Consider the following 57,671-nt stretch of genomic DNA (forward strand, 5'->3'; position numbering starts at 1 on the left):
CATCTGCTTCATCGGAAAACTCAGCGGGTGGAATCCGGGTATTTTGCCAAAATCAGGAAGTCTTCTTCAGAATTTCCCTAGAGAGTTTCAGTAGCTAACAATGTATATGCACTCTCCCACAAGTAGTGAGCAAAGCTTTCCTAGCCCTGTCGTCAGTTCGATTACATTCGTATAGCCGGTCTATTGTTGGCTTTTTCGCCTTGGCCATTCAGCAGTTCACTCAGCGGGATTCAATCAATCACGAAGATCATCATTGCTATCCGCCGCCCAGCCTTATTCTTTCGACTACACTCTTCACGCACATTAGCAATCTAAATAACGGAGATGCATATGGCTGGCTGGTATGAGTTGACGAATAGCAGTGACGGGCAGTTTCGCTTTGTGCTTAAAGCGGGCAATGCGGAAATCATTCTCACAAGTGAGTTATATAAAACCAGAGCAAGCGCCGAGAACGGTATTAGCTCGGTGCAAAATAACTGCCAAGCAGATGAGCGTTACGACAGGAAAGAGTCGGCGAACAATAAGTTTTACTTTAATTTAAAGGCAGCTAATCATCAGATCATTGGCTCCAGCCAGATGTATGCGACGGCGGCGGCGCGTGATAAGGGCATTGAGTCCGTAAAAAATAACGGGACGTCTGAGACAGTCAAAGACCTGACGTAAGCCATCAGCGCTTATGCGCTGAACGCTGTCGCTCTACCGGACACTGCGCCGCACGCTCTGCAGTGTCCGGCTTTACCGCCGCCCGCCTAAACGCCACGCCACGCACAGTTCACCTCGGCTACAAAGACTTTCACAGCCTGCGGCCAGCCTCTTATGATGGGCGCCGTATCAGCGCCAGATTAATCAGCATGCGATGAGGTCAGGGTGGTGTTTTCAGAGAGTGAGTTATCACGTGTTATCGAGATGGCTTGGGAAGATCGAACGCCGTTCGAAGCCATTCAATTGCAGTTCGGCTTGGATGAGGCTGGGGTGATTGCGCTGATGCGACGCAGCCTCAAGCCCGGCAGCTTCAAGCTATGGCGTGAGCGGGTCAGTGGTCGGCAGACCAAGCACCTGCAGTTGCGCGACCCGCAGGTGGGCCGAGGGTATTGCCCGACGCAGTACAAACACCGTTAAACGCCATTCGGTCTGGACGGTTATCTGCCAGCACTTGCGAGCCCCCTTTATGGGGTGAGCGCCACAGCAAAAAGGGCCACATGTGTGGCCCTTTTTGTTTTAACCCGCTGTGCGATCAAGCATGCACTTGCGAGGGGTCGCGGCGGTTATCGGGGCCGTCTTGCAGGTGGGCACCGGTGGATTCATCCATCGCTTGCTGCAGGGCTTTCTTGCGCTTTTCTTCGGCACGGTGGGCGAAGAACCACACCAGGAAGGTGGCGAAGGACACCGACAACAGGATCAGGCTGGCCACCGCGTTGATTTCCGGCTTCACGCCCAGACGTACGGCGGAGAAGACTTCCATCGGCAAGGTGGTCGAGCCCGGCCCGGAGACGAAGCTGGCGAGTACCAGATCGTCCAGCGACAGGGCAAAGGACATCATTGCGCCGGCCGCCAGCGAAGGCGCGATCATCGGGATGGTGATCAGGAAGAACACCTTCCACGGCTTGGCACCGAGGTCCATGGCCGCTTCTTCGATGGACAGGTCCAACTCACGCAAGCGCGACGACACCACCACGGCCACATAGGCCGAACAGAAGGTGGTGTGGGCGATCCAGATGGTCAAGATGCCGCGCTCAGCCGGCCAGCCGATCAGCTGGGCCATCGCCACAAACAGCAGCAGCAACGACAGACCGGTAATCACCTCGGGCATCACCAGCGGGGCGGTGACCAGGCCACCGAACAGCGTGCGGCCCTTGAAGCGGGTGACGCGGGTCAGCACGAAGGCGGCCATGGTGCCCAGCGCAACGGCGGCAATCGCGGTGTAGCAGGCGATTTCCAGCGAGCGCATCACCGAGTTCATCAGCTGGGTGTTGTCGAGCAAGCCGACGTACCACTTCACCGACCAGCCGCCCCACACCGTGACCAGGCGCGACTCGTTGAACGAGTAGATCACCAGGATCAGCATCGGCAGGTAGATAAAGGCAAAACCGGCCCACAACATAAAGTTGGAGAAACTAAAACGCTTCATGGCCGGCCCTCCATTTCTTTCGCTTGGTGACGGTTAAACAGAATGATCGGGATGATCAGGATCGCCAGCATGACCACCGCCAGGGCGGAGGCTACCGGCCAGTCGCGGTTGTTGAAGAACTCTTGCCAGAGCACCTTGCCGATCATCAGGGTTTCCGGGCCACCGAGCAGTTCAGGAATCACGAACTCACCCACCACCGGGATAAACACCAGCATGCAGCCGGTGATGATGCCGCCTTTGGCCAGCGGTACGGTGATTTTCCAGAAGCTGTTGAAGGTGCTCGACCCCAGGTCGGCGGCGGCTTCCAGTAGGCTCTGGTCGTGTTTAACCAGGTTGGCGAACAGCGGCAGGATCATAAACGGCAGGTACGAGTAAACGATACCGATGTACACCGCCAGGTTGGTGTTGAGGATCTGCAGCGGTTCGTTGATCACCCCCAGCCACAGCAGGAAGCTGTTGAGCAGGCCGTTGTTGCTGAGGATGCCCATCCAGGCATACACGCGGATCAGAATCGCCGTCCAGGTCGGCATCATGATCAGCAGCAAAAAGACCATTTGCTTGGCTTTGTCGGCCCGCGCGATGGCATAGGCCATGGGAAAGCCAATCACCAGGCAAAGCAGCGTGCTGATGGCGGCGATTTTCAATGAGCCTAAGTAAGCCGCCAGGTACAGCGCATCTTCACTGAGGAAGATGTAGTTACTCAGGTTAACTATCAGGGTGAAGGTGTTGTCCACCCAGCTGAACACCTCGGTGTAGGGCGGGATGGCAACGTCGGCTTCGGCAAAGCTGATTTTCATCACAATGATGAAAGGCAGCAGGAAGAATAGGAACAGCCAGAGGAAGGGCACCCCAATTACCAGGTGCCGGCCCTTGGGCATACGGCGGCTGATGCTTCGGCTGATATTCATGAGCGTAATGTCACCCCGCTGTCGTCCTCCCACCAGACGTAGACTTCATCGTCCCAGGTAGGCCGTGCGCCACGCCGTTCGGCGTTGGCGACAAATGACTGGACGATCTTGCCGCTTGGCAGCTGCACGTAAAACACCGAGTGGCCGCCCAGGTAGGCAATGTCGTGCACGGTGCCGCGTGACCAGTTGTACTCAAAGCCTGGCTGCTCGGTGCTGAAGAGCATTTTTTCCGGGCGAATGGCGTAGGTGATGCTCTTGTCCTGCACCGAGGTATTAACCCCGTGGCCGACGTAGATGTTGCGCTCAAGATCGGGGCTGTCGATCAGTGCGTGGTCTTCCATGTCCTCGACTACGGTGCCTTCGAACAGGTTGACGCTGCCGATGAACTCGCAGACCAGGCGGCTGGTCGGGGTTTCGTAAATGTCGACCGGGCTGCCGATCTGGGCGATCCAGCCGAGGTGCATGATGGCGATGCGCTGGGCCATGGTCATGGCCTCTTCCTGGTCGTGAGTCACCATGACGCAGGTTACGCCGACGCGCTCGATGATCTCGACCAACTCAAGCTGCATCTGCGAACGCAGCTTTTTGTCCAGTGCGCCCATGGGCTCGTCGAGCAGCAGCAGCTTAGGCCGCTTGGCCAGCGAACGCGCCAACGCCACACGCTGACGCTGACCACCGGAGAGCTGATGCGGCTTGCGCTTGGCGTACTGGCTCATGTGCACCAGCTTGAGCATTTCTTCAACGCGGGCGGCGATTTCCGCCTTGGGCATTTTGTCTTGCTTGAGGCCGAAGGCGATGTTCTCGGCCACGCTCATGTGCGGGAACAGGGCGTAGGACTGGAACATCATGTTGATCGGCCGCTCGTAGGGCGGCAGATCGGTGATGTCTTCACCGTCGAGGAAAATGCGCCCTTCGGTAGGCCGCTCGAAGCCAGCGAGCATGCGCAGCAGGGTTGATTTACCCGAACCCGAACCACCGAGCAGGGCGAAAATCTCGCCCTTATTGATGGTCAGCGAAACATCATCTACGGCGATGGTTTCATCAAATTTCTTGGTGACGCGCTCAATCTTGACCAACACCTCTTTCGGTTGCTGATCGCCTTCAAGCACTTTCTTATAGGCACTGGAAGCAACTGCCATTCCCAACACTCCCGCAAAAGTAGCGCCCGGCCAATTGGCCGGGCGTTTTAAAGTTATTGGCCGGACTTAATCTTGGTCCAGCTGCGCGTCATCAAGCGTTGTACTTTCACCGGCAGTTCCGCCGAGATGTACAGCTTGTCGAGGACGTCCTGCGGCGGATACACCGACTCATCGTTACGCACTTCTGGATCCATGAACTCGCCTGCCTTGGTATTAGGGTTGGCATAACCGACGTAATCGCTGACCTGGGCAATGGCCGCTGGGTCGAGCAAATAGTTGATAAAGGCGTGGGCTTCTTTCGGGTTACCGGCATCAACCGGAATGGCCATCATGTCAAACCACAGGTTGGCGCCTTCTTTCGGGATACTGTAAGCGATCTCGATGCCCTTGCCGGCTTCTTCAGCACGGTCGGCGGCTTGCAGAATGTCACCAGAGAAGCCCACCGCTACGCAGATATTGCCGTTAGCCAGGTCACCGATGTATTTCGAGCTGTGGAAGTAACGCACGTAAGGGCGCACGGCCAGTAGTTTGGCTTCAGCCTTGGCGTAGTCGGCGGCGTCACGGGTGTTGGGGTCGAGGCCCATGTAGTTGAGCACGCCGGGGATCATTTCGTCGGCCGAGTCGAGGAAGCTAACGCCGCAAGCCGCGAGCTTCTTCATGTTTTCAGGCTCGTAGACCATGGCCCAGGAATCGATCTTGTCGACGCCCAGCACTTCTTTGATTTTGGCGACGTTGTAGCCGATACCGTTGGTGCCCCACAGGTAAGGCACTGAATACTGGTTACCGGGATCGTTAACGTCCAACTGCTTGAGCAGCGCTGGATCGAGATTTTCCCAGTTCGGCAGCTGACTGCGGTCGAGCTTCTGAAACGCGCCCGCCTTGATCTGCTTGCCGAGGAAATGGTTGGACGGCACCACAATGTCGTAGCCGGAACGGCCCGCCAGCAGTTTGCCTTCCAGGGTTTCGTTGCTGTCAAAGACGTCGTACAAGGCTTTGATGCCCGTGGCCTTCTGGAAGTCGGCCAGGGTGGTTTCGCCGATGTAGTCGGACCAGTTGTAGACCTTGACCACAGGCTCGGCGGCTTGCACGGCGGAGACGCTGACGGCGGCGGCCAGCAGACCGGCCAGAAGTGGAGTACGACGCATAGTGATTTCCTTATTGTTGTGGGTGAATGCGGTGGAGGAAGCCACCGCACACCTTTAGGGCTATGGCATTACTGACCAGATTTGATCTTGGTCCAGCTGCGCGTCATGGTGCGCTGCACCTTGGCGGGCAGATCCGGGAAGGTGTAGATCTTGGCCATGGTTTCGGCGTCCGGGTAGATGCCCGGGTCGTTACGCAGCACGTCATCCACCAGCGGCGTGGCGGCGGCGTTGCCATTAGGGAATTGCACGACGTTGGTGATGTTGGCCATGACGTCTGGCTTCATCAGGTAGTTGAGGAACACGTGAGCGGCTTCAACGTTTTTCGCATCGGCTGGGATGGCCAACATGTCGAAGAAGCTGCCAGCACCTTCTTTCGGGATGCTGTACGAGATGTTCACGCCATTCTTGGCGTCTTCAGCACGGGACTTGGACTGATACAGGTCACCCGAGTAGCCAATCGCCACGCAGATGTTGCCGTTGGCCAGGTCGCCGATGTACTTGGAGCTATGGAAGTAGGAGGTCGAAGGACGAACCGAGAGGAACAGTTCTTCGGCTTTCTTCAGCTCACCGGCATTGGTGCTGTCCGGCTTGAAGCCCAGGTAGTTGAGTGCAGCCGGGAGAATTTCAGTCGGCGAATCGAGGAACGACACGCCGCACTCTTTCAGCTTGGCCATGTTTTCTGGCTTGAATACCAGGTCCCAGGAATTGACCGGTGCGTCTGCGCCGAGCGCAGCCTTGACCTTGTCGACGTTGTAACCAATGCCGATGGTGCCCCACATGTAGGGGATCGAGTACAGGTTACCCGGGTCGCTCGGATCGAGGGCTTTGAGCAGGTTCTTGTCGAGGTTTTCCCAGTTGGGCAGCTTGGACTTGTCCAGCTTCTGGTAAACGCCGGCCTTGATCTGCTTGGCCAGGAATGGGTTAGACGGCACCACGATGTCGTAACCGGAGCTACCGGCCAGCAGTTTGGCTTCCAGGGTTTCGTTGCTGTCAAAGACGTCGTAGACGACCTTGATGCCGGTTTCCTTCTGGAAGTTATCGATGGTGTCTTCTGCGATGTAGTCGGACCAGTTGTAGACGTGAAGGACTTTGTCATCCGCGTGTGCGGCACTCACCACAGCCCCAGCAAGGGACAACGCGAGAAGGGTTTTGCCGAAAGTTTTCATGCGTACAGCTCCTGTTGTTGTAGTCATATCCGAAAGATGCGCAGCCATCTGCAGCACCTTCCGGTGAGCCTGACACACGCATTGGCGCAGTCTGGCAAGGTCACACCCCTGTTTCAACATTCAGACATAAGTGCCTGAAAAACAAAGAATATTAAACCTTAAACCAGCACCTCTGCGGCAGTCAGGTCGAGGCATTTACGGGCCTTTTCCAGCAGTTCGTCGATTTCCGCATGGCTGATCACCAGCGGCGGCGAAATAATCATGGTGTCGCCTACGGCGCGCATGATCAGACCATTATTAAAGCAGTGTCCGCGGCAGATCATGCCCACACCCACATCGCCGGAGAAACGCTTACGGCTGGCCTTGTCCTGCACCAATTCAATGGCGCCCAACATGCCGACGCCGCGCACTTCACCCACCAGCGGGTGATCGGCCAGCTCACGTAAACGTTTCTGCAAATACGGTGCCGTTTCTGCCTTGACCCGCTCAACAATCTTTTCTTCACGCAGAATACGCAGGTTTTCCAGGGCCACCGCAGCAGCCACCGGGTGCCCGGAATAGGTGAAGCCGTGGTTGAAATCGCCGCCCTGGTTAAGCACCTCGACGATGTCATCGCGCACGATCAGCCCGCCCATGGGGATGTAGCCGCTGGTCAGGCCTTTAGCGATGGTCATCATGTGCGGCGTGTTGCCGAAATAGTCGCTGCCGAACCACTCACCGGTGCGGCCGAACCCGCAGATCACTTCATCGGCGACAAATAGAATGTCGTACTTGGCGAGAATCTCGCGGATGCGCGGCCAGTAGCTGTCCGGCGGAATAATCACCCCACCGGCGCCTTGGATCGGCTCGGCAATAAAGGCGGCAACATTCTCTTCGCCGACTTCGAGGATTTTCTGCTCCAGCTGATCGGCCGCCCAGATGCCGAACTCGTCAGGGCTCATGTCGCCGCCCTCAGCAAACCAGTACGGCTGCGGGATGTGCACGATGCCCGGGATCGGCAAATCGCCCTGTTCGTGCATGTACTTCATGCCGCCCAGGCTGGCGCCGGCTACGGTGGAGCCGTGGTAGCCGTTAACCCGACTGATGATGACCTTCTTGTTGGGCTGCCCCTTGATTGCCCAGTAATGGCGCACCATCCGCAGCATGGTGTCGTTACCTTCCGAACCCGAGCCGGTGAAGAACACGTGGTTCATGCCTTGCGGGGCCAGATCAGAAATCGCCTTAGCCAGCTCCAGCGCCGGCGGCGTGGCGGTCTGGAAGAACATGTTGTAGTAGGGCAGCTCTTGCATCTGCTTAGCAGCGGCGTCTGCCAGCTCTTTGCGACCATAGCCAATCGCCACACACCAGAGCCCGGCCATGGCATCGAGGATCTTGTGACCCTCGCTGTCCCACAGGTACACGCCATCGGCCTTGGTGATAATGCGCGGCCCGTTTTCCGCCAACTGTTTGAAGTCGCTAAACGGCGCGAGGTGGTGTTCGCGGCTCATGGCCTGCCACTCGCGGGTTTTCGGGTTGGTCACTTGACTGTTCATAACAACACCTTGATTACACAGGCTGCGCATTGCAGCCCAGGAAAATACTTGGCAGTGGCTGGCGCCGGGGTCACCCGCGCCAGCCACCTGACGGTTACACCGACAGCAGCAGGAACTCGCGTTCCCAGGAGCTGATTACGCGTTTGTAGTTCTCGTGCTCGGCACGCTTAACGGCTACGTAGCCGCGCATGAACTTCTCGCCCAGGTACTTCTCGGCGGCCTTGCAAGCCTCCATCCGCTCCAGCGCATGCTCGATGGTGATCGGCAGACGCAGGTTGCGGCGCTCGTAAGCACGCCCTTTGACTGGCGCACTTGGCTTAATGTCTTCAACCATGCCCATGTAGCCGCACAGCAGCGAAGCCGCGAGGACCAGATAGGGGTTGGCGTCAGCACCGGCCAGGCGGTTTTCGACACGGCGGTTCTGCGGCGTGGCTTCCGGTACGCGCAGGCCAACCGTGCGGTTCTCTTCGCCCCATTCGACGTTCACCGGCGCCGAGGTGTCCGGCAGGAAGCGGCGGAACGAATTGACGTTTGGCGCGAACAGCGGCAGCAGCTCAGGGATGTACTTCTGCAGGCCGCCGATGTGGTTCATAAACAGCTGGCTCATGCTGCCGTCGGCATTGGAGAACAGGTTCTTGCCGGTCTTGATGTCCACCACGCTCTGGTGAATGTGCATCGCGCTGCCTGGCTGATCGGTGATCGGCTTGGCCATAAAGGTCGCGGCCACATCGTGCTTGAGCGAGGCTTCACGCATGGTGCGCTTGAATACGGTGATCTGATCCGCCAGATGCAGCGCCTCGCCGTGACGGAAGTTGATCTCCATCTGTGCCGGGCCGTCTTCGTGGATCAGCGTGTCGAGGTCCAGGCCCTGGATTTCGCACCAGTCGTAGACGTCTTCAAACAGCGGATCAAATTCGTTGGCGGCATCGATAGAGAACGACTGGCGGCCCACCTCAGGACGCCCGGAGCGGCCCATCGGCGCTTCCAGCGGGAAATCCGGGTCGCTGCAACGCTTGGTCAGGTAGAACTCCATTTCCGGCGCGACGATCGGCTTCCAGCCCTTATCGGCATACAACTTGAGAATATTCTTGAGGATGTTGCGCGGCGACAGCTCGATCGGATTGCCCTGCTTGTCGAAGGTGTCGTGGATCACCATCGCCGTCGGCTCCAGCGCCCATGGCACCAGGAACGCGGCGTTCTCATCCGGGCGGCAGAACATATCAATGTCCGCCTCGTCGAGCAGGTCGTAATAGATGTCATCCTCGACGTAGTCGCCGGTCACTGTCTGTAGCAGCACACTCTCGGGGAGGCGCATGCCCTTTTCGTCGAGGAACTTATTGGTCGGCGAAATCTTACCGCGGGCAATGCCGGTAAGATCGCTGATCAAGCATTCAACTTCGGTGATTTTGCGTTCTTTCAGCCAGCTCGAAAGCTGGTCTAATTTGGTGCTCATAGAGACCTCAGGGTTGGTGAGAACCGACTTATATAGAGTCGGTTCAGCGTTGCCCCGCCGTCTTCCTGCAAGCCTCACCAAAGGCCTGGAAGATGGCGAGATAATTCGGGTTAGATCGTACCTGCCATTCAGGGTGCCATTGCACCCCCAAGGCAAAGCTTTTGGCACCTTCGACGGAGAAGGCTTCGATCAACCCGTCAGGCGCCAGTGCTTCTACGCGAAGGCCCGGCGCCAGACGCTGAACGCCCTGGCCATGAATGGAATTAACTTGAATCTCGTCCGGCAAGCCGATGCCGGCGAGCAGCCCGCCCGGCTGCACATGCAGCGCGTGACGCAGGCCATATTGTTGTTCTACGGGAAGATCAGCGGGTTCACGGTGGTCCATTAACCCGGCAACCTCATGCACACGCTGATGCAGTGCACCACCAAAGGCTACGTTCATCTCCTGAAAACCACGGCAAATGCCCAACACCGGGATACCGGCAGCAATTGCTGCTTTAATCAAAGGAAGTGTCGTATTGTCACGCGCCGGATCATGCGCAGTGCCGGGTTCACTGGCGTCGCCAGCATAGTGATGGGGTTCAACGTTGGAAGGCGAGCCGGTAAACACCAGGCCGTCGAGTTGCTGCAGCAGGTAAGCCTGATCAAGCTGCTCACCCAGTGCTGGGATGATGACTGGCATACCGCCTGCCACCTGAACAATTGCTTGCAGGTATTTATCACCGGCAGTGTGGTAGATGTTGTGCCCGATCTGCTTGGTGCAGGCACTAACGCCGATTATCGGCTGGCGCGACATGAGACACCCGTTTTATTGCTGTTATGGGTTTTGGCCGAGCTTAGCCTTGTTCATTTTTTTTCACAATAGCCATGTAAAAAATTGAACACACCCGACTGAGCACCGCGAAAGACAAGGGTTTCAGCTAGGCTGCACTGCCCTGTAATGCCCTGAAATTGGCCACTAAGCACCAATTAAGGGCAAAACGCGCCTCTCTTGACAGCATCAGGTGTTTAAGATTGACTCACACCCGTGCAATTGCATGATTGATATTTTTAACATAAAAGGTGTTGCATCATGTCGGTACCCCCGCGTGCCGTTCAGCTTAACGAAGCGAACGCGTTCCTTAAGAAACATCCTGAGGTCCTGTTCGTCGACCTTCTGATCGCAGATATGAATGGTGTGGTGCGCGGTAAGCGTATCGAGCGTGCGAGCCTGCATAAGGTTTACGAACGCGGCATCAATCTCCCGGCGTCTCTATTCGCTCTGGATATCAATGGCTCAACGGTGGAAAGCACCGGTCTGGGTCTGGATATCGGCGATGCCGATCGTATCTGTTATCCCATCCCCAACACCCTGTGCTACGAGCCTTGGCAGAAGCGCCCTACCGCGCAACTGTTAATGACCATGCATGAACTGGAAGGCCAGCCGTTCTTTGCCGATCCACGGGAAGTGTTGCGTCAGGTGGTCGAGAAGTTCGACGAACTGGGCCTTACCATTTGTGCAGCCTTCGAGCTGGAGTTCTACCTGATTGACCAGGCCAACGTGAATGGCCGTCCGCAGCCACCGCTGTCGCCTCTGTCAGGCAAACGTCCACACTCGACTCAGGTGTACCTGATCGACGACCTCGACGAATACGCCGAGTGCCTGCAGGACATCCTTGAAGGTGCTAAAGAGCAGGGCATCCCTGCCGACGCCATCGTCAAGGAAAGTGCGCCCGCGCAATTCGAGGTAAACCTGCACCACGTCGCCGACCCGATCAAGGCGTGCGACTACGCGCTGCTGCTCAAGCGCCTGGTTAAGAACATCGCCTATGACCATGAAATGGACACCACCTTCATGGCCAAGCCGTACCCCAACCAAGCGGGTAACGGGCTGCATGTGCACATCTCGATTCTCGACAAAGACGGCAATAACATTTTTGCCTGCGAAGATCCTGAGCAGAACGATGCACTGCGCCACGCCATTGGCGGCGTGCTGGAAACCATGCCTGCTTCGATGGCCTTCCTCTGCCCCAACGTCAACTCTTACCGTCGCTTCGGTGCGCAGTACTACGTACCTAACTCACCAAGCTGGGGTATCGACAACCGCACCGTAGCTCTGCGCGTACCGAATGACACGGCCGATGCCGTGCGCATCGAGCACCGCGTCGCCGGCGCAGACGCCAACCCGTACTTGCTGCTGTCGGCGGTATTGGCTGGTGTGCACCACGGCCTGACCAACAAAATCGAGCCGGGGCCGCCTGTAGAAGGCAACTCCTACGAGCAAAACGAGCAAAGCCTGCCGAACAACCTGCGCGATGCCCTGCGCGAGTTGGACGACAGTGAAATCCTGGCACGCTATATCGACCCGAAATACATCGATATCTTCGTCGCCTGCAAGGAAAGCGAGTTGGCCGAGTTCGAGAACTCCATCTCCGACCTCGAGTACAACTGGTACTTGCACACCGTTTGATGCAACACCCAACGCCGGCCTTCGAGCCGGCGTTTTTTATTCTGCGCGCTGCGCCACGCCTGCCCTTTATTCACGTCTCGGCGCGATGACGGGCAAGCTGCGCCGCACATTCCTGCTGACGCGACACGACCTCTTCGGGAGATCACCATGCCTCGCCTGTTTGCCTTACTGCTGCTTGCCCTGACGCCGCTGCTGGCCAGCGCCGAAGAGGTGATACGCGTCTACAACTGGAATGACTACATTGCCCCGCAGGTGCTCAAGGACTTCGAGGCCGAAACCGGTATTCGCGTGGAATACCACACCTTCAGCACCGCCTCCGAGTTGGACACCATACTGGCCAGCGGTGAAGCGATTGATATTGCCATGCCTTCGCACGATGCGCTGCCAGCGATGATCAAGAACGGCGCCCTGCAGCCGCTGGATTTCAAGCGACTGCCCAACCGCAAACACCTCGACAAGCAACTGCTCAGCACCCTGGTCGCCCTCGACCCCGCCAACCGGCATGCCGTGCCCTACCTATGGGGCGCCGTGGGCCTGGCAATCAATACACCGCTCGCGGAAGCAGCCTTTGGTGGCCCGCTACCGGACAGCTGGAGCCTGCTGTTCGACGCGGAACAGAGCGCGCGGCTAGCCCCTTGTGGCATCAGCCTGCTGGATGCACCCGACGAGACCCTGACCGTACTACTCAGTTATCAAGGCCGCAGCCTGGCACGCAGCTCGCCGAGCCGGATCAAGCGCAGCAGCCAAGTGCTCGACGGCCTGCGCCCCAACCTGCGCTATATCGACAGCGAGCGTTATATCGACGACCTCAACCAGGGCAAACTGTGCGTCGCCATGGCCTGGGTTGGCGATGCGCTAGCCGCTGCCGACGCCGGCCAACCCGTGCGTTTTCTGGTGCCGGATGAAGGCTCGGTGCTGTTTATCGACAGCCTGGTCATCCCCAGCAGCGCCAAACGTCCAGACCTGGCTCATCGCTTTATCGACTACCTGATGCAGCCCAAGGTCGCCGCACTGATTACCGCCGAAACCCTGTACCCCAGCGGTAATGCCGACTCACAGGCGTTTCTCGACGAAGCCCTGCGCAACCAGCCGGGCTTGTACCCGGATCGCGAAACCAAACGCCGCCTGCACGCATTGGAAACCCTGCCGGAAAAGCACAGCGCGACCCTGGAAGCCGTGTGGACACGCTTTCGTGATGGCAGTTGAGTGATAGAACAGGGAGAAGCTGTTGGCTCTGGCATTCTGCGTCGCACTACGTCCTGCATCCCTGCAGTGGTAGCCGCACCAAGAGCCGCCAACAAGACTGATGCCCCGCAAGGGGCATCAGTCGGCAGCCGCTTACTTGACCAGCTGACGCCAGGCCTTTAGCGAACCGATGGTCAATAGCTGCGCCTTGCGCGCCGCCAGTACATCCGGGTCAATGGTCTGATTGGCCAGCTCGACCAGTTTGTTCAGTTCACCATAGAGCCGGTCGACTTCTGGCACCTCCAACACCTCACGCGCCAAATGCAGCCACACCTGCAGGCGCTCGATACGCGGCAGCTGTTCGGCCAGATCTTCCGGCTGCTGCTGATAACGACGCAGCTGCAGGGCAGCGCCCTCTTCCGCAATCAAGGTCGGCAACCAGTTACCCAGTGGCGCAGCACCTTGGCGGTTGCCACGGTTATTGCGCTCCTGGGTCCAGCTGCGCGCCAGCAACCAGCGCGAGGTGGTCAGGGAGAACAGGCCCCAGCGGGTGTTTTCAAGCTCGGCCGCGAACTGCGCCGGAGCATTTTTGCGCACCTGCTCATCCAACTGACCGGCCAGCAGCAGTGGCCGCCATTCCAACAGCAACGCATCAAGCAATTCACGCAAGGCATGACTGCTCGCACGCGGCGCGGCCTGGCCGAGGCTACCGAGCAGCGCTCGCAAACCGATCAACTGCTCCAGCCACTCGACCAGCAAGCGCCAGTGGCCATTGAAGCGGTATTGTTCCGCCAGGCGCTGGCTGCTGCCCAGCAGGTACCAGCCCAGCGCGACGACGCTGTCGTCGAGGCTGGTTTCCGCGCTCACGGCAGGCGCCGGCAGATTCAGGCTGTAGCTGCTGGCATCGAACAGCCGATAACCGCGTTCGGCCTTGCTGATATCGCAGGGCATCAGCGCCAGATCAGCCGCCAGCTCGGCAGCCAGCTCCAGCAACGCATCGGGTTCACCCTGGCGCAGCTCCAGTTCCAGCTCGCAGATTTCTTCCTCGCCTTCGCCGGCAATCACCTTGCCCAGGTCCAGCGCGGCCTCGATCACCACCTTGGCCTTGCCGCGACCCCAGGCGATTTCCGCCTTCTCACGGATAAAATCAGTGGTGAAGATCGGTACCAACTGCTTCTTGTCCAACTCGGCCAAGGCCGCTGGCCAGCAGCTGTCATCGAGTTTTTTCAGGTCCAGCTTGGCTTTAGCCAGGTTCCAGTCCCACTCATTGCGCTCCGACAGGCCGGCCACGCTTTGCCCACGGGTTTTCAGGGTCTGAATAAACTGCTCACCGTCGCGGCGCACGCGCAGAGCCACCTTGGCGGCTGCCAGATCGCGCTCGGGGGTATCGAAGTACTGATTGAACAGTTCGCGCGGCTCCCAACCACTCTTGTTGCGCTTCTTCAGCAACGGGTGATCACGCAGGGCGGCCAAGGTTGCACGGCTAACCCGCAGTTTGATTTCGGTTTCTTTGTTCATGATGATGGGAGTCAACGCCTACTATGAAATTGTGACAGTCCGATTACCTGCGCTAGCGGGCCTGCGGACTGATCCGTATACTTGCCGCCTTCTTAACGCCGGGGTTCACCCTATGCCAGTCAATCCATTTGCCAGCCTGTTTGGCCGCTCACCGATTGGGCCAATGCAAAAGCACTTTGCCAAGGCTCACGAGTGCGCAGCGAATCTGGTGCCGTTCTTCGAAGCCGTAATGGTCGAGGATTGGGCCAAGGTAGAACAGGTACAGCAGGAAATGGCCAGCCTCGAAGGTGAGGCCGACAAGCTCAAGAAAAACGTGCGCTTGCACCTGCCCAAGAGTCTGTTCCTGCCCGTACCGCGCTCGGATCTGCTTGAGCTGCTGAGTGTACAGGACAAAGTTGCCAACCGCGCCAAGGACATCGCCGGCCTGATGCTCGGCCGCGAAATGACCATTCCGCAGCCGCTGCAACAGCTGATGCGCGCGTTTGTACAACGCACCGTGGATGCCAGCGCCCAGGCGCTGAAGGCCATGAACGAACTCGACGAGCTACTGGAAACCGGCTTTGGTGGCCGCGAAGCAGTGCTGGTCGAATCCATGGTCATGGAACTGGAACAAATCGAACGCGACACCGACAAGATGCAAATCGAAGTGCGACGTACGCTGTTCAAACTGGAAAAGGATCTTCCTGCGGTCGATGTGATGTTCCTCTACAAGATCATCGAGTGGATCGGCGACGTAGCCGACCGTGCCGAACGTGTCGGCAACCGACTGGAACAACTGCTGGCGCGCTAAGCGCCAGTGTCCTTTCTGGAATCTACGGATTAATTATTTATGTCTCTGATTGCGGACTACGGCCTCGTATTGCTGCTGCTTGCCTGTCTCTTCGGCTTTTTCATGGCCTGGGGCGTGGGTGCTAATGATGTGGCCAATGCCATGGGCACCTCGGTGGGCTCGCGCGCACTGACCATCAAACAGGCGATCCTGATCGCCATGGTCTTTGAGTTTGCCGGTGCCTACCTGGCCGGCGGCGAGGTGACCGATACCATCAAAAACGGCATTGTTGATGCCACCATGATCACCCCGGACCTCATGGTCTTGGGCATGATGTCCGCCCTCTTGGCAGCCGGCACCTGGCTGCTGGTGGCGTCGACACGTGGCTGGCCGGTCTCTACGACGCACTCCATCGTCGGCGCGGTGATCGGCTTTGCGGCCGTTGGCGTGTCCATGGATGCGGTGCACTGGAGCGGTGTGGGTCCGATCGTGGCCAGCTGGGTGGTGTCGCCGCTGCTCTCGGGCTTTGTCGCTTTCTGGCTGTTTACCAGCGTGCAAAAGCTGATCATCGACACCGACAATCCCTTCCTTAATGCCAAGCGTTTCGTGCCGCTGTACATGTTCATCACCGGTTTCATGGTCAGCATCATGACCCTGACCAAAGGCCTCAAGCACATCGGCTTGCACCTCTCCAACACGGAAGGGCTGATGCTCTCACTGGCTATCGGCGCGGTCGTCATGCTGCTGGGTATCGCCCTGCTCAGCCGGATCAAGGTCGATGTAGAAGCCGACAAAGACTTCCACTACGCCAGCGTGGAAAAGGTCTTTGCCGTCCTGATGATCTTCACCGCCTGCGCCATGGCCTTCGCCCACGGCTCAAATGACGTGGCCAACGCTGTCGGCCCGCTGGCTGCGATTGTTGGGGTGATTCAGTCCGGCGGCGAAGCCGTGATTGGCGCCAAATCTGCCGTACCTGGCTGGGTATTGCTGCTCGGCGCGGTGGGCATCGTCATCGGTTTGGCCACCTACGGTTACAAGGTGATCGCCACCATCGGTAAAGAAATCACCGAACTGACCCCAAGCCGTGGCTTTGCGGCCGAACTGGCGACCGCCACCACCGTGGTCGGCGCCTCGGCCATGGGCTTGCCGGTCTCCACCACCCACACCCTGGTGGGTGCGGTACTGGGTGTGGGCCTGGCGCGCGGTATCGGCGCGCTGAACCTGGGCGTGATCGGCAAAATCTTTATCTCCTGGCTGATCACCCTGCCGGTGGGCGCTGCGCTGTCGATTTTCTTCTTCTTTATCCTGCGCGGTATCTTCCTCTAAGCACCTCACGGTTTTATCTGCGCAAGCGTTAGCCCTATGATGGGACTCGCTTGCGGAGATAGCCGATGCCCCTGCCTTCCCTCAAAGACCAATTCGCCGCCCTGATCGCCGCCCCATCGGTCAGCTGTACGCAGGCGCATTGGGATCAGTCCAACCGTCCCGTCATTGACCTGCTATCCGGCTGGCTTAGCGACCTCGGCTTTGCCTGCGACGTGCAGCACGTGGCACCCGGCAAATTCAACCTGCTCGCCAGCTATGGCAGCGGCCCTGGCGGCTTAGTACTGGCCGGGCACAGCGACACTGTGCCGTTCGATGCGCAGTTGTGGCAAACCGACCCGCTCAAGCTCACCGAAGTCGATGGCCGCTGGGTTGGCCTGGGCAGTTGCGACATGAAGGGGTTCTTTGCCCTGATCATCGAAGCCGTGCAGCCGCTCCTCGGCCAAGCGTTCAAACAACCGCTACTGATTCTCGCCACCTGCGATGAAGAAAGTTCGATGTCTGGCGCGCGCGCCCTGGCCGCCGCCGGCCAGCCACTGGGGCGCGCGGCGGTGATTGGTGAGCCAACCGGGTTACGGCCGATTCGCCTGCACAAAGGCATCATGATGGAGCGCATCGATATTCTCGGGCAGAGCGGCCACTCCTCGGACCCAAGCCTCGGCCACAGCGCGCTGGAGGCCATGCAGGACGTGATGCTCGCGCTACGCGACCTGCGTGCGCAGTGGCAGCGCGAATTCAACAACCCGCAATTCAGCATGCCGCAGCCAACCCTGAATTTCGGCTGCATCCATGGCGGCGATAACCCCAACCGCATTTGCGGCCAATGTGCACTGGAGTTCGACCTGCGCCCCTTGCCCGGCATGCAGCCGGAGGCCCTGCGCGCGGCGATCCGCCAGAAGCTGCAACCGCTGGCCGAGCAACACCAGGTAAAAATCGACTACGCGCCCCTCTTCCCCAGCGTGCCGCCGTTTGAGCAAAACGCCGACGCCGAACTGGTGCGCGTTGCCGAACGCCTGACCGGGCACACCGCCGCCTCAGTGGCATTTGCCACCGAAGCGCCTTATCTTCAGCAACTTGGCTGCGAAACCCTGGTACTCGGCCCCGGCGATATCGACTGCGCCCACCAGCCGAATGAATACCTGGACATGTCACGTTTGCAGCCGACCGTGCGTCTGTTGCAACAACTGATCGAACATTACTGTCTGAATCCCAGCCAACCGGCTGTGCCATCTGGAGGAGAGAACGCGTGAAGCTGCCCCAACTGCGACGATAAAAGCGCTCCCGGCTGCCTCGTCTGGCGCACGCGCGCCACCCCATGCGTTCCATACTCGACACAGGTTCTTCAGGTAATGCACGACCACGTTAATTGGCTCCGCCACGCTTCGCCCTATATCAACGCTCACCGCGACTGCACCTTTGTCGTCATGCTGCCGGGCGAGGGCGTTGCCCACGCCAACTTCGGCAATATCGTTCACGACTTGGTGCTGCTGCACAGCCTGGGCGTGCGCCTGGTGCTGGTGCACGGCTCGCGCCCGCAAATTGAAACGCGCCTGGCGAGCAACGGTTTAACCCCACGCTATCACCGCGACCTGCGCATCACCGACAGCCCAACCCTGGACTGCGTGATTGATGCCGTCGGCCAGTTGCGCATCGCCATCGAAGCGCGCCTGTCGATGGACATGGCGCGCTCGCCCATGCAGGGCTCACGCATGCGCGTGACCAGCGGCAACTTCGTCACCGCACGGCCGATTGGCGTGGTCGATGGCGTTGACTATCACCACACCGGCGAAGTGCGGCGCATCGACCGCAAGGGCATCAACCGTCAGCTGGATGAGCGCAGCATCGTGTTGCTCTCGCCACTGGGCTATTCGCCCACCGGCGAGATTTTCAACCTGGCCTGCGAAGACGTCGCCACCCGCGCCGCCATTGACCTGGATGCCGACAAGCTGCTGCTGTTCGGCGCCGAGTGCGGCCTGCTCGACGCCGCCGGTAAGCTGGTGCGCGAACTGCGCCCACAACAAGTACCCGCGCACCTGCAACGCCTGGGCAACAGCTACCAGGCCGAGTTGCTCGACGCCGCTGCCGAGGCCTGTAAGGGCGGCGTGCGGCGCAGCCATATCGTCAGCTACGCCGAAGACGGTGCGCTGCTCAGCGAGCTGTTTACCCGCACCGGCAACGGCACCCTGGTGGCGCAGGAACAGTTCGAGTCGCTCCGCGAGGCGACCATTGAAGATGTTGGCGGCTTGATGGAGCTGATCACCCCACTGGAAGACCAAGGCATTCTGGTACGCCGTTCACGCGAGGTGCTGGAGCGCGAGATCGAGCAATTCAGCATCGTCGAGCGTGAAGGACTGATCATCGCCTGCGCCGCGCTGTACCAGATTGCCGACTCAGATTTTGGCGAGCTGGCCTGCCTGGCGGTCAACCCGGCCTATCGCCATGGCGGCCGTGGCGATGAATTGCTTGAACGCATCGAGGACAGGGCACGGGCGCAAGGCCTGAAAACCCTGTTCGTGCTCACCACCCGCACCGCTCACTGGTTCCGCGAGCGTGGCTTCGAGCTCAGCAGCGTCGACCGCCTGCCCGCCGCCCGCGCCTCGCTGTACAACTACCAGCGCAACTCACAGGTGTTTGAAAAGGCACTGTAACAAGCACAACCTGCTCACCCTGTAGAGTGGGTTAGCGACACCTCGCGCATGACTCAAGGAAGGCTGCGCTAAAAGGGTGTCGCGTAACCCACCAAGCGGTATCAGCCCATTTGGCGGGTTACGGCGCAGCCAAATGCGCGCCAGGCTTAGCTATGCAATAAGCGCCTAACCCACCCTACGACGCTTGTCTGTCGCTAATCCGCCTGGGCGTGATTGCGTTTCGGCAGATGGGTTGGCAGGTACAAACCGATATAGGCATCGAACACCCGCATGCCTTCCTCGGCCATACGTGGGGTGATTTCGCCGTGCAGCTGCACCGAGCGCGCATACACGCGGTCGCCCAGTTCCATAGCCAAGGCGAACACGTCCACATCGTCCGGCAGCTGCGGCAACGGGAAATGGCGGTCGAACAACACCTGCATCGCCTGGCCCAGCTCGATGTCGTGCTGGCGATCGGCCTGGGTCACTTCAGCCAGGCCGTGCTGCGCCAAAATCAGCTGGCGCGCAGCGGCATCGGCCGCGTAGATCGCCAACATGCGCTGCTCGACCAACCGCGACAGATCCCGCCAGTCGCGCAGGCTGGCATGCTCCACCGGTTCCTGCAGGCAGGCGCGAAACGCCGCGTGAATATCAGCCGTCAGCGCTTCAAGCAATGCCGGCACGCTGGCGAAGAAGTGATACACCGACGAGGGCGGAATCTGCGCGCGCTCAGCCACGCTGTAGATCGACAGGCTGGCCACGCCCTGCTCGGACAGTAACTCACGCGCAGCCGCCAGGATGCCAGCAATGCGGCTCTGGCTACTGGCGCGGGGTTTGCGGGCAACAGGCGGACGTGACATGACGAGACTCTAGAGCAAGGGTGCGCTATTGGACGCCAAGCAGCGTCCCGCTCGCAAGTTTCTCAGACGCGGTTTCGGATCTCGCGAGCTAGAGCGAGACAAGGCAAAAATGGCCGAGGAAGCGGAGTTTACGAGTTGTAAATGAGCACTACTCGCTTCACTCGCCCTCCGGGCCGCGCTAAAGCGCGTTAGCCGCAAGCGGCTTGCCGAGGCCATTTTTAACGCAGTATCGCCGACGCGCAGCAGATCCGAGGTCAGACGCGCGCGCCGCGCACACCTTCAGCCAATGCCGCACACAGACTCAGCACGCCCTCTACGGCCTGCTCGTTGCTGCTGGCATTGGCGACCTGATCGATCAGCGCCGAGCCCACTACCACACCATCGGCCAGACGGGCGATGGTCGCCGCGTGCTCCGGGGTACGGATGCCGAAACCGATGCACAGTGGTAGGTCGGTATGCCGACGCAAACGGGCAACAGCCTGCTCGACGTGCTCCAGCGTGGCAGAACCCGCGCCGGTCACACCGGCCACCGAGACGTAATAGACGAAGCCGGAGCTGCCGTTAAGCACGGTCGGCAAGCGCTTGTCATCGGTGGTCGGGGTGGTCAGGCGGATAAAGTCGATGCCCGCCGCTTGCGCAGGGTCGCACAGGTCGACGTTATGCTCTGGCGGCAGATCGACGACGATCAGGCCATCAACACCGGCGTCTTTGGCTTCAGCGATAAAACGCTCGACGCCATATTTGTGGATTGGGTTGAAGTAGCCCATCAGCACCAGCGGCGTTGCTTGCTCGCCTTCACGGAAGGCGCGGACCATCTGCAGGGTTTTCGCCAGGTCCTGCTTGCCTTCGAGGGCGCGGATATTCGCCAGCTGAATCGCTGGGCCATCGGCCATCGGGTCGGTAAACGGCATACCCAGCTCGATCACATCGGCACCCGCCGCCGGCAGGCCCTTGAGGATGGCCAGGGAGGCGTCATAGTTCGGGTCGCCGGCGGTGACGAAGGTCACCAGGGCGGCGCGGTTCTGTTGTTTCAGCTCGGCAAAGCGGCTTTGCAGGCGGCTCATGCGTGCTTCTCCTGTTGTTCCATGTGGTGCACGATGGTTTGCATATCTTTGTCGCCACGCCCGGACAGGTTGACCACCATCAGGTGATCCTTGGGCAGGTTCGGCGCACGTTTGAACACTTCGGCCAACGCGTGAGCGGTTTCCAGGGCAGGAATGATGCCTTCCTGGCGGCAGCAAATATGGAAGGCTTCCAGGGCTTCGGTGTCAGTCACCGAGGTGTACTCAACGCGACCGATCTCATGCAACCAGGCGTGTTCTGGGCCGATGCCCGGGTAATCAAGACCGGCAGAAATCGAGTGCGCGTCGATGATCTGGCCGTCGTCGTTCTGCAGCAGGAAGGTACGGTTACCGTGCAGTACGCCCGGCACGCCACCGTTCAAGCTGGCCGCGTGCTTGCCGGTTTCGATGCCATGACCAGCCGCTTCAACGCCGATGATTTTCACGTCTTTATCGTCAAGGAACGGGTGGTACAGGCCGATGGCATTCGAGCCACCGCCGATGCAGGCGATCAGGCTGTCGGGCAGGCGACCTTCCTGGGAAAGCATCTGCTCACGGGTTTCCTTGCCGATGACCGCTTGGAAGTCACGGACCATTGCCGGGTACGGGTGCGGGCCGGCCACGGTGCCGATCATGTAGAAAGTGGTGTCGACGTTGGTGACCCAGTCACGCAAGGCTTCGTTCATCGCATCTTTCAGGGTGCCAGTACCGGCGACCACGGGTACCACGGTGGCGCCCATCAGCTTCATGCGCAGTACGTTGGCGTTCTGGCGATGGATGTCGGTGCTACCCATAAAGATCACGCATTCCATGCCAAAGCGCGCCGCCACGGTGGCGGTGGCCACGCCGTGCATGCCCGCGCCAGTCTCGGCGATGATGCGTTTTTTGCCCATGCGTTTGGCCAGCAACACCTGGCCGATGCAGTTGTTGATCTTGTGCGCGCCGGTGTGGTTGAGCTCTTCGCGCTTGAAGTAGATCTTCGCGCCGCCGCACATGTCGGTCAGACGCTCGGCGAAGTACAGCGGGCTCGGGCGACCAACGAAATCACGCTGAAAGTAGGCCAGTTCCTTCTGGAACTCAGGATCAAGCTTGGCCTTCTCGTATTCGGCGGCCAGGTCGTGGATCAGCGGCATCAGGGTTTCGGCGACATATTGGCCACCGAACGAGCCAAACAGGCCGTTGGCGTCAGGGCCAGCGCGGAAAGAAGTCATGGCGTTCTCCTTGGGAAAGTAGCGCTGTAGTTCGCGGGCACAACCCACATCTCTACGGCAATGGACACAGGATAAAGCTGCAGCCCGCGCGACAAAAGCGATAAGATCGCCGCAACCTGTTAGGAAAACTCACACATGAGCCAAGACCTTCCGCCCCTCAATGCCTTGCGCGCTTTCGAAGCCGCTGCGCGCCTGAACAGCATCAGCCAAGCAGCAGATGAGCTGCATGTTACGCATGGCGCTGTCAGCCGACAGGTGCGCCTCCTCGAAGAGCACTTGGGTGTGGCCTTGTTCAGTAAGGAAGGGCGCGGCCTTAAACTCACAGATGCTGGAGTTCGTTTACGCGATGTCAGCGCGGAGTTGTTCGGCCGCCTGCGCAGCACCTGCGCCGAGTTGCAGCAGGGCCAGGCCGATGCGCCGTTTGTCTTGGCCTGCCCGGGCAGCCTACTGGCGCGCTGGTTTATTCCGCGCCTCGACCGGCTCAACCGCGAGTTACCGGAACTGCGCTTGCAGCTGTCCGCCAGCGAGGGCGAACTGGACCCGCGCCGCAGCGGTGTGGACGCCACCCTGTGGTTCGCCGAGCCGCCGTGGCCGGCGGATATGCAGGTGTTCGAGCTGGCGGCCGAACGCATCGGGCCGGTGCTCAGCCCACGCTATGCGCACTTCGCCGCACTGCATCAGGCGCCTGCAGCAGCCCTGCTGAATGAGCCGCTGCTGCACACCAGCTCACGCCCGCAAGCCTGGCCCAGCTGGGCAGGCAGTAATGCGCTGGACGCCTCGACACTGAAACTCGGCCAAGGCTTCGAGCACCTCTATTACCTGCTGGAAGCTGCCGCTGCAGGCTTGGGTGTGGCGATTGCCCCGCAGCAACTGGTCGCCGATGACCTTGCCGGCGGTCGCTTGGTTGCGCCCTGGGGCTTTGTCGAAACCTCGGCACGCTTGGCCTTGTGGGTGCCGGCACGCAGCCTGGATAAACGCGCGCAGCGCCTGGCCGAGTGGATACGCAGCGAGCTGGCGCGCTGAACCGCCCCCTACAGATCGGGCAAACCGCTGGGGTTCAACTAGCGTTGAACTATCAGCCAAAGGAGAACGCTCATGTCCGATCATCACACCTACAAGAAAATCGAAATCGTCGGTTCCTCGAAAACCAGCATCGAAGATGCCATCGAGAATGCCCTCGCGGAGTGCGCCAAATCAGTCCGCAATATGGACTGGTTCGAAGTGGTGGAAACCCGCGGGCATATCGTCGACGGCAAAGTCGGTCACTATCAAGTCAGCCTGAAAGTCGGCTTCCGTATGAGCAACAGCTAGCCCGTACCCGACGACCTGGCCAGCGCATGCTCGCTGGCCAGGTTCAGCGCGCTGATCAACACCGTCTGCCCGAGAAACACGCCCTGCCCTTGGAATCTGCAGAACAAACCCCACTATCTAACTCAGGTATTGGCGCACTGCTGCGCCGTGCAAACGGATAATCCATAGGCAGACCCGATGAGCGCACTCACACAGAGCAAATTCTCCACCCTTGATCTCGCCCCGATTCGTGACGATGGCAACGCCGCCCAGGCCCTGCACAATTCCCTGGCGCTGGCGCAGCATGTCGAGCGCCTGGGCTTCGAGCGCTTCTGGGTGGCCGAACACCACAATATGGATGGCATCGCCAGCTCGGCCACCTCTGTACTGCTGGGCTATCTGGCCGCCGGCACCTCGCGCATTCGCCTGGGCTCTGGTGGCGTGATGCTGCCCAACCATGCCCCGCTGGTGATTGCCGAACAGTTCGGCACCCTGGCGACCCTCTATCCGGGGCGAATCGAGTTGGGCCTGGGCCGCGCGCCGGGCGCCGATCACTTTACTGCGCAAGCCCTGCGCCGCGACCGAATTGGCAGCGCCGATGACTTCCCCGCCGACGTTGAGGAGCTGCAACGCTACCTGGGCCCGCGCACGCCGGATCAACGGGTGATCGCCATGCCGGGTGCGGACACCAACGTGCCGATCTGGCTGCTCGGTTCCAGCCTGTTCAGCGCCCAATTGGCGGGTGAAAAAGGCTTGCCCTATGCCTTCGCCTCACACTTCGCGCCGCGCTATATGCATGAGGCGATTCGCGTCTACCGCAACCACTTCAAGCCCTCGGCGGTGCTCGACAAACCCTATGTGATGCTCGGTGTACCGCTGATTGCCGCCGACACAGATGAACAGGCCGAATACCTGGCCACTTCGGCCTACCAGCGCATTCTGGCGCTGATTCGCGGCCAGAGCCTTGTGCAGAAGCCACCGGTAAACAGCATGCAAGGCCTGTGGCTGCCGCATGAAAAAGAAGCCGTGAACAACTTCCTCGGCCTGGCGGTGATCGGCGGCCCGGAAAGAGTTCAGGCACGCCTAGAGATGCTGCTGGAGCAGACCGGCGCCGATGAGCTGATCTTCACCTGCGACCTGTATGACTTCGCCGATCGCCTGCATGCCTTTGAACTGCTGGCACAGCTCCGCTGATTTACCAGCGGCAGGTCAATTGACGAACTTGTGCGGCCAATAGCACTCCCAACCCTGTAACCCCACGCACAGGAGACGCCCGATGAAGAAGACCGCATCAGCCCACTGGCAAGGTGGCATCAAGGATGGCAAAGGCACGATTTCAACCCAGAGCGGCGCGCTGAACAAAGTGCCTTATGGCTTTAATACGCGCTTCGAAGACCAGCCCGGCAGCAACCCCGAGGAGCTGCTCGGTGCGGCCCACGCGGGCTGCTTTTCCATGGCCCTGTCCAAGGAGCTGGGCGACGCCGGAATGACCGCCGAAAGCATCGACACTCGCGCGGAGGTGACGCTCGACAAACAGGATGGCGGCTTCGCTATCACCGCCGTGCACCTGTCCTTGCACGCGAAAATCCCCGGAGCCGACCGCGCCGCCTTCGAGAAAGCCGTGGAAACCGCGAAGAACGGCTGCCCCGTCTCCAAAGTGCTAAACGCCACCATCACCCTGGAAGCGGTACTCGATAGCAGCCTCTAATTCAGAACCTGCTCACGATCTAGCGAGCTAGAGCACTGCAAGGCAAAAACAGGCGAGGAAGCGGAGTGTACTGTTGTACATGAGCATTCCGACTGGGCTCGCATCCGAGCCTGTTTTTAACGCCGCAGGGCCGACGCGCAGCAGATCGTGGACAGGTTCTCAGAACGTACCGCAGCGCAAAACCTTGCTGCGCGCCAGGACATTGCGCTGCGCATCATAGAGCCAGGCCTGGGCTTTCATCTGCATGGGCCTGGCCTCTAGTCGGTAGCGCTGTCCGGCGACAAAGTTGTCATGCCGTATACGGATTTCGCAGGTCACCTGCCGCGGCTCGGAGAGGCCATCCTGGCCACCGCCGCTGTTTACCTCAAACTGAAAACGCGCCTGCAATTCATGGGCACCGGCGGGCACCTGAAAGTAGCGACCATCGTTGAGCCGCTGGCCATCGAGGCGATCAGCCATAAGCAGGGTGCCGGCATTGCTGCGCAGCTCAACCCAGGCTTGGCTCGGGTCAGGCGACGGTAGAGGCGAGGCGCAGGCGCTGAGCACCAGCACACTGCTCAATAAACCTAGGTAACGCATGGCATACCTCCCTCATTTAACTGCCCACTAGCCTACGCCGATCCTGCGCTGGTAGCGTGGCAGCCTGTCTATTCATCGGTAACTGGTCATGTTCGACACGCTGTCCTGGCGCTGGGTTGCACTGGCAACCACGCTGCTGCTGAGCGGTTGCAGCAGCCTGGATTACTACAGCCACCTGGCCAGTGGACAACTGCAGCTGCTCAAGGCCCGCGAACCGATTGCCGAGCTGCTGGAAAGGCCGACTGTCGAGCCCAGCCTTAAGCAGCGCCTGGCCCTGGCGCAACGCGCCCGCGACTTTGCCAGCGCGCACCTGGGCCTACCAGACAACCAGAGCTATCGCCTGTATGCCGATATCCAGCGGCCCTACGTGGTGTGGAATGTGTTTGCCACCGAGGAATTTTCCCTCGCGCCTAAGCTGCACTGTTTCCCCATCGCCGGTTGCGTGGCCTATCGCGGCTACTACAGCCAGAGCCGCGCGCGCGGGGCGGCGGCGCTGTTGAAGCAGCAGGGGCTGGACACCTACCTGGCCGGCATCGAGGCCTATTCCACCCTCGGCTGGTTCGATGACCCAATCCTCAACAGCATGTTGCGCTGGAATGATGAGCGCCTGGCGGCGGTGATCTTCCACGAGCTGGCGCACCAACAGCTGTATGTGACGGACGACACCGCATTCAATGAATCCTTCGCCAGCTTTGTCGAGCGCGAAGGCCTGCGCCAATGGCGCGCCAAGCAGGGCCTGCCGCCTAACGATGCGCTGGGCGATGCACAACGCGAACAATTCGTCGCCCTGGTATTGGCCAGCCGCGCGCGCTTGCAGCAGCTCTACGACAGTGACTTAACGCCAGCGCAGATGCGCAGCGGCAAACAGACCGAGTTCGCCCGCCTGCGCGCCGAATACCGCACGCTGCAGGCGCGGGAGTGGAACGGTGCAGGCCTGTACGACAACTGGATCAATGCACCACTGAACAACGCCAAGCTGTTGCCTTTCGGCCTTTATGATCGATGGGTGCCGGCCTTCGCGGCAGTCTTTGCACAAGCCGGCCACGACTGGCCACACTTCTATCAGCGCGCCGCGGTGCTGGGCCAGCTACCATCAGCCCAGCGGCATAAGGCCCTGACAGAACTATCTGCAGATACGCAGAACTTGCCTCGCCAATAGCCAGTCCAAGAGTTGTAAACCGTGTTCACGCAAAAGGAGCCATGCCATGAACAACGTCACCCTGACCATACTGCTTAGCCTGCTCAGCAGTAGCCTATTGGCTGCACCTAAAGACTGCGAAGAGTTACGCGCGGAAATTGAAGTGAAAATCCAGGCCGCCGGCGTGGCCAGCTACACCCTGGAAATCGTGCCCAACGAAGACGCTCAAGACCCCAGCATGGTGGTCGGCAGCTGCGACGGCGGCACCCAGAAAATCATCTATCAGAAAAATGGCTAAGCGCAGGTCGTAGGATGGGTTAGGCGCGCAGCGACGTAACCCATCAAATGGGCCGCAGTCGCCTGGTGCAGCATGGGTATCGCGGCGCTCAACCTGCGCGGCCCGACCCATCCTACGGCACTGCCAGGCGATGGGTTACGCCTACGGCTAACCCACCCTACGAGTTAGCCGATAAACGCTTGGTGCAGCTCAGCAAGGCTGTTGAAGTGATAGGTCGGTGCTTCGGCCTGCAACTCTGCCGCACTGCCAAAGCCATAGCCCACCGCCGCCGCATGCAGGCCATTACGCTGCGCGCCGATCAGGTCGTGCTTGCGATCACCGATCATCAGCGTGGCGTCGCGCGGTAACTGTTCCTGCTCCAGCAGATGGGCGATCAGCTCGACCTTGTCGGTGCGCGTGCCGTCCAGCTCGCTGCCATAGATCACCTTGAAGTGCTTCGCGAAACCAAAGTGCCTAGCAATTTGCTCGGCAAATACCGTCGGCTTGCTGGTGGCAATAAACAGCGTGCGCTGCTGGTTCTGCAGCAGCTGCAACAACTCGCCCACACCGTCGAACGGCTGATTCTCATACAGGCCCACTTCACGAAAACGCTCGCGATAGTGGTTCACCGCCTGCCAGGCCGTGGCCTCGTCAAACTGGTAAGTCTGCATAAAACACTGCAACAACGGCGGGCCGATAAAGTGCTCCAGCGCTTGCAGATCAGGCTCATCAATACCCAACTTGGCCAGCGCATGCTGCACCGAACGGGTAATGCCCTCACGCGGATCGGTGAGGGTGCCGTCGAGGTCGAACAGAATATTGCTGTAGTGCATCATCAGCTGCCGTAGCCTTCCATCAGGTGCTGGTCCTTCAACCGCACGTAGTTATCGGCGCTGTAGCGGAAGTAGCTGCGCTCTTTCTCACTCAGCTCGCGGGCTTTTTTCGCCGGGCTGCCGAGGTACAAAAAACCACTTTCCAAGTGGCTGCCGGGTGGCACCAGGCTGCCGGCGCCGAGCATCACTTCCTCATCAATCACTGCGCCGTCCATAACGATGCTGCCCATGCCGATCAGCACCCGGTTGCCGATGTTGCAGCCGTGCAGGGTGACGTTATGGGCGATGGTGACATCGTCGCCGATCGTCAACGGGTAACCGCGCGGGTTGAAGGGGCCGGCATGGGTAATGTGCAGCACGCTGCCGTCCTGGATGCTGGTGCGCTCACCGATGCGGATGCTGTGCATGTCGCCACGGATCACCACCAGCGGCCAGATCGAGCTGTCCGCGCCAATCTCCACATCGCCCAAAACCACGGCCGAGGCATCAACAAAGGCCCGTGAGCCGAGCAGTGGAGTGAATTGCTGGTAAGTACGAATCGCCACGATAGAAACCTCTTAAGCTGCGTCTGACCTTGATTGTAATTAAGATGGCACCCATGTTCAGGGTATGCGCGCTGTTTTACCAACCGCCACTGCCCATTCAAGCCTACCCTGGGAGCCTTTTGTGCCCACCGGGGTCACAGCTGCAAACCCATTCTGTTACAGGTGACCTGTCGTGACTGCCAACAACCCCCTGCTGCAAGCCTTCGATCTGCCGCCCTATTCCGCCATCCGCCCGGAGCATGTCGAGCCGGCAGTGGACAGCATTCTTGCCGACAGCCGTGCGGCCATGGCGCGCCTACTTGAACAACAAGCCGGCACACCCACCTGGGATGGCCTGGTGTTAGCGCTGGACGAACTGGGCGCACGCCTGAGCCAGGCCTGGAGCCCAGTCAGCCACCTCAATGCAGTGTGCAACAGCCCCGAGCTGCGCGCCGCCTACGAGGCGTGCCTGCCAAAACTGTCCGAGTACTGGACCGAAATCGGCCAGAACCAGCCGCTGTTCCAGGCCTATCAGGCACTGGCGAGCAGCCCGGCTGCTGCGGGTTTTGATGTGGCACAGAAGACCATTCTCGAACACGCCCTGCGCGACTTCCGCCTGAGCGGTATCGACCTGCCGGCCGAACAGCAGAAGCGTTACGGCGAAATCCAGATGAAGCTCTCCGAGCTGGGCAGCACGTTCTCCAACCAATTGCTGGATGCCACCCAGGCCTGGACCAAGCACGTCACCGACGAGGCCGCCCTGGATGGCCTGACCGATTCGGCCAAGGCGCAAATGAAGCAGGCTGCCGAGGCTAAGGAGCTGGACGGCTGGCTGATCAGCCTGGAATTCCCCAGCTACTTCGCGGTGATAACCTACGCCAACGACCGCGCCCTGCGCGAAGAGCTGTACGCCGCCTACTGCACCCGCGCCTCCGATCAAGGTCCGAATGCCGGCCAGCACGACAACGGCCCGGTGATGCTGGAAATCCTCGCCCTGCGTCAAGAACTGGCCAAACTGCTGGGTTTCGGCAACTACGCCGAGCTGAGCCTGGCCAGCAAAATGGCTGAAAGCACCGATCAGGTGCTGCACTTCCTGCGCGACCTTGGCACACGCGGCAAACCATTCGCCGAGCAGGACCTACGCGAGCTGCAAGCCTTTGCCGCCGAACAGGGCTGCAACGACCTGCAAAGCTGGGATGTTGGTTACTACAGCGAGAAACTGCGCGAGCAGCGCTACAGCATTTCCCAGGAAATCCTGCGGGCATACTTCCCCATCGACAAAGTGCTTAGCGGCCTGTTCGCCATTGTCGAAAAGCTCTACGGCATCCAGATCAACGAGCTGTCCGGCTTCGACGCCTGGCACCCGGATGTGCGTCTGTTTGAGATCACCGAGAACGGCGCACACGTTGGGCGTTTCTTCTTCGACCTTTACGCCCGCGCCAACAAGCGCGGCGGCGCGTGGATGGACGGCGCCCGCGACAAGCGCCGCTCGGCCGATGGCACGCTGATCAGCCCAGTGGCCAACCTGGTGTGCAACTTCACCCCAGCAGTCGGCGGCAAACCCGCGCTGCTGACCCACGATGAAGTCACCACCCTGTTCCACGAATTCGGCCACGGCCTGCACCACCTGCTGACCCGCGTTGAACACGCTGGCGCTTCCGGTATCAACGGCGTGGCCTGGGATGCGGTCGAACTACCAAGCCAGTTTATGGAGAACTGGTGCTGGGAGCCGGAAGGCCTGGCGTTGATTTCTGGCCACTACGAGAGCGGTGAGCCGCTGCCGCAGGACCTGCTGGACAAGATGCTGGCGGCGAAGAACTTCCAATCCGGCTTGATGATGGTGCGGCAGATCGAGTTCAGCCTGTTCGACTTCGAACTGCACGCCACCCACGGTGACGGCCGCAGCGTGCTGGAGGTGCTGGAAGGCATCCGCAGCGAGGTCTCGGTACTGCGTCCGCCGGCCTACAACCGCTTCCCCAACAGCTTCGCGCACATCTTTGCCGGTGGTTATGCGGCGGGTTACTACAGCTACAAATGGGCCGAAGTACTGAGTGCCGATGCCTTCTCCAAGTTCGAAGAAGAAGGGGTATTTAACAGCGAAACCGGCCGCGCCTTCCGCGAAGCGATTTTGGCGCGCGGCGGTTCGCAGGCACCGATGGTGCTGTTTGTTGATTTCCGTGGCCGTGAGCCGTCAATCGACGCCCTGCTGCGCCACCTCGGTTTGAGTCAGGAGGCCGCATGAGCGACGCACCGATGAATGTCACCGCCAAACGCTTTATCGCCGGCGCGGTCTGCCCGGCATGCAGCGAAATGGACAAGATCCAGATGTGGAACGTCGACGGCGTGCCGAACCGCGAATGCGTGGCCTGCGGCTACGCCGACACCCTCGATGAGCGCGGCAACTCGGTGCCCAAAGAGCTGCCCACGCGGGTCAATATCAGCACACTAAAACCCAAGGTGGCGAACCCCAAGGTACAGACGGTGCAGTTCTTCCCTAATCCGAAGCTGAAGAAATAAGCGGACGCTCTTTGTAAGCGCGCAACCGCTCCAGAGTGGCGGCCAGGGATGGCAGGCCATAAAGAACGCTGCACAGGCTTACTGCAACGGTGGCCTGCTGACCTGCTGCGGCAGAATGACTGGCTCGTTAGCCGTCACCCGAGGGCGAGCCTGCATATAACCCTCAAGTAGCCGTTGATAGCCGCCACTGGCTATAAGGCTCGCCAGCCCCGCGTTGAATCTTTCGATAATCTCCAGCCCACGTGGATGCGTGCGCGGCACGATCAAATACAAAGCGCTGGAACTGATCATGCGCGGGGAACGGCGAATCTGAGTGGGCGTAGCCCCCGTCAGCTGCAATGCAACGTCACCCAAACGTCGATCTGCAACAAAGAAGTCGTCACGGCCAATCAATACCAGCCGCACGCATTCCTTGAGGCCAATCGGTGAATGACGGCTCAGTGCGCCTTGATCAACCAAGGCCTGAATCATCGATGGCAGCTGCCAGCCCAGCGGGCTGCATACTCGACGCCCCTGCATGGTCTGCGCATCCGCCTGCGCTATGGGGTCATCAGCGCGGCTAAACAGATACGGTTCAACGACCAGCAGCGGCGCAGAGTAGAGGTACTCGAGCGCTCGTTCGGGCGTCTTTACGTAGGGAAACGTCGCGTCGTACTCGCCACGCAAAGTCTTCAGGTAACCACGATTCCACGGCCGCCATTCCAGCGTGCTATCAACACCACCCTGCTCCAGCGCGGCGTGCACAACCTGAGTGAGCAAGCCACCAGCCGGTAACGCTCTACCGGTAAAAGGGGCGTAATCATCTCCGGTGACTAAACGCAGCTCCTCGCTCATCACGGGATGGCAATACATCAGGCCCAATAGCAGGTAGGCAAGTCGCCGAGCACGCATCTGTTTTACGCCCCTAGCGCCCACTACTGCGACGCACGTTAAAGAGCCCGTGTAGGTATTTCACGGGTCCTGATCCTGGCTAATCAAATAATCCCAGTTGCCCATTGGTCGCAATGGGCGTATCCGAGCCCACAGCCGCAGGTGCATGGGCTAACCGCTCGGCCAACCCCGCCGCCCGCTCGGCGCGGGTCGCCACCGCCTCAGCCAAGCGCGGCGGCAGACCCCATATTTCCACCTTGCTCTTAGCGCGAGTGATGCCGGTGTAGAACAGGCTGCGACTAAGCAGCGGGCTCGGTTGCTCGGGCAGCACCAGCAGCACTTCGGCAAATTCCGAACCCTGACTTTTATGCACGGTCATGGCGAAGGCGCTGTCGTGGCTGGGCAGGCGTGCCGGAGCAAAGGGCCGGTAGCCGTCCTCACCCTCGAAGAACACGCGCAAACCGTATTCGGTGTGCAGGCAGATGCCAATATCGCCGTTGAACAGCCCGAGGGCGTAGTCGTTCTGCCGCACCATCACCGGCCGGCCGACGTACCAGCGCTCGCGGCTGGCCACCTGACTGCGGCGTTTGATCCGTGCTTCCAGTGCTTCGTTGATACCCGCCACGCCCCATGCGCCCTCGCGCTGGGCCGTCAGGGTGCGAAAGCTGTTGAAGGCGGCGAACGCAGCGGCGGCATCCGCACTTTTCGCCGCTGCCATATAAGGGGCGTAACCCTGGTCGAGACGATCGAGCAAATCCGCCGGTGTTGGTTCGGCGTTCCAGGCCAGATCGCTGCGACCCTCCTTGAGCAAATTGAGGGTGCCACTGACATCGCCGCCGTTGATGCGCCGCGCCAGCTCACCGATGCCGCTGTCACCGGCAAAGCGGTGGCTATGGGTTAGCAGCACAACGGCGTCGCCAAGCTTTGAGGCAGGCTCAGACACCGGCACGGGCTGGCCGGTGATGCGTTGCAAGTCGGCGGCAGCCTGGGCATCGAAGCCGCGCCCCTCGCATAACTCAGCAAACACCGCGCCGGCTTCCACCGCACACAGCTGGTCTTTGTCACCCAACAGAATCAACCGCGCCGTTGGCGGCAACGCGTCGAGCAGTTTGGCCATCAGCGCCAGGTCGACCATCGAGGCTTCGTCCACCACCAGCACATCCAGCGCCAGCGGGTTGGCCGCGTGATGCCGCACCTGCGGGCTGTCACCACGGCTGCCGAGCAAACGGTGCAGTGTGCGCGCTTCATCCGGCAGCGCAGCCTTGACCGCTTCGCTGACCGGCAACTCGGCCTTGGCATTACGAATCGCTTCGGCCATGCGCGCGGCGGCCTTGCCGGTGGGCGCGGCCAAACCGATAGCCAAATGCTCACAACCAGGCTGTTCCAGCAGTGCAGCAAGCAGGCGCACCACGGTGGTGGTTTTGCCAGTGCCGGGGCCGCCGGAGATCACCGCTAGCTTGCGCCGCACCGCTTGCGCAGCAGCCAAACGCTGCCAGTCGGGTTGTTGCGTATTAAAGGCAAACAGTCGCGTCAGGCTTTCACTCAACTGAGCATCGTCGATCTCAGGTAGATCGGCAGCGCGTTGCAGCAGTTGCGTGGCCAGATGCCGCTCATAGGCCTGATAGCGCGCCAGATACAGCCGGCCATGCTCAAGAATTAGCGGGGTGAAGTCACCATCTGCGCCAACCAGCGGCGACGCGAGCAACTGCGCCTGCCAATCCACCAGTTTCGGTAGATTGAAAGCATGCTCAGGCCAAGGCCGCTGCCCAGCCAGTCGCGCCAGGGGCAAGCACACATCGCCTTTGTCCAACGCTATACAAAGCAACGCCGCCGAGGCCAACACCACCGGCGAAGCAGCCGGATCGAGACGCTGCAGGCTGTCGACCAGCGCGCGCTCCAGCGGGCCGAGGGGTAGGTCAGCGAACGTCATTGAGCGCTCCCGTAGGGTGGATGCAATCCGGGGAATGGGTCAGGCACCGCGCAGTGCGTTCCCGGATTACATCCGAGCTACACCATGCACGTTGGTAGGTTAGGTGGAGCCTAGCGATACCCAACGCATGCGCGATAGACCAGACGATGGGTATCGCAGGCTCAACCCATCCTACGGGGCGGTATTCCATCACTTGCCCTCCGCAAATAAGGTATCCAACGCATCCAACAGCCCATCGCTGGGCCGCGAGAAGTACACCCCGGCGCTCGGCATGCCGCGCAGAAACAGGTAGTAGGCACCGCCCAGTTGCTCGTTGTGGAAGTCGTCTAGGCGCTGACGCAGGAAGCGCCGCAGCGCCACCAGGTAGATCAGGTATTGCAGGTAGTAATGTTCGGCGGCCAGGGCTTGCAGCAGGCGGTCGCCACCGTAGTAGCTGGCATCCGGGCCGAGCCAGTTAGACTTGTAGTCGGCGATATACCAGCGGCCGTCGTGCTCGAAGGTCAGGTCGATAAAGCCTTTGAGAAAACCCTTGAGGCTGTCGAATTCCAAACGCGCCGCCGCGTCGCGCATCGGCGTCGGGAGGCCGTGGGCCGGATCACTGAGGATCGCCCGCAGGCGCTGCATATCCAGGCCGGCAACCGGGAAGGTAAAGCCCAGTTCGGGCAGGCGGCGCACAGGGTTTAGCCCGCTCAAGGTCAGGCCTTGGCCATCGAGATCGCAGTCGACCACCTGTTGCAGTTGTTCCAGCGCCACTGCGCTCCAGTCAGTGCTGATGCCATGACCGCTCAGGCCTGGCTCAATCAAGTCCGCCAATGAGGCCTTGCCGCGCGCCCAGTCTTCCAGAATGGCGTGCAGGCAGGTGCCGGCCCGCGCGCCACGGGGGAAGGCGAAAAATCCGCTGCCCGGCTCGCTGGCATCGGGCATCACCAAGCCATCGCGGTCCGGTGCTTCCATGTGCATGCCGGCAGCCAGGCCGGAGAAGCTGCCGACGCGCCAGGCGCTGTGCAGGCTGCGTTGCAAGGTGGAGAGCTGCTGCGGAGCCGGCGCGCGCTGTTCACCGGCGGCACTGGCTTCGGCGTGACGCAGCGGCTGCAGGCTCATATGGCCATGACTGCTGCCAACCAACTGTTCAATTTCCGCACGCAGCCCTTGCGAGCTGAGCGTTTGCAAATGCCCGGCTAGCTCGGCCAGGGCATCGTCACCCGGCAATTGCCGACCGTGCAGCAACCAGGCCAGGGCGCTGCTGTGCAGGCCGCTGTCGCCGAGGGTGCCGTCCTTTCTAGGTTTGCAGTCCACCGGCCCCCAGTGCAACCACAGGCGATCACGGGCACGGGTGAGGGCCACGTAGGTCAGACGTAACTTCTCGGCGAAGCGTTCATGGCGGGCCCGCTCGCGGTGCGTGTCGAGCTGTTCGCTGCCGAGGTCGAGCAACGGCGTGCCGTCGTCGGCGTGGCAGCTGATGTCTTCATGCTGACGCAGCAACGCGCCGTCCCACAGGTAAGGGCAGAACACCAACGGGTATTCCAGCCCCTTGGAGGTGTGGATGGTGACGATCTGCACCCGCTCGGCATCGCTTTCCAGACGCAGCAGGGCGTCCTCGCCATGGGCTTCGGCACTGCGCTGGGCGCTGAACCACGTAAGCAATTGCTCCAGACCGGGGCGTTGCAGGCTCTCGGTTTGCAGCAACTCGGCCAGATGCAGCAGGTTGGTCAAGCGCCGCTCACCGTCGACCAGCGCCAGCAGCCGCTGGGCGACTTTCTGCTCATCCAGCCAGGCACGGAAAGCGCGCATAAAGCCTTGTTGCTGCCACAGCTGGAGATAGCGCTCGGCCGCTTCGCGCTCGGCGTCCCAGACTTGCGCATCCTCGGTGCAGGCGGCCAGGTCGGCGGCGCTGCGACCGAGCAAACGGCTGGCCAGGGCATAGCGCAATGCGCCTTCACGGCCCGGCTCGGCGTAAGCGGCCAGTACGGCGCCGAGCTCAGCCGCCTCCTCGCTGTGCCAGACGTTTTCTTTACCGCGACGCACGCTGGGCACGCCACGGGCAGCCAGCTCTGCGGCAACTTCGCCGGCCTGACGGTGACTGGCGACCAGCACGGCAATATCGCCGCCTTTGATCGGCGTGCGCGTGTCGCCTTGAGCAAAGTACGCCTCGCCCTGACTGCTGGCGGCCAACACGGCAGCGATGCGCCGCGCCGTATCGGTGGCGACCAGCGCGCCCGCCTGGCCCTTGCCCAAGTGTTCGTCATCCAGCCAGACCAGCGCCAGCGGTGCGTCCTGCTCGCCCTCAACCGGCGGCAACACCAACTGCGCACGCGCCTTGTCGCTGGCCCCGACCTGCTGATAATCCAGGCCGGGCTCGGCGAACGGCATGGGCCGGTCGAACAGTTGATTGAGTGAAGCAATCAGCTGCGGCGTCGAGCGGTGGTTGGTGGTCAGGCTGTATTGCCGCGCCGCCTCGCTGCGCGCTTGCAGATAGGTCGCCAGATCAGCGCCGCGAAACGCGTAAATCGCTTGTTTAGGGTCACCGACAAAACACAGGTCGCCGGCGTCTTGATAGATGCGATGGAACACCCGGTACTGCACCGGATCGGTGTCCTGAAACTCGTCGATCAGTGCCACTGGGTATTGCGTGCGCAGGGTGCTCGCCAAGTGCTCACCGCCCTCGCCCTGTAACGCCTGCTGCAATTTGTTGAGCAGGTCATCGAAGGCCAACAGACGCTGCGCCGCCTTGCGCGCGGGCAGTTGTTCGTTGAGCTGGCCGATCAGGTGGACTTGCAGGTCGATCAGGCGTTGTTCTGCTTCTGGCTGCGCAGCATCCAGGGCATCACACAGCTCTTGCAACGCAGCAGCCAGCGGATTGGTCGGCGCTTCGCAGCCCTTCTTGCTAGCCTTGTTCAGCCCCTCGCGGGCCAGGCGGCGGTGTGCTTCGGTTTTGCTGAACAGCGCGGCGGCATCGCTGAAATAACCGTCCAGCTCGGTCTGCCAAACACCCAGCTTGGCCGGGTTGCACATATTGCTCTTGAAGCCGTCGAAGGCTTTTAGCTGCTCCAGCCAAGCCGCACTTTCGCCCTGCCAGAGACGCTGCGCCTGTTGCCAGGCGGCGCGCAGGGCAGCCATGTCGCTGTGCGTGCCCGGCTGCGGCTCGATGCGCAGGTAGGGTTTACCGAGGTGATTGCGCAAGCGCTGACGCAGGCTTTGCGGGGTGATTTTCTGCTGCACCAGAAACGCCGCCCACTCTGGCTCGGCCACCGCCAGCTCATGCCGCCAGAGGTCGGCGAGCAGCGCGTCGATAATCTCGCGGTCGTCGTGGGTCAGCTCGTTATCGAAGTCGCCACCGGCCTCGAACGCGGCATCCTGCAAGGCGCGCTGACAAAAGCCGTGGATGGTGAAAATCGCCGCCTCATCAAAACCGTGCACCGCCAACAGCAGCCGCCGATGGCTGGCGGCGTCCGGGTACTGCGCATGCAGCGCGTTAAGCAGCGCGTCATCGACAGGGCCGTTGTCATACACCGCCAGCAGTTCGGCCAAGCGTTTGCGGATGCGCTCGCGCAGTTCAGCGGTGGCGGCGGTGGTAAAGGTCACCACCAGAATCTGGCTGACGCTGAGCTGCTTTTCCAGCAGCAGACGGGCGTACAGCGCGGTCAGAGTCCAGGTCTTGCCGGTGCCGGCGCTGGCCTCGATCAGCGAGCGGCCGCTGAAGCTGTCGTGCAATAGGTCTAACGCTGCGCCACTCATGCCTCGTCCTCGTCACTGCCTTGCAGGGCGTCCAGCGCCGGGCCGTAGAGCTGTTCGGCGAGCGCTTCAAAGCGTTCATCCAGCGGCTCGCGGTCGCGGAAGGCCAGGGCATTCCAAGGGTCTTGGCCTTCGCCGGTCATGTAGTCGTTGCCTTGCCACATCACCCGCGCCTCGCTGCGGGCGGCGTCAATCGGCTCTTTGCGCCCGGGTTTGCGCCATTTGCTGGCAAAGCCATAGCTGCACTTGGCCAACAGCGGTAGCGGTTCACACAGCGCACTTTTGTAGGCTTCGAGCCAGGGCTCCAGCAGTTGCAGAGGAGCCGCCAGCGGCCCCAGCCGCCATTCGCGTTTTGGCGATAGCAGACGGCTCTCGCGACTGATGCCGGGCGTCGCGGCACAATTGAGCAACAGGTGACGCAGCCAGAACGGCGCCAGCTCCCACGCGCCGAGGTCGCGCAGGCGGTAATCGAATAAGCCCTCACTGGTCACCCCGTCCAGCCAGCCGTGAATGCGCACGCCAGCCAGTTCGATATCCACCAGCAGCGGTTGCGCGGCATCGGCCGGACGCTCGTCGAACAGGGTGGGCGCAAAGGCGCGGATCGGCCCACGAATCTGCCCCCAGTGCGCCTGGCCCAGCTCGCCCACTGGCAACCAGCCGGATGCCGCTGCCACGGCGCGCTCCTGGCGCTCGCTCCAGCCAAGCTCGACGGCCTGCAACGCCAACTGGCGCAAACCATGCTGACTGGTCCACTCGACACTGAATGGCTCATCACCGGCCAGAGTTTCTTCTGTCTGCGCCAAGCGCAGGCCGAGGCGCTGCTCAAGCAGGTAACGCGCCGGGTGTTTGAAGCAATGGATCAGTTGGCTCGGCTCGATGGCCAGCGCCGCACCGCCCAGCCCATCTTGATCGGGGGCCGCCAATACACTGGCAAACGGCGCGGCACTTTCCACCGCCTGACTCAGACGTTGCGCCGCGTGGAACCAGGGCGCGGCAAAACCGGCATGACGGTCGCCGGCAAAGTTGCCCGGAGCGAAGGGTTGCAGCGGGTGATGATGGGTGATGTGGACGCTGGCCGGGCCGCTGGCAGCGACGGCGGTGAGGTCGACCACATCGAGCAACTCGCTGACCAGCACCGAGGGCGGCAGCTCGGCGTTGCTGCGTGGGTCGCGACCGACATAGCTGAGGTACAGGCCGCCACGGGCCGAGAGCAGGGTTTCCAGCAGCAGGTAACGGTCATCCAGGCGGCGGGCGCGGTCACCACGGCGGGGCTTCTGCCCAATCAGGTCGAAGCCGGCGGCGGGCGTACGGCGTGGCAACGCGCCGTCATCCAGGCCGAGCAGGCAGACCAAGCGGAACGGCAGGCTGCGCATCGGGACCATGGTGCAGAAGGTCACCGCACCGGTAAGAAAGCCGGACGCCGCGCTGCCCTGCTCCAATGCCGCGGTCAGTTGCTGACGAATCAGCGCCAGCTCAATCGGTCGCTCGACGCCGGAGGCCGTGGCCTGCTCCTGCAAGGCGGCGCAGGCCTTGGACAACAGCAACAAGGTGTCGCCGGCTTCCCGCTCATCAAACAGCTGGTCGATCAAAACTTGCAGCGACTCGGCCCACTCGCCCAAGGCCCGTGGCCGTTGCAGGCTCTGCGCCAACGCGGCCAAGCGCTCGACAAACCCAGCCAAGCGCCCGAGCAATTGTGCGCGAGCGCCTTCCAGCGCATCCAGCGGCCAGCTGCTGCCAAGCAAGGGCGCCGCCAATCCGGCGAGCTGCGGCGGCGCGGCAAAGCCCAGCAGCAACCGATCCAGCCCTTGTCGCCAGGTAAACGCGGCATCGGCCGGCAAGCCCAACTGCTCGCGATGCGCGTCATCGCGGCCCCAGCGGATAGCGGCCTCACGCAACCAGTCGCGCAGCAGACTGAGGTCTTCGGCTTCAATCCCGGCACTGCGGGCAACGGCGGGTTGCTCCAGCAGGGTGAGCACCTCTTCGGCGGTAAAGCGGCTGTCCGGCAGTGCCAGCAGGCTGAGGAAGGCTTCAATCAGCGGAATTTCCGCGCGCAGGCTGCGGTCGGCCAGGCTGAACGGCACGCGCGGCACACCTTCACGCGGAGCGAAAACGGCTTCGATATAGGGCGCATACCGCTCGATATCCGGGGTCAGCACCACCACTTGATCGGGCGTCAGTTCGGGTTCGGCAGCAAAGCGGGCGAGCAGTTGGTCATGCAGAATTTCCACTTCGCGCAGCGGCGAGTGAGCGATGTGCAGCTCCAGCGAACGGTCGTCGTCGCGAAATTGCAGGCGCTCATCCGGCTGCCGGGTATGCAGACGCAGGATGTCGTTCTGCAACGCTTGCAGCAGACTGGCATCAATCAGGTCGGCGTCCTCGGAATACAGGCCGATTTCCTGGCTACCCTCGCTGGAAGCCAGGCTGAATAGGCTGTCGAAGAAGTCGCGGCCCTGCTTGCCCAGACTCGCCAATAGCGGATGGCCGACATCCAGATACCAATCATCCGGACTGATCTCTTGATTAGCCGCTGCGCTTTGCGGTTGCCGTGCCAATTCACGAATATCGCGAATTTCACCCCAGGCTTCGCGGCAGGGGTTGAGGGCGAAGATCACCACTTCGGTGTGCCGCGCCAAACCTTCCAGCACGCGCATATGGTGCGGCGGCAAGCTGCTGATGCCAAACACCAGCACGCGCTCGGGCAGGTCGTTGATCGGAGTGGCGTCGTACAGGCGGGCCAGCAAGTCTTCGAGCAGGCGCGCACGGTGCGGGTGGCCGTCCTTGGTCAACTCGCGCCAGAGCAGCGCTTGCCAGGCTTCATCCGCGCCGAGATCAAACAGTTCGTTGCGTTCCCAAGCAGCCAGCCAGTCGTCGCGATACAGCAGGTATTGGTCAAATACGTCGGCGATTTTGACGGCAAGTGACAGCCGTCTGCGTTCATCGCCGCCGTCCAGGTAATGCGCCAAACGCGGTGCTTGCGCCAGCTGCTCGGGCTCGCACAGCCAGTCATACAGGCGCCAACTCAAACTGCTGGGGCTGAAGGCCGATTGCTCCGGCAGTTGGCCCAGACACAGACGCGACATATCCCAAACAAACTTGGCCGGCAGTTGTACTTCCAACTGCATGGCGATGCCTTGCTTGCGCGCCAGCTCCAGGGTCAGCCAGCGGCCCATTCCCTGGCTCGGCACCACCACCAAGGCCGGGGCAAACGGATCGTGCATTGGCGTGGCCAACAACGTCGTGGCCAGGGCGCCAAGGGTTTCAAGGTCGGGGGCGTGGTAGAGGCTAAGCATCGGGTAACCGGCAGGCTGTCGAGGGCGCTAGGTTAGCAGCTCATCCGCCACCTCGGCAGGTATCCGCATGGCACGGCCGTACTTGATCCAGATCAATGGTTTTACCCATGCCTGAGACTAAAGTGCCATCACTTATGAATATCTCAGCCCCCATGCACCGGATCATCTGCACAGACGCTTCGCTGAGTGGGCCACTGCGTGAGTGGCTGGATAATCAGGCGGTTGCTGGAGAGGTCATCTGCAGCCCTGAGGACTGCAGCAAAGCGCCCTTGTGCCGCTGGCTCGACCAAGCACCGCTAGGCCCAGAAGGCCGCGCGCACGGTGCCTTGCTCGATGCGGTGGAGACGCTGATACGCACCCGTCATGCGTTTAAATCCCGCGAGCTGGCTGAATTACGCAGGCGCCTGGAACGACTGCTCGATGAATTGTCAGACGATGGGGAATAAGGTAGAACTGTTGACCCAGTAGGTTCCGCCACGGCGGAGACCGGCTTTGCCGGGCAGGACACAGGGCCTGCAAGACGAAGCGCCGAAGCGCCGAAGCGCCATGTTCATCACGAATATGGTGCTCGGCGCTTTTTTTATGCCTGAAGAAAACAACAACAGGGAAGGAACATGGGCTCAGCTACCGCACTCAACGAGCTGATAAGGCGTATCGGACTCAACCGTCAGGAGATTCAGCAACGCTGCAACCTGCTGAACTGGCAGAGCAGTGACGCCGCTTGCCTGAATGCCGCTGCCGATAACATGAACACCGCCCAACAGACGTTTACCGATCGGCTTTATCAACATCTGGAGGGTTTTCCTGGGGCGGCCGGGGTAATCAGCGACCCGGTCACCCAGCAGCGCCTCAAACACAGCCAGCAGGCCTATTACCAACGGCTGTGGCGCGGCCCATACAACGCCGATTACGTAGACAGCCGTCTGCGTATTGGCCTGATCCATCAGATGGCCGGGATCGAACTCAAATGGTACTTGGCCGGTTACCGGCTGTACCTCGATGAAATACTTGCCCAACTGTTTGATGCGCACCCCAATCAAGCGCTATTCGCCAGCCTGCTCAAGGCCGTGTTCTTCGACATGACCCTGGCCATCGACACTTACAGCGCCGCGCAGCGCAAGGCCCTGGAAGACAGCGAAGCGCGCTTTGCCCGGGCCTTACGCGGGGCCAACGACGGCATCTGGGACTGGCACCTGGGGCACGACCGCCTGTATGTCTCAACCCGCTGGGCGGCCATGCTCGGCCTGGATCACGACAGCCTGGGCGAAAGCAGCGCCAGCTGGTTTAACCGCGTTCATCCGGAAGACTTGCCCGGTCTACGCCAAGCCATCGAAGCCCATTGCAATGGCAGAAACGCGCAACTGAATCACGAGTACCGTATGCGCAGTAGCACGGGCGACTACCTCTGGGTACAGGCCCGTGGTGTGGTCGAGACAGACGCCAGCGGCCAGCAACGCATGGCCGGCTCACAAAGCGATATCAGCGCACGCAAGGCCATCGAAGAACAGCTACAACATGCCGCCCGCCATGATCCATTAACTGGATTAGGCAATCGCCTACGCCTCGATGAACTGCTGCCGCAAGCCTTGCAGCAGCTGAGCCACAGCGGCGCTCGGGAAGCCGCCCTGCTGTTTATTGACCTGGATCGCTTCAAGCTGATCAACGACAGCCTTGGCCATCACTGTGGTGATCAGGTGCTGATCGAGATCAGCCGCCGTCTCGCCCATTGCCTGCGCCCTGGCGATCACCTGTGCCGGTTTGGCGGTGACGAGTTTGTCGTTCTGCTCACCGATTTAGCCTGTGCCGAGGATGCCGAGCAGGTCGCTCAACGTATGCTCGACAGCCTAAGCCTGCCGTTGCACCTGGCCGGGCAAACCCTGGTGGTCAGCGCCAGTATCAGCATCACCGCCTTGCAGCCCAGTGACGCCTCGCAGGATGCCTTGCAGGCCGCCGACCTCGCTTTATATCAGGCCAAGCAGGCCGGCAAGGCGCAATTCGCCCGCTTCAGTGAGGCGCTACAGGTCAGTGCGCACTATCAGTTGGAGCTGGAAAGTGCACTGGGCCAGGCGCTGGAGCGCGACGAGTTTGTGCTGCACTACCAACCCATCCTGCGCATCGAAGCACAGGGCACGCGCTTCGTCGGCGTCGAGGCCTTGCTGCGTTGGCAGCGCGGCAGCACCCTGGTCCCACCGCTGGAGTTCATTACCTCACTGGAAGACTCCGGGCAGATTATCCGCGTCGGTGACTGGGTGCTCAGCCAGGCCTGCCGTCAGGTGCGCGCCTGGCAACTGGCCGGGCAGCCGCATCTGCATTGCGCGGTGAACCTCTCCAGCCGCCAGCTGCTGCAGGAAAACTTTGTCGAGCGGCTCAGTGAAATCCTCCGCGACAGCGGCTTGGCCGCCAGCGACCTGATCCTGGAAATCACCGAAAGCCAGTTGCTGGAAGACAGCACTGCCACCCTGATTACCCTGCGCGCCCTCGCCACTCTCGGTGTACGGCTGGCGCTGGATGACTTCGGCACCGGTTATTCCTCCCTCGGTTACCTCAAGCGCTTTCCGCTGCACATTCTTAAAGTCGATAGAAGCTTTATCAGCGGTGCCTCACAGAATGCCGAATTAACGGCGATCAGCCGGGCGATTATCGGCCTTGGCCAGAGCCTGGGTTTAGAGGTGGTGGCCGAAGGAGTTGAACGCGCGGAACACCTGGATTTTCTGCGCGCCCAAGGCTGCCACATGGCCCAGGGCTACTGGTTCAGCCGCCCCTTATCAGCTGCAGAGCTACACCAGCAGTTCATCCCCCCCCCTGATGAACCGCGCCCCACATGCACCTCCCGCGCATCACTTGAAGAGCCGACAGAACAATGAAAATAAATCTGCCCGTCAGCCAGCGTGAAATCGATGTCCCCGCCAACGCCAACATCCTCTCCACCACCGACCTGAAAGGTGCGGTCAGCTACATCAACCCGGACTTCATCGCCATCAGCGGCTTTAACGAAGAAGACCTATACGGCCATAACCACAATATGGTGCGCCACCCTGATATGCCGCCCGCGGCGTTCGGACACCTCTGGCAAACCCTGAAAGCGGGGAAAGCCTGGATGGGCCTGGTGAAAAACCGCTGTAAGAATGGCGACCATTGCTGGGTCAGCGCCTATGCCACGCCCGTGTTGCGTAACGGCCAGACGGTGGAATACCAGTCAGTGCGCACCCGCACGACACCGGAGCGCATTGCCCGTGCCGAGGCGCTGTACGCCCAGCTCAATGCCGGCGAAAAGCCTGCACAACTGCGCGCGCCACGCATGGCCCTGGACAACCGCCTGAGCCTGCTAACGGCCCTGCCGGTGCTGGGCAGTGCGGCCCTGCTGGGTATCAGCGATAGCCTGCCGTGGCTGGCCGCCATCAGCGCCGGCGTTGGCCTGGCGGGTGTGCTGGCGCTGGGCGTGAAACTGACCCTGCGGCCATTACGGCAGCTGCATCAGGAGGCGCAGGCTGTGGCTGATAACCCCCTGAGCCGGTGGGTGTATAGCGGCCGGCGCGACGAATTCGGGCAGATCGCGTTTGCCTTGCACAGCCTCAAAGCCGAGGCCGGCGCGGTGGTCGGGCGTATTGCCGACTCGGCGCGCCAGCTCAGCCAGGAAGCCGGCGAAATGGCCATCGCCGTGGATTGCAGCAACCAGGCCAGCTTGCAGCAGCAATCAGAAACCGAGCAGGTGGCCAGCGCCATTGGCCAGATGGCCACCAGCGTGCAAGAAGTGGCGCGCCATGCACAACTCAGCGCCAGTGCGGCCAGCGCAGCTGATCTGGAAACCAGCAGTGGCTTGCAGTTGGTTGAGCAAACGCGCCAGCAAATCAGTTCATTGGCCGCAGAAGTCTTGCAAGGCCATACGGTGATCCAGCAGTTGGAGCTGCACAGCCAGGACATCAATCAGGTGCTCGACGTGATTCAGGGCATCGCCGAGCAAACCAATTTGCTCGCACTCAACGCTGCCATCGAGGCCGCGCGCGCCGGTGAGGCAGGGCGCGGTTTTGCGGTGGTCGCCGACGAAGTCCGCGGGCTGGCGCAGCGCACCCAACAATCCACGGCCAAAATTCACGGCATCATCCAGGCCCTGCAACAGGGCACACGTGATGCTGTGGTGATGATGGAGCGCAGCCAGGCGCAGGCGCACAGCAGTGTCGAACAGGCCATGCAAGCGAGTCAGGCGCTGGACGGGATCAACCAGCGAGTGGCACAAATCAGTGACATGAGCATCCAGATTGCCGCGGCCGTCGAGGAACAAAGTGCCGTGGGCGACGACATTCAGCGCAACCTCTGCACCATTCGCGAGGCCAACGAAGTCAGCGTTACGGCCAGCCAGCAGAGCCGTAACAGCGCCCAACAATTCGCTGAACTGGCCGAACGCCTGCAATTTCTGGCCGACCAGTTCTGGGGCACTCAACGCGCCGGCTAAACGCCGGGCGCGGCGCTGCCATCTTAGGTAACGCCAAGGCCGCCATTCGCCTCGCTGCAACAGCGCCGGCAGTGGCGGTGCAGCTGGCGTTGCCTACTCGGCCTCAAGCGAGCGCCTTATCCCGCGCCAGCACCATCACGCCTAAATAAACGCCGCGCTTGCCGGCGTGACGAACACGCGGACGGTCAGTTCTCAGAAGATTTGCAGAGCATCAACCGGGACAGATTAGGCATACCCATCAGCCTCTCGGCATGAGCAAAGTGCTAGGGTACAGGGACAGCCGTAGTCATACCGTGACTGCTCAGGCATCAGTGCAAACGACGAGACGTAGTGATGAGCCATACCTTAGAAACCGCCGAACTGGATGTATTCCTTTACTTGCAAGCGCTGCATGAGCGCGGCGGTTCAGATATGTTTTTTAGTGTCGGCGCGCCGGCCCACCTGAAACTCGAAGGCACCAGCCAGGCATTCGATCAGCGCGTGCTCAAACAGGGCGAAGTGCAGCAGCTGGCCTATCAGCTGATGAACCAAAAACAGATCATGGAGTTTGAACGTGACCTGGAGATGAACCTAGCGGTCGGCGTGCAGAATGCAGGGCGCTTTCGGGTCAACGTTTATTATCAGCGCGGCCAGGTCGCCATGGTTGTACGCTCAATTAAGAGCAACATCCCCAATTTTGAAGCGCTCGGCCTACCGCGCCTGCTGGAAAAACTCAGCATGCAGGACCGCGGTTTGATTCTCGTGGTGGGCGCGGCCGGTTCGGGTAAATCGACCACCCTGGCGGCCATGCTGGATTTTCGTAACCGCCATAAGGGTGGGCATATCGTCTGCATTGAAGACCCCATCGAGTTTCTTCACGCGCACCAGCTGTCGATCATCGATCAGCGCGAAATCGGCCTGGATACTCACAGCTTTGCGGATGCGCTGCGCAACGTCCTGCGCGAAGCACCTGACGTAATCATGCTCGGTGAAATTCGCGACGCCGCGACCATGCAGCATGCGCTGCATTACGCCGAAACCGGCCACCTGTGCATTGCCACCTTGCACGCCACCAGCAGCAGCCATGCAATCGAACGCATTGTGCGGTTTTTCCCCGATGATGCCCGCAAACAGGTGCTGGCCGACCTGGCGCAGAACCTCTTAGCGATAGTGGGTCAGCGCTTGGTGCCGGGCTTGCAGCAAAAGCGCGTAGCGGCAATCGAAATGCTGCTGGGCACCCCCTATATCCGCGACCTGATCCAACGCGACCAGCTCAGTGACCTGCGCGAAGCCACCGCCCGCGGGCAAGAACAGGGCCTGCAGACCTTCGATCAACACCTCTACCTACTGCTCGAAGCGGGCCGCATCACCCTGGCCGAAGCGCTCAAGTTTGCTGACTCACGCACCGACCTGGGCCTCAAGGTAAAACTGCAGCGCGGCTTCTCTGCCGAAGACAACGAACTCAAGGTGATGCGCGACGCCTGACGCGGCTCAATAAAACGACTCATAGCCCGTACAACGCCGCCATCACGTACTGAGCACATAACAAGCGCCAACAAGGCGCGTAAGAGACGGCCACCATGCTGACGCTGCTCAACCTGCTTTCCGCCATCGCCCTGCTGATCTGGGGCACCCATATCGTCCGCACCGGCATCCTGCGCGTGTATGGCTCGCACCTGCGCAAAGTGCTCAGCCATAACGTCAGCAAACGGCCCATGGCCTTTGCCGCGGGCATTGGCGTGACCGCGCTGGTGCAGAGCAGCAACGCCACCGCGCTGCTGGTCACCTCCTTCGTATCCCAGGGGTTGATGGCGCTGACCCCGGCGCTGGCGATCATGCTCGGCGCGGATGTCGGCACCGCGTTAATGGCGCGGGTGCTGACCTTCGACCTGAGCTGGCTGAGCCCGCTGCTGATCTTCCTCGGAGTGATCTTCTTTCTCTCGCGCAAGCAGACTCGCGCCGGCCAGCTCGGCCGCGTTGGTATTGGCTTGGGCCTGATGCTGCTGGCGCTGGAGCTGATCGTCGCGGCCGCCACACCGATCACTCAGGAACAAGGCATCCGCGTGCTGTTTGCTTCGCTGACCGGCGACCTGCTGCTGGATGCCCTGGTCGGCGCGCTGTTTGCGCTGATCTCCTATTCCAGCCTGGCCGCCGTGCTGCTCACGGCCATGCTCACCGGCGCAGGGCTGATCAGCCTGCCGGTGGCCATCGGCCTGGTAATCGGCGCAAACATCGGCAGCGGCATACTGGCCTTTCTCACCAGCAGCCTGCAGACCCCAGCCGGGCGGCGGGTAGCACTCGGCAGCCTGCTGTACAAGCTGATCGGCCTGCTACTGGTCATGCCCTTCCTCGACCCCTTGGCCAACTGGCTGGACAGCCTGAACTGGCGCCCCGAAGAACTGGTGATCGGCTTTCATGTGCTCTACAACAGCCTGCGCTGCCTGCTGATGCTGCCCAGCGTCGGGCTAATGGCACGCTTCTGCAACTGGCTACTACCGGATCGCCCGGATGAAAGTGGCGTGGCCCGCCCGCGCCACCTCGACCCCACCGCGCTGTCGACACCGAGTCTGGCCCTGGCCAATGCGGTACGCGAAACCCTGCGTATCGGCGACCTGATCGAGACCATGCTCAGCCATCTGCTGGAAGTGCTGCAGGGTAGGCAAACCGCACGGAGCAAGGAGTTGCGTAGCCTCGATGATGACGTCGATGCACTCTACAGCGCGGTCAAACTCTACCTAGCCCAGGTATCGCGTGACGGCTTAAGCGAGCACGACAGTCGACGCTGGGCGGAAATCATCGAACTGGCGGTCAACCTGGAACAGGCCGGCGACATCATCGAGCGCATGCTCGGTAAAGTGCAGGATCAGAAAACCGCCCAGCGCCACGCCTTCTCCGACAGCGGCCTGGAAGAGCTGACCAGCCTGCATCAGCAACTCACGGCCAACCTACGTCTGGGCCTTTCGGTATTTCTTTCCGGCGACAAGGAAAGTGCCCGCCAGCTGCTGCGCGAAAAACGCCGCTTCCGCGCCCAGGAGCGCCGCCTGGCCCACGCACATGTCGGGCGCCTGCACCACCAAGTGGTGCAAAGCATCGAAACCAGCGGCCTGCACATGGAACTGATCGCCGATATGAAACGCCTCAACTCGCTATTCTGCGCCAGCGCTTATGTGGTACTGGAGAGTGGCGAAACGGGGGCGCTGCATGTGGAGGAATAGGCCAGTCCTCGCGGAGTATGGAAGGTGTGCGCAATCGCGCCCCTCTTGTAGACTGCGCTGACGTTGCAGCCTTCGGCACCTCAGTTGCTGATTGAACACTAAAGGATAGTTCGCATGCATAAGCCTCGTTATCGGCCACTTTTAGCTGGCTGGCGTCTACTGCTTATCGCGCTGCTGGCTATCCCGACTGGTGCCCTGGCACAAGTGCTGGATGTAACCCGCATGCCGAACGCAGCGCTGTCGCTGACCACGGCCGTCGAGTTGCTGGAAGACCCGCAGCGCCGCCTAAGCCTGGCGGACGTACAATCGCCGGTGAACGCAGCCCGCTTCATCGGCGAAATGCCGCCCACTGCAGCATTGGCGCTCGGCTTTACCCGCTCGGCTTACTGGTTACGCATAACCTTGGGCAACAGCAGTAATGCGCCACTGGAGCGCATGCTGGTGGTCGACAACCCGCGCATTTCCTACGTCGAGACATACCTGCCTAACGCACATGGCCACTACCGGTCGGTCCGTACCGGCTGTGACACCCCATTTGACACACGGATCTACCCCAATCGTAACTTCGTCTTTCCCTTGAGCCTGCCGGCCCAGAGTAAGCAGGTGATCTACCTACGACTGGAGTCCACTGTTGGCCTGCTGGTGCCCCTACAACTCTGGACGCCTAAAGCCTTTCATGACTACGAGCGTGACGACTACGTGGCACAGGCGTGGTACTTCGGCATGGCCAGCGCCATGATTCTTTTCAACCTGATGCTGTTTATTGCATTACGCGAACGCATCTACCTGTTCTACATCACTTTCGTGACCTGCACGGCATGCACCCTGGCGATCAAGAACGGCATGATCCCGCCATGGTTCGGGAATGGGCTTAACCTTCATTCCAATGTGGCCTACTACTCGGGTGCCTCGCTGACCGTCAGTTCTCTGCTGCTGTTTATGCGGCACATGCTGGAGACGCACCGCCTCATGCCGAGGATGGATCGGCTGCTGCAGGGCCTGGTTGTACTATTCCTGCTATCGCCGCTGGCATTTGCGCTGGCGTTGCCGGCGGTCGCTCGCATGACAATCCTGCTCTACCTGTCCTGCGCAGCGTTGATCTTGGTCGTGGTGCTGATGTGTGCCTACAAGCGCCAGCGCAGTGCCTATTTCTTTCTTGGTGCCTTTGTACTGCTCATCTTCGGCGGCGCCATGACCTTGCTCAGAGCGTTAGGAATAGTGCCAACCAACGCCTTTACCGTGGACGGAGTTCAGCTGGGCTCGACCATGGAGATGCTGTTGCTGGCCTTTGCTCTGGCTGATCGCCTCAACGTGATGCGTAAAGAAAAGGCCAGGGTGCAGGTAGAACTGCTGCACGCCCAGCAACAGCTGGTGGACAGCCTGAAAATCTCCGAGCGCGAATTGGAGCAGAGAGTGGTGCAACGCACCGATGAACTGCAGGTTCTCAATAGCAAGCTTGAGGCATTAAGCCTGACCGACAGCCTGACAGGGATCGCCAACCGTCGGCACTTCGACATGCTCCTGCAGCAGGAATGGCAACGCGCCAAGCGCCTGGGCCAGCCACTGGCTCTGGGCATGCTGGATGTGGACCACTTTAAGGACTACAACGATCACTATGGCCATCTGGCTGGCGATACCTGCCTGCGCGAAGTCGCTCAGGCGCTCGCGGCCAGCCTGAGTCGCAGCAGCGACGTGGTGGCGCGTTTTGGTGGTGAGGAATTCGTCTTTATCAGCCCCATGAGCGACGCCCAGGATGCACTGCATGTGGCGCAGCGAGTCGTGCAGGCGGTGGCCGATCTCGCTCTGCCGCATGCCAGCTCGCCCATTGGTTATGTGACGGTGAGTGTCGGGGTGGTGGCCGTGCGGCCTGGCCCCGCGAGCACCGCCGAAGACATGCTGAGACGTGCCGACGCCGCGCTCTACCAAGCCAAGAACAACGGCCGCAATCGCGCAGAGCTGGCGGCGGAGTAAACCAAAAGCAACAAAGGCAGCCGAAGCTGCCTTTGTTGTTAACCACGACCAAACCGCAGCTTAAGCTTCTAACTTACGACGGCGGCGCTGTAACCAGACCACCAAGGCAAACAACAGGAAGCCGGGGATCCACATCAGCTCTTTGGTCATACGCTGGGTAGGCGCACGGACCTTGAGGATCTGCTGGTCGAACTGCAGGCCGGCTTCGGCGGCGGGGCTGGCGAAGGTCACGCTGTCGACCAGCACCTTGTCGCCGTCCTCGTAAGTCAGTAAGCCTAGCTTCTGCAGACGCTCATCACCGCTGGCACCCTCAGGCACAGGTAGCAATAGGCTGAACTCGCGCGCATCACCTACGGCATCCTCACCCTTGATGCGTAAACGCAGCTGGCTACCTGCTTCAACATCGCCAAGGGCTTGAGCCAGTTGTGCCGGCGGAATGTCGCGATAAGGGTCGTGCACGATGTCCATCCAGAAGCCTGGGCGGAACAGGGTGAAAGCCACCAGCAGCAGCATGACGTTCTCATACCAGCGGCTGCGCACCAGGAAGAAGCCCTGGCTGCCGGCGGCGAAGATCAGCATCGCCACAGTGGCGATGATGAAGATCAGCACGCCGTGCCAAAAGTCCACGTCGATCAGCAACAGGTCGGTGTTGAAGATAAACAGGAACGGCAAGATCGCCGTGCGCAGGCTGTAATAGAACGCCGCAATGCCGGTCTTGATCGGGTCGCCCTTGGACACCGCCGCCGCCGCGAACGAGGCCAAGCCCACCGGCGGCGTGACGTCGGCCATGATGCCGAAGTAGAAGACGAACAGGTGCACGGCAATCAGCGGCACGATCAGGCCATTCTGCTGGCCGAGGGTAACGATCACTGGCACCAGCAGGCTGGACACCACGATGTAGTTGGCGGTGGTCGGCAAGCCCATGCCCAGCACCAGGCTGAAAATGGCGGTGAGCACCAGCATCAGCAGCAGGTTGCCCATCGACAGTAGCTCGACCAGATCGGCCAGGACCAGACCAACCCCGGTTTGCGAGACCGCACCGACGATCATCCCCGCCGCCGCGGTGGCAATACCGATACCGATCATATTGCGCGCACCGGCAATCAGGCCTTCACGCAGGTCGATCACGCCATCCATAAACGAACCGTGAGCATGCGTGCCGTCGGTGCGTAGCCAGGTCAACAGCGGGCGCTGAGTGAGCAGGATGATTACCAGCATTACGCTGCCCCAGAACGCCGACAAGCCTGGGGACAAGCGCTCGATCATCAGGCACCAGACCAACACCACCACCGGCAGCAAAAAGTGCAAACCGGACAGCAGTACGGCGCGCGTTTGCGGCAGTTTGTCGAGCGGCGCGTCGGGGTCTTCGGCAGGCAACACCGGCACGCTGGCGGCGATTTTCAGCAAGCCGAGATAGACCAGCGCCAGCAGCGCGCCGATGCCCGGCAAGGCGAAATCGCCCAATGCCGGCTTGAGCCAGCCGAGGCCGTAGTAAACCGCCAACGATAAACCGCTGATCAGAGCAGCGCCGAAGGCAAAGCCGGTTAGACGGCGTAACCACGGCTTGGGCTGATGGCCGCCAATGGGCTGCAGGCCGAGTTTGAGCGACTCCAGGTGGACGATATACAGCAGCGCGATGTAGGAGATCGCCGCCGGCAGGAACGCGTGCTTGATGATCTCGACATAGGGCATGCCGATGTATTCGACCATCAAAAAGGCCGCCGCACCCATCACCGGCGGCATGATCTGGCCGTTGACCGACGAGGCCACTTCCACGGCCCCGGCCTTCTCGGCCGAGAAGCCGGTGCGCTTCATCATCGGGATGGTGAAGGTGCCGGTGGTCACCACGTTGGCAATCGACGAGCCGGAGATCAGCCCAGTCAAACCGGAGGCGACCACGGCTGCTTTGGCCGGGCCACCACGGAAGTGCCCGAGCATGCTGAAGGCCAGCTGAATAAAGTAATGCCCGGCACCGGCGCGATCCAGCAGTGCGCCAAACAGAACAAAGAGGAAGACGAAGCTGGTGGACACCCCAAGGGCAATGCCAAACACCCCTTCGGTGGTGATCCACTGGTGGTTGGCCAACGCATTGAGGCTAACCCCACGGTGCGCCAACAGCCCCGGCATATAGGGCCCGGCCAGGCTGTAGATGAGGAACAGCAAAGCAATGATGGCCAGCGGTGGGCCAAGCACCCGGCGCGTGGCTTCCAGCAGCAGGGGTATGCCAATACAGGCCGTCAGCATGTCCGCCGTGGTCAGGCTGCCGGGGCGCAAGGCCAGCTGCTGGTAGAAAATAAACAGGTAGGCGGCGCTGGCGGCAGCGACCAGGCCCAAGGCGATATCCAACAGCGGAACACGGTCGCGCGGCGACTTCTGGAACGCCGGGTAGGCGAGGAAGGCCAGAAGCAAGGCAAACGCTAGGTGGATAGAGCGGGTTTCGGTGTCGTTGAACACGCCAATGCCGAAGATGAACGGCAGCGGCGAGGCGATCCACAGTTGAAACAGCGACCAGAGCAGGGCCAGGCCAGTGATCACCTGGGCCATGGCCCCCAGAGGGGTGCGCGCACCCACATCCTGGGCAATCAGTTCTTCGGTGGACAGTTGCTTGTCATGCATGGGTCGAACCTGCATTCGAGAGTACGGAAAACGGCAAAACCCGCAGCCTCGCAGCTGCGGGTTTGCTTATGTATAGACGCTAGCCTGTTTCCAGGCCGAAGGCCGTCTTAAACCTGCCTTCGATCCAGCGAGCTAGACACTGTTGTTAATCCAACAGATGTTGCGCTCAGCAGATCGAAGTTCAGATTTTACAGCCAGCCGCGCTCTTTGTAGTAACGCACAGCACCTTCGTGCAGCGGCGCACTGAGGCCGACTTTGATCATGTCTGCTTCTTTCAGGTCGGCAAATGCAGGGTGCAGACGCTTGAAGCGATCAATGTTGTCGAACACCGACTTAACCAGCTGGTAAACCACTTCCGGGCTGGCCTTGGCCGAGGTAGACAGCACAGCCTTGCCGCCGATCGACGGAGTCGGTGCATCGTTGCCCTTGTACACGCCGCCTGGGATCTCAGCCTTGGTGTAGTAGCTCTTCGCCGCCAGCAGTTTGTCGATTTCAGCGCCGGTCACCGGCACCAGGACCGCGTCGGTGGTGGTGGTGGCTTCCTGGATCGCGCCATTCGGATGACCAACGAAGTAGGTCATCGCATCGATGTTGTTGTCGCCCAGCGCCGAGGCTTGCTCAGCTGGCTTCAACTCAGCGGCCAGGGAGAACGCCGAACGGTCCCAACCTTTGACCTGCATGATTTCTTCCAGGGTGTCGCGCTGACCGGAACCTGGGTTACCGATGTTGACACGCTTGCCTTTGAGGTCATCAAAGCTGGCGATATTGGCGTCACGGCGAGCGAGAATGGTGAACACTTCGCTCTGCAGCGAGAACACCGCGCGGATGTCATCCATCGCGCCTTCTTTCTCGAACGGGGTTACGCCTTTCATCGCCTTGAACTGGTGGTCCGACTGCATGATGCCGAAGTTGAATTCGCCGCTGCGGATACCGTTAACGTTGGCCACGCCGCCGCCACTGGCTGGAGCGTTGCACTTGATACCGTGGTCAGCTGCGCCACGGTTGAGGAAACGGCAGATAGATTGACCAGCCACGTAATAAACGCCGGTTTGACCGCCGGTGCCAATGGTCACGAATTGTTCTTCGGCCTGTACGGCGCTGCTCAGGGTAATACCCGCGAGTGCAGCTGACAGGGCCCATGCCAGGGATTTACCTTTCATGGGAGTTCTCCTTTTCTGTTTATTTTGGACCCGCACGCCCCTTTTGAGTGCGCCCGGAAGGACAAGAGTCTAACCGCTCAGGCGCAGGTTGCACGACGTAATAGCGAACAACGCTGGTAACCAGGTATTTATTGCCCCGCTCGCCGAGCGTCATATCGCTACCGCCGAGCCGCGGCTTTGGGCAGAATCAGGCCATGCTCAAACACTCGCTCGACTCACCCCACACCTCGGTTAGCGCCAGCATCACCCTCGCGGTGCTGCATGCCGCCAGCCGCCTGGGCATTGATCGCAGCCAATTGATGAGTGCATGCGCGCTCAGCGACAGCCAGCTCAGTGACCCCGATGCCCGCGTGCCTTTCGCCACCCAGGAACAGCTGTGGCAACACCTCAGCCGCATCGAACAAGCCGAACCCGGCCTGGCCCTGGGTTGCAACCTCGCCCCCGGCCCGTTCAGCGTGCTCGGTTACCTGCTGCAAAGTAGCCCCACATTAGGTGATGCGCTGGACGCCGGGCGGCGCTATCAGCGTCTGGTGGGCGAAGGCGGCGAAGTGCAATTGCACGAACAGGGCGATGAACTGCAACTGCTCTATCGCCCGCTGCACCCCGAGCTACCCGCTACCCGTACCCGCGTCTTGGCACTGATGGCCTGCTGGGTGCAGATGCTGCATCCGTTGCTGGATGACTGGCAGCTGCTGCGCGCGCAATTTGTGCACCCGCAGCCGCCCGTACTGGACAGCTACACCGCGATCTTCGCCTGCCCGTTGCAGTTTTCCGCCAGTGATTACGGCATTGTCCTGCCACGCCGCCTGGCCAGCGCGCCGCTGATCCAGGCCAACCCACCGTTGCAAACGCTGTTGCGCCAGCATGCCGAAGCCCTACTCGCGCGGCTGCCCAGCGCCGGGCTGAGCGCCCGTGTGGTGGCCTTGCTGGGCGAGCAGTTGGCGCGCGGCGAACCGGACCGCAGCGAACTGGCGCGCCACCTACACCTGAGCGAGCGCACCCTGCAGCGGCGCCTGGCCGAAGAAGGCTGCCACTACCAACAACTGCTCAACGACACCCGCCGACAACTGGCCGAACAGCACCTGAGCAGTGGCGACTTACCCGCCGCAGAAATTGCCCTGCTGCTGGGCTATTCGGAACCCAGCGTATTCTTCCGCGCGTTTCGCCAATGGACCGGGCTCACGCCAGGCGAGTATCGCGCTCGGCAGAAAGCGCTCTAGCACCTCAAAGCCCCTGCGCCCGCAAGAACGCTAAAAACGCCTCGCGCGAGCTGTAGCGTGGGCTAAAGCCGAATTCCTGTTTAAGCCGACGATTGCTCAGCACCGGGCGATAACGCAGAAAATCCACCTGCTCCGGGCCGTAGGGGCTGAGGCCGAGGGGTTTCAGCACGCGTAATGCGGCGCGGATCAGCCAGGCTGGCAGGGCGCGATACGGTTTACCGAGCAGTTCGGCGATGTCCTTGAGTGACAGCGCGCCGTCGCCGGCCAGGTTGAAGATGCCGGCGCTCTGCTGGCGCAGGCCGCGGCAGATGATGTCCACCACATCCTGATCCCAGATAAATACGAAGCGGCTGTCGCTACCACGGATGCCCAGCACTGCGCGTTGCTTAAACAGCTCGGTAATCTGATTGTTCACCCGCTTACCCAAAATGGTGCCGGGGCGCAGCACCAGCTGCTTGAGTTGCGGATGCTGCACCCGTGCCTCGGCCAGCAGCAGCTCTACTTCGCGCTTGTGCTTGGCGTAAGCGAACTGCGCATGGCCATGCAGCGGTTGGTCTTCGTCCAGCCACTCGGCGTTTTGCGGGCCATAGCCATAGGCGGCGCCGGAGCTGGTGACGATCAGCTGTTCAACGCCATGTGCCGCCGCCGCGCGGATCAGCGCCTGGGTGCCGCCGACATCGATGGCATGCAAGTGCGCTTCGCTCATGCCGGGCGGTGGGGTGACCACCGAAGCCAGGTGCACGACAGCCTGCGGTTGCCAGGTGGCTATACAGTTTTCCACCGCCGCCGGCTGGCTAATATCGAGCAGCACCGGCTCGATATTCAGCTTCATCCCCGCGCGGTTCTGCGGGCGTATATCGGCGGCAATCAGTGTCCACTGCGGCTGCTGAATAGCCAGTTGGTTAAGCAGTTGCTGGCCGATATAGCCAGCCGCACCGGTGATTAAAACGCGCATTAACCTCTCCCTATGCAGCGCGACCACGTGGCACGCGGGGCTGCGTTTCTACCGACTGTATTTACCCATTGCAGGCTATCGGGTGGGGTGCGGGGAGGCAGTGGCAAGGCTGGCCAAACACTATGGCCAAAGGCGACAGATGCTTACGCCCTGGTGTGCTGGGCGCGCTATGCTCTGCGCCCGATCGTTCGCCTAGGGATAGCGACCATGAGCCAAACCGAACAGAACCTGCGGATCGACTACATCGAATTCGCCGCCGTTGATCTGCCTGCGCTCAAGCAGTTCTATGAAAAGGTCTTCGGCTGGCGCTTTACCGACTACGGTCCGCACTACAGCAGCTTTACCGACGGACGCATGACGGGCGGCTTTACCACCGACAGCACTGTGGGGTGCGGGCCGCTGGTGGTGATTTACGCCACCGATCTGCAAGGCGTGTGTGCTCAGGTAGCCGCAGCGGGTGGGCAGATCACTCAGGCAATCTTCAGTTTCCCCGGTGGCCGGCGCTTTGAGTTCAAAGACCCCAGCGGCAACCGTCTGGCCGTCTGGTCGGAATAATCGAGTCAAGCCATGCCCGCACTGAAACAACAGTTTTTCAAGCTGATCGCCCTGGTACAACGCAACCCCGGGCTGGTCGCGATCTTCGGCTTTGCCTCGGGGCTGGCGAGCTTTCTGCTGGTCGAGCGCCAGGCCGAACTGGCGCGGGTGCTGGCATTGGTAATGCTGGTCAGCTGGCTGTGGCTGATCATGGAAAACATCCTGCGCGAGCGCATCGCCCAGTGGTTCGGCTTCGAGTTACCGCCGCCGCTGTTGCGCTACGCGACGCAGATGATCCACCAGGAGAGCCTGTTCTTCGTTCTGCCGTTCTTCTTTATTACCACCACCTGGAACAGCGGCCAGTTGCTGTTCAGCGGCCTACTGGCTTGCGCGGCGCTGATCTCGATCA

At 61.0% G+C, this 57,671-nt stretch carries 46 protein-coding genes and 2 pseudogenes (1 of these 48 running past the window's edge); 26 read left to right on the plus strand and 22 right to left on the minus strand.

The features are described from left to right. The first annotated feature begins 330 nt into the window (after positions 1–330). Positions 331–663: a YegP family protein gene (locus N1078_RS06135; RefSeq protein ID WP_274087323.1), complete on the plus strand. Its 333-nt coding sequence runs from the start codon at positions 331–333 to the stop codon at positions 661–663. A 207-nt stretch (positions 664–870) separates the two neighbouring features. After that, positions 871–1,119 (plus strand): TIGR03643 family protein, encoded by a 249-nt coding sequence (locus N1078_RS06140; RefSeq protein WP_443218093.1) that lies wholly within the window; start codon positions 871–873, stop codon positions 1,117–1,119. A gap of 115 nt (positions 1,120–1,234) precedes the next feature. Here N1078_RS06140 and N1078_RS06145 read toward each other — a convergent pair whose 3' ends face one another. The 8 genes from N1078_RS06145 to N1078_RS06180 all read right to left on the minus strand — a co-directional run bounded on the left by N1078_RS06145 (position 1,235) and on the right by N1078_RS06180 (position 10,267). Next, positions 1,235–2,128: an ABC transporter permease subunit gene (locus tag N1078_RS06145; RefSeq protein WP_274087325.1), complete on the minus strand. Its 894-nt coding sequence runs from the start codon at positions 2,126–2,128 to the stop codon at positions 1,235–1,237. Beyond that, positions 2,125–3,006 (minus strand): ABC transporter permease subunit, encoded by an 882-nt coding sequence (locus tag N1078_RS06150; RefSeq protein ID WP_274087437.1) that lies wholly within the window; start codon positions 3,004–3,006, stop codon positions 2,125–2,127. The genes N1078_RS06145 and N1078_RS06150 overlap by 4 nt, the downstream gene beginning before the upstream one ends. A 26-nt stretch (positions 3,007–3,032) precedes the next feature. Then, positions 3,033–4,175 (minus strand): polyamine ABC transporter ATP-binding protein, encoded by a 1,143-nt coding sequence (gene potA / locus N1078_RS06155; RefSeq protein WP_274087326.1) that lies wholly within the window; start codon positions 4,173–4,175, stop codon positions 3,033–3,035. 53 nt (positions 4,176–4,228) lie between these two features. Beyond that, a complete protein-coding gene (locus N1078_RS06160) occupies positions 4,229–5,320 on the minus strand; it encodes a polyamine ABC transporter substrate-binding protein (protein WP_274087327.1) in 1,092 nt (363 codons plus the stop codon). A gap of 68 nt (positions 5,321–5,388) precedes the next feature. After that, complete coding sequence (locus tag N1078_RS06165) at positions 5,389–6,486, minus strand: extracellular solute-binding protein (RefSeq protein WP_274087328.1); 1,098 nt, start codon at positions 6,484–6,486, stop codon at positions 5,389–5,391. A gap of 158 nt (positions 6,487–6,644) precedes the next feature. After that, positions 6,645–8,018, minus strand: coding sequence for an aspartate aminotransferase family protein (locus N1078_RS06170; RefSeq protein WP_274087329.1), 1,374 nt, complete (start codon positions 8,016–8,018; stop codon positions 6,645–6,647). 94 nt (positions 8,019–8,112) lie between these two features. Beyond that, positions 8,113–9,471: a glutamine synthetase family protein gene (locus N1078_RS06175; protein ID WP_274087330.1), complete on the minus strand. Its 1,359-nt coding sequence runs from the start codon at positions 9,469–9,471 to the stop codon at positions 8,113–8,115. Between the two features lie 43 nt (positions 9,472–9,514). Continuing rightward, entirely contained in the window at positions 9,515–10,267 is a 753-nt protein-coding gene (locus N1078_RS06180) for a gamma-glutamyl-gamma-aminobutyrate hydrolase family protein (protein ID WP_274087331.1), read from the minus strand. Between the two features lie 276 nt (positions 10,268–10,543). Here N1078_RS06180 and N1078_RS06185 point away from each other — a divergent pair, with 276 nt between their 5' ends. Further along, the gene (locus N1078_RS06185; RefSeq protein WP_274087332.1) at positions 10,544–11,920 is read left to right on the plus strand and encodes a glutamine synthetase family protein; all 1,377 of its coding nucleotides are present in this window, start codon (positions 10,544–10,546) and stop codon (positions 11,918–11,920) included. Between the two features lie 147 nt (positions 11,921–12,067). Then, positions 12,068–13,126, plus strand: a complete 1,059-nt coding sequence (locus N1078_RS06190; RefSeq protein ID WP_274087333.1) for a polyamine ABC transporter substrate-binding protein — start codon at positions 12,068–12,070, stop codon at positions 13,124–13,126. A gap of 132 nt (positions 13,127–13,258) precedes the next feature. On the opposite strand, the gene N1078_RS06195 is transcribed toward N1078_RS06190, so the two are convergent. Further along, on the minus strand, positions 13,259–14,623 hold the full coding sequence (locus tag N1078_RS06195) for a CYTH domain-containing protein (RefSeq protein ID WP_274087334.1): 1,365 nt from the start codon (positions 14,621–14,623) through the stop codon (positions 13,259–13,261). A gap of 112 nt (positions 14,624–14,735) precedes the next feature. Between N1078_RS06195 and N1078_RS06200 the strand changes: the two genes are divergently transcribed. The 4 genes from N1078_RS06200 (at position 14,736) to argA (ending at position 19,363) form a co-directional block, all read left to right on the plus strand. After that, positions 14,736–15,413, plus strand: a complete 678-nt coding sequence (locus N1078_RS06200) for a TIGR00153 family protein (RefSeq protein WP_274087335.1) — start codon at positions 14,736–14,738, stop codon at positions 15,411–15,413. A 39-nt stretch (positions 15,414–15,452) separates the two neighbouring features. Then, positions 15,453–16,718, plus strand: coding sequence for an inorganic phosphate transporter (locus tag N1078_RS06205; protein ID WP_274087336.1), 1,266 nt, complete (start codon positions 15,453–15,455; stop codon positions 16,716–16,718). A gap of 65 nt (positions 16,719–16,783) precedes the next feature. Further along, the gene (argE, locus tag N1078_RS06210; RefSeq protein WP_274087337.1) at positions 16,784–17,965 is read left to right on the plus strand and encodes an acetylornithine deacetylase; all 1,182 of its coding nucleotides are present in this window, start codon (positions 16,784–16,786) and stop codon (positions 17,963–17,965) included. A 99-nt stretch (positions 17,966–18,064) separates the two neighbouring features. Continuing rightward, a complete protein-coding gene (gene argA / locus N1078_RS06215) occupies positions 18,065–19,363 on the plus strand; it encodes an amino-acid N-acetyltransferase (RefSeq protein ID WP_274087338.1) in 1,299 nt (432 codons plus the stop codon). Positions 19,364–19,557: 194 nt separating this feature from the next. On the opposite strand, the gene N1078_RS06220 is transcribed toward argA, so the two are convergent. From N1078_RS06220 to trpB, 3 genes are all read right to left on the minus strand, one after another. Further along, complete coding sequence (locus N1078_RS06220) at positions 19,558–20,202, minus strand: TetR/AcrR family transcriptional regulator (RefSeq protein ID WP_274087339.1); 645 nt, start codon at positions 20,200–20,202, stop codon at positions 19,558–19,560. Positions 20,203–20,456: 254 nt separating this feature from the next. Further along, positions 20,457–21,266: a tryptophan synthase subunit alpha gene (gene trpA, locus N1078_RS06225; protein ID WP_274087340.1), complete on the minus strand. Its 810-nt coding sequence runs from the start codon at positions 21,264–21,266 to the stop codon at positions 20,457–20,459. Further along, complete coding sequence (trpB, locus tag N1078_RS06230; RefSeq protein WP_274087341.1) at positions 21,263–22,474, minus strand: tryptophan synthase subunit beta; 1,212 nt, start codon at positions 22,472–22,474, stop codon at positions 21,263–21,265. The genes trpA and trpB overlap by 4 nt, the downstream gene beginning before the upstream one ends. A gap of 135 nt (positions 22,475–22,609) precedes the next feature. On the opposite strand from trpB, the gene N1078_RS06235 reads away from it, so the two are divergent. From N1078_RS06235 to N1078_RS06250, 4 genes are all read left to right on the plus strand, one after another. Beyond that, on the plus strand, positions 22,610–23,497 hold the full coding sequence (locus N1078_RS06235; RefSeq protein ID WP_274087342.1) for a LysR family transcriptional regulator: 888 nt from the start codon (positions 22,610–22,612) through the stop codon (positions 23,495–23,497). Positions 23,498–23,569: 72 nt separating this feature from the next. Next, positions 23,570–23,785 carry a dodecin gene (locus N1078_RS06240; protein WP_274087343.1) on the plus strand — a complete coding sequence of 72 codons (216 nt, stop codon included), beginning with the start codon at positions 23,570–23,572 and terminating at the stop codon, positions 23,783–23,785. A gap of 177 nt (positions 23,786–23,962) precedes the next feature. Then, a complete protein-coding gene (locus N1078_RS06245) occupies positions 23,963–24,958 on the plus strand; it encodes an LLM class flavin-dependent oxidoreductase (RefSeq protein ID WP_274087344.1) in 996 nt (331 codons plus the stop codon). A gap of 82 nt (positions 24,959–25,040) precedes the next feature. After that, complete coding sequence (locus N1078_RS06250) at positions 25,041–25,472, plus strand: OsmC family protein (protein ID WP_274087345.1); 432 nt, start codon at positions 25,041–25,043, stop codon at positions 25,470–25,472. A gap of 159 nt (positions 25,473–25,631) precedes the next feature. Here the strand turns inward: N1078_RS06250 and N1078_RS06255 are convergent, their stop codons facing one another. Next, the gene (locus N1078_RS06255) at positions 25,632–26,051 is read right to left on the minus strand and encodes a PA0061/PA0062 family lipoprotein (RefSeq protein ID WP_274087346.1); all 420 of its coding nucleotides are present in this window, start codon (positions 26,049–26,051) and stop codon (positions 25,632–25,634) included. 88 nt (positions 26,052–26,139) lie between these two features. Between N1078_RS06255 and N1078_RS06260 the strand changes: the two genes are divergently transcribed. Both N1078_RS06260 and N1078_RS06265 read left to right on the plus strand, forming a co-directional pair. Next, positions 26,140–27,210 (plus strand): aminopeptidase, encoded by a 1,071-nt coding sequence (locus N1078_RS06260; RefSeq protein WP_274087347.1) that lies wholly within the window; start codon positions 26,140–26,142, stop codon positions 27,208–27,210. Between the two features lie 46 nt (positions 27,211–27,256). Beyond that, entirely contained in the window at positions 27,257–27,487 is a 231-nt protein-coding gene (locus tag N1078_RS06265; RefSeq protein ID WP_274087348.1) for a DUF1161 domain-containing protein, read from the plus strand. A gap of 164 nt (positions 27,488–27,651) precedes the next feature. Here N1078_RS06265 and N1078_RS06270 read toward each other — a convergent pair whose 3' ends face one another. Beyond that, positions 27,652–28,299, minus strand: coding sequence for an HAD family hydrolase (locus N1078_RS06270; protein WP_274087438.1), 648 nt, complete (start codon positions 28,297–28,299; stop codon positions 27,652–27,654). Positions 28,300–28,301: 2 nt separating this feature from the next. Then, entirely contained in the window at positions 28,302–28,844 is a 543-nt protein-coding gene (locus N1078_RS06275; RefSeq protein WP_274087349.1) for a gamma carbonic anhydrase family protein, read from the minus strand. A 172-nt stretch (positions 28,845–29,016) separates the two neighbouring features. Here N1078_RS06275 and prlC point away from each other — a divergent pair, with 172 nt between their 5' ends. Continuing rightward, a complete protein-coding gene (gene prlC, locus N1078_RS06280) occupies positions 29,017–31,065 on the plus strand; it encodes an oligopeptidase A (protein ID WP_274087350.1) in 2,049 nt (682 codons plus the stop codon). After that, positions 31,062–31,340 (plus strand): YheV family putative zinc ribbon protein, encoded by a 279-nt coding sequence (locus N1078_RS06285; RefSeq protein ID WP_274087351.1) that lies wholly within the window; start codon positions 31,062–31,064, stop codon positions 31,338–31,340. The genes prlC and N1078_RS06285 overlap by 4 nt, the downstream gene beginning before the upstream one ends. Before the next feature lie 78 nt (positions 31,341–31,418). Here N1078_RS06285 and N1078_RS06290 read toward each other — a convergent pair whose 3' ends face one another. From N1078_RS06290 to recC, 4 genes are all read right to left on the minus strand, one after another. Further along, a complete protein-coding gene (locus tag N1078_RS06290) occupies positions 31,419–32,231 on the minus strand; it encodes a substrate-binding periplasmic protein (RefSeq protein WP_274087352.1) in 813 nt (270 codons plus the stop codon). A gap of 79 nt (positions 32,232–32,310) precedes the next feature. Then, positions 32,311–34,140 (minus strand): exodeoxyribonuclease V subunit alpha, encoded by a 1,830-nt coding sequence (recD, locus tag N1078_RS06295; protein WP_274087353.1) that lies wholly within the window; start codon positions 34,138–34,140, stop codon positions 32,311–32,313. Positions 34,141–34,329: 189 nt separating this feature from the next. Then, positions 34,330–37,875: an exodeoxyribonuclease V subunit beta gene (gene recB / locus N1078_RS06300; RefSeq protein ID WP_274087354.1), complete on the minus strand. Its 3,546-nt coding sequence runs from the start codon at positions 37,873–37,875 to the stop codon at positions 34,330–34,332. After that, positions 37,872–41,162 carry an exodeoxyribonuclease V subunit gamma gene (recC, locus tag N1078_RS06305; protein ID WP_274087355.1) on the minus strand — a complete coding sequence of 1,097 codons (3,291 nt, stop codon included), beginning with the start codon at positions 41,160–41,162 and terminating at the stop codon, positions 37,872–37,874. Before recC ends, recB begins: the two co-directional genes overlap by 4 nt. Before the next feature lie 134 nt (positions 41,163–41,296). On the opposite strand from recC, the gene N1078_RS06310 reads away from it, so the two are divergent. The 7 genes and pseudogenes from N1078_RS06310 (at position 41,297) to N1078_RS06335 (ending at position 50,777) form a co-directional block, all read left to right on the plus strand. Continuing rightward, positions 41,297–41,608 (plus strand): hypothetical protein, encoded by a 312-nt coding sequence (locus N1078_RS06310; RefSeq protein WP_274087356.1) that lies wholly within the window; start codon positions 41,297–41,299, stop codon positions 41,606–41,608. Positions 41,609–41,776: 168 nt separating this feature from the next. Further along, complete coding sequence (locus N1078_RS06315) at positions 41,777–44,026, plus strand: EAL domain-containing protein (RefSeq protein ID WP_274087357.1); 2,250 nt, start codon at positions 41,777–41,779, stop codon at positions 44,024–44,026. Further along, a pseudogene (locus N1078_RS19630) lies at positions 44,023–44,721 on the plus strand (PAS domain-containing protein); the annotation flags it as partial. The gene N1078_RS06315 and the pseudogene N1078_RS19630, both read left to right, overlap by 4 nt. Before the next feature lie 285 nt (positions 44,722–45,006). After that, positions 45,007–45,612: pseudogene (locus N1078_RS19635) on the plus strand (methyl-accepting chemotaxis protein); the annotation flags it as partial. 333 nt (positions 45,613–45,945) lie between these two features. After that, complete coding sequence (locus tag N1078_RS06325; protein ID WP_274087359.1) at positions 45,946–47,076, plus strand: PilT/PilU family type 4a pilus ATPase; 1,131 nt, start codon at positions 45,946–45,948, stop codon at positions 47,074–47,076. Between the two features lie 95 nt (positions 47,077–47,171). Continuing rightward, positions 47,172–48,806, plus strand: coding sequence for a Na/Pi cotransporter family protein (locus N1078_RS06330; protein ID WP_274087360.1), 1,635 nt, complete (start codon positions 47,172–47,174; stop codon positions 48,804–48,806). 114 nt (positions 48,807–48,920) lie between these two features. Then, entirely contained in the window at positions 48,921–50,777 is a 1,857-nt protein-coding gene (locus N1078_RS06335; RefSeq protein ID WP_274087361.1) for a sensor domain-containing diguanylate cyclase, read from the plus strand. Between the two features lie 60 nt (positions 50,778–50,837). Here the strand turns inward: N1078_RS06335 and N1078_RS06340 are convergent, their stop codons facing one another. Both N1078_RS06340 and N1078_RS06345 read right to left on the minus strand, forming a co-directional pair. Further along, complete coding sequence (locus tag N1078_RS06340; RefSeq protein ID WP_274087362.1) at positions 50,838–53,393, minus strand: TRAP transporter permease; 2,556 nt, start codon at positions 53,391–53,393, stop codon at positions 50,838–50,840. 188 nt (positions 53,394–53,581) lie between these two features. Beyond that, complete coding sequence (locus N1078_RS06345) at positions 53,582–54,553, minus strand: TAXI family TRAP transporter solute-binding subunit (RefSeq protein WP_274087363.1); 972 nt, start codon at positions 54,551–54,553, stop codon at positions 53,582–53,584. Positions 54,554–54,747: 194 nt separating this feature from the next. On the opposite strand from N1078_RS06345, the gene N1078_RS06350 reads away from it, so the two are divergent. Next, a complete protein-coding gene (locus N1078_RS06350) occupies positions 54,748–55,773 on the plus strand; it encodes an AraC family transcriptional regulator (RefSeq protein WP_274087364.1) in 1,026 nt (341 codons plus the stop codon). Between the two features lie 4 nt (positions 55,774–55,777). Here the strand turns inward: N1078_RS06350 and N1078_RS06355 are convergent, their stop codons facing one another. Beyond that, positions 55,778–56,728 carry an SDR family oxidoreductase gene (locus N1078_RS06355; RefSeq protein ID WP_274087365.1) on the minus strand — a complete coding sequence of 317 codons (951 nt, stop codon included), beginning with the start codon at positions 56,726–56,728 and terminating at the stop codon, positions 55,778–55,780. Positions 56,729–56,935: 207 nt separating this feature from the next. Here N1078_RS06355 and N1078_RS06360 point away from each other — a divergent pair, with 207 nt between their 5' ends. Both N1078_RS06360 and N1078_RS06365 read left to right on the plus strand, forming a co-directional pair. After that, positions 56,936–57,283 carry a VOC family protein gene (locus N1078_RS06360; protein ID WP_274087366.1) on the plus strand — a complete coding sequence of 116 codons (348 nt, stop codon included), beginning with the start codon at positions 56,936–56,938 and terminating at the stop codon, positions 57,281–57,283. A 12-nt stretch (positions 57,284–57,295) separates the two neighbouring features. Beyond that, a protein-coding gene (locus N1078_RS06365) for a DUF5924 family protein (RefSeq protein ID WP_274087367.1) crosses the window boundary here: on the plus strand, positions 57,296–57,671 show its 5' portion. It continues 638 nt past the right edge of the window; only the first 376 of its 1,014 coding nucleotides appear in the window; it begins with the start codon at positions 57,296–57,298; its stop codon lies off the right edge, out of view.

The organism is Pseudomonas sp. MIL19, assembly GCF_028680365.1.
GTDB lineage: Bacteria > Pseudomonadota > Gammaproteobacteria > Pseudomonadales > Pseudomonadaceae > Aquipseudomonas > Aquipseudomonas spirodelae.

Bases quoted from the DNA above. Each gene is read 5' to 3' on its own strand.
- N1078_RS06135 (WP_274087323.1), top strand. From the start codon at position 331: ATGGCTGGCTGGTATGAGTTGACGAATAGCAGTGACGGGCAGTTTCGC.
- N1078_RS06145 (WP_274087325.1), bottom strand. From the start codon at position 2,128: ATGAAGCGTTTTAGTTTCTCCAACTTTATGTTGTGGGCCGGTTTTGCC.
- N1078_RS06150 (WP_274087437.1), bottom strand. From the start codon at position 3,006: ATGCCCAAGGGCCGGCACCTGGTAATTGGGGTGCCCTTCCTCTGGCTG.
- potA (WP_274087326.1), bottom strand. From the start codon at position 4,175: ATGGCAGTTGCTTCCAGTGCCTATAAGAAAGTGCTTGAAGGCGATCAG.
- N1078_RS06160 (WP_274087327.1), bottom strand. From the start codon at position 5,320: ATGCGTCGTACTCCACTTCTGGCCGGTCTGCTGGCCGCCGCCGTCAGC.
- N1078_RS06165 (WP_274087328.1), bottom strand. From the start codon at position 6,486: ATGAAAACTTTCGGCAAAACCCTTCTCGCGTTGTCCCTTGCTGGGGCT.
- N1078_RS06170 (WP_274087329.1), bottom strand. From the start codon at position 8,018: ATGAACAGTCAAGTGACCAACCCGAAAACCCGCGAGTGGCAGGCCATG.
- N1078_RS06175 (WP_274087330.1), bottom strand. From the start codon at position 9,471: ATGAGCACCAAATTAGACCAGCTTTCGAGCTGGCTGAAAGAACGCAAA.
- N1078_RS06180 (WP_274087331.1), bottom strand. From the start codon at position 10,267: ATGTCGCGCCAGCCGATAATCGGCGTTAGTGCCTGCACCAAGCAGATC.
- N1078_RS06185 (WP_274087332.1), top strand. From the start codon at position 10,544: ATGTCGGTACCCCCGCGTGCCGTTCAGCTTAACGAAGCGAACGCGTTC.
- N1078_RS06190 (WP_274087333.1), top strand. From the start codon at position 12,068: ATGCCTCGCCTGTTTGCCTTACTGCTGCTTGCCCTGACGCCGCTGCTG.
- N1078_RS06195 (WP_274087334.1), bottom strand. From the start codon at position 14,623: ATGAACAAAGAAACCGAAATCAAACTGCGGGTTAGCCGTGCAACCTTG.
- N1078_RS06200 (WP_274087335.1), top strand. From the start codon at position 14,736: ATGCCAGTCAATCCATTTGCCAGCCTGTTTGGCCGCTCACCGATTGGG.
- N1078_RS06205 (WP_274087336.1), top strand. From the start codon at position 15,453: ATGTCTCTGATTGCGGACTACGGCCTCGTATTGCTGCTGCTTGCCTGT.
- argE (WP_274087337.1), top strand. From the start codon at position 16,784: ATGCCCCTGCCTTCCCTCAAAGACCAATTCGCCGCCCTGATCGCCGCC.
- argA (WP_274087338.1), top strand. From the start codon at position 18,065: ATGCACGACCACGTTAATTGGCTCCGCCACGCTTCGCCCTATATCAAC.
- N1078_RS06220 (WP_274087339.1), bottom strand. From the start codon at position 20,202: ATGTCACGTCCGCCTGTTGCCCGCAAACCCCGCGCCAGTAGCCAGAGC.
- trpA (WP_274087340.1), bottom strand. From the start codon at position 21,266: ATGAGCCGCCTGCAAAGCCGCTTTGCCGAGCTGAAACAACAGAACCGC.
- trpB (WP_274087341.1), bottom strand. From the start codon at position 22,474: ATGACTTCTTTCCGCGCTGGCCCTGACGCCAACGGCCTGTTTGGCTCG.
- N1078_RS06235 (WP_274087342.1), top strand. From the start codon at position 22,610: ATGAGCCAAGACCTTCCGCCCCTCAATGCCTTGCGCGCTTTCGAAGCC.
- N1078_RS06240 (WP_274087343.1), top strand. From the start codon at position 23,570: ATGTCCGATCATCACACCTACAAGAAAATCGAAATCGTCGGTTCCTCG.
- N1078_RS06245 (WP_274087344.1), top strand. From the start codon at position 23,963: ATGAGCGCACTCACACAGAGCAAATTCTCCACCCTTGATCTCGCCCCG.
- N1078_RS06250 (WP_274087345.1), top strand. From the start codon at position 25,041: ATGAAGAAGACCGCATCAGCCCACTGGCAAGGTGGCATCAAGGATGGC.
- N1078_RS06255 (WP_274087346.1), bottom strand. From the start codon at position 26,051: ATGCGTTACCTAGGTTTATTGAGCAGTGTGCTGGTGCTCAGCGCCTGC.
- N1078_RS06260 (WP_274087347.1), top strand. From the start codon at position 26,140: ATGTTCGACACGCTGTCCTGGCGCTGGGTTGCACTGGCAACCACGCTG.
- N1078_RS06265 (WP_274087348.1), top strand. From the start codon at position 27,257: ATGAACAACGTCACCCTGACCATACTGCTTAGCCTGCTCAGCAGTAGC.
- N1078_RS06270 (WP_274087438.1), bottom strand. From the start codon at position 28,299: ATGCACTACAGCAATATTCTGTTCGACCTCGACGGCACCCTCACCGAT.
- N1078_RS06285 (WP_274087351.1), top strand. From the start codon at position 31,062: ATGAGCGACGCACCGATGAATGTCACCGCCAAACGCTTTATCGCCGGC.
- N1078_RS06290 (WP_274087352.1), bottom strand. From the start codon at position 32,231: ATGCGTGCTCGGCGACTTGCCTACCTGCTATTGGGCCTGATGTATTGC.
- recD (WP_274087353.1), bottom strand. From the start codon at position 34,140: ATGACGTTCGCTGACCTACCCCTCGGCCCGCTGGAGCGCGCGCTGGTC.
- recB (WP_274087354.1), bottom strand. From the start codon at position 37,875: ATGAGTGGCGCAGCGTTAGACCTATTGCACGACAGCTTCAGCGGCCGC.
- recC (WP_274087355.1), bottom strand. From the start codon at position 41,162: ATGCTTAGCCTCTACCACGCCCCCGACCTTGAAACCCTTGGCGCCCTG.
- N1078_RS06310 (WP_274087356.1), top strand. From the start codon at position 41,297: ATGAATATCTCAGCCCCCATGCACCGGATCATCTGCACAGACGCTTCG.
- N1078_RS06315 (WP_274087357.1), top strand. From the start codon at position 41,777: ATGGGCTCAGCTACCGCACTCAACGAGCTGATAAGGCGTATCGGACTC.
- N1078_RS06325 (WP_274087359.1), top strand. From the start codon at position 45,946: ATGAGCCATACCTTAGAAACCGCCGAACTGGATGTATTCCTTTACTTG.
- N1078_RS06330 (WP_274087360.1), top strand. From the start codon at position 47,172: ATGCTGACGCTGCTCAACCTGCTTTCCGCCATCGCCCTGCTGATCTGG.
- N1078_RS06335 (WP_274087361.1), top strand. From the start codon at position 48,921: ATGCATAAGCCTCGTTATCGGCCACTTTTAGCTGGCTGGCGTCTACTG.
- N1078_RS06340 (WP_274087362.1), bottom strand. From the start codon at position 53,393: ATGCATGACAAGCAACTGTCCACCGAAGAACTGATTGCCCAGGATGTG.
- N1078_RS06345 (WP_274087363.1), bottom strand. From the start codon at position 54,553: ATGAAAGGTAAATCCCTGGCATGGGCCCTGTCAGCTGCACTCGCGGGT.
- N1078_RS06350 (WP_274087364.1), top strand. From the start codon at position 54,748: ATGCTCAAACACTCGCTCGACTCACCCCACACCTCGGTTAGCGCCAGC.
- N1078_RS06355 (WP_274087365.1), bottom strand. From the start codon at position 56,728: ATGCGCGTTTTAATCACCGGTGCGGCTGGCTATATCGGCCAGCAACTG.
- N1078_RS06360 (WP_274087366.1), top strand. From the start codon at position 56,936: ATGAGCCAAACCGAACAGAACCTGCGGATCGACTACATCGAATTCGCC.